Here is a 52,749-nt window from a genome sequence, read left to right as displayed (position 1 = left end):
CGGTGCCGATACCGACGTCAGTTGCCACTCGTTATCGTTGAGCTTTTTGGCGGTGTACTGCTTTCCGTTGTGGGTGACTGTCATGATACCTCCCGGCGATTTGCCTCGGAGTCCTGACGGAATGCTTCACGCAAGAACTCTTCACTAAATTCCATCTCAGGGGCCTGAACGAACGCGATATACGCTTCTTCCTGGCAGTTTGTGCAATATCCGGATCGGATTGCGCATCCGCAATTTTCACAATGTTTTGACATAAGCATCTCCGCCCTTAAGCCGGGCCGCTGAACGTTAAAAGACTTCTGCGCTAATGGGCGGTGGATGGCCGCCGGTTGTCATAAATGGGCAGACTCGAAAATCTGCCTATGTATGACCGATAAAAAACCCGCCGGAGCGGGTTAGTCGTTTGTCACTGTGTAACCTTCGTTTTCAAGCCAGCGAACCACATCAGATTCATCCATTGCATCAAGAAGTGATGCCGCCGTGTACTCAGAAATAATTTCTTCCGGCTTAACACATTCAACTAACTCGATACTGTCGATATCGATTTCCATATGCCTATTCCATCCGTCGCCGTATGGGTTAATAGAGTTAATTTGCTTAACTTTTAACGTCGCATCTATTGCCATCGCCTTACCCTCTGTCGTTACCCGCTGATGCGGGAGAAATGCTTTGTGGTGGAGTGCTCCGGATTCGAACCGAAGTTTTCATGGGTGATCAGTCCATGCAGGCCCAGCCACACCCCACTACAAAACATTCCAGTTATTGCCGGGGTATTTATCCGCGCCCGGCGCGCGCTTTCCCGCTATTCCCCAACAGCAAGAAATCGCTTACTCTTTAATCTCCCCAACAGTAGAAAGGATATATTCATGCAAACCATGCTGACCGTGTGCCCTGACTGCGGAAGTGAGATGTTCAACCAGCCCGATGATTTTGACTTTGAGATAAATTTCACCGGCGTCAGTTGTGCTGACTGTGGTCGCGAAATCACTAAGGACGATGTTGTCAATCAGGCCACGGACACGGTCAAAAAACAGCTCGACGACATGCTCAGGAATTCCCTGAAAGGAACTGGCTGGAAGTTCTAGTAGCTTTAAAAGCTCCCCGGTCTGAGTAAGCACCTCACTGGCGTCTACGTTAAGCAGTAGTGGCGCCGTTTTTTTATCTGCCATACACACCCCTCTGGTTATTTACCATCAGCCCCTCGTAAAGAGATGCTGGTAAATCGTTTAGCCATAATTGCCGCTCCTCCTGAGCCCGCCTATGGTCCGACGCATGGTTTACTGTCGCGCCGTTCGACTGACCGAATCTCAACTTCGCCGCTGGCTAACTTCGCTCAGCTGTCGATGTTTCGTTTCGATGGGCTTATTAAAAACCATAGTTGTTTTATCGTCAACAACAATAGTTGTATTAATGATTAATGTGGTTTTATTTGGTTGTTTTTAAACGAAATTTATTTTTAGCTCCGATGATGGTATGTTTGAAAAAACATCAGGAGGTGGCTATGGATCGTGATGAGCTTGCAGATGACCGGATAGCCTTCATGGCTGGAGAGGTTGGGTGTGTGGTGTTCGAGCTGGTTTACAACGGGATTGAGATTAACAAGGACAACATTGTGGGATTTCTGGAAGGGAAGCGTAAAGCCGTCGGGAACGTGATTCACAAAGGGATGTTACGGGATGCGGCTGAGATGGTCCGGAAGGGTAAATAAAAACCCGGCGCGGTGGCCGGGTTTTAGCTGGTGATTTGAAATCCTATATCTTCAAGCGTAGCGTCACCTCTGCATAATGCGTGAAAGTGGCGATCTTTCAGCCCGGCTTGTTTAGCCATGGATTTTATCAAATCTCTGGAAAATGGGGCGTGATGCTTATCAACTGTAACCACCCATTTCCCTTTGCTGTTCTTGAGAACCCATTGTTCGTGAGAGGTTCCTGTTTTGGGTTTCATTTCAAACCCCATTTTCTTAAGCCCTCTGATTACCTCGTCGTATTTCAAAGGGGTAAGCTTTTTCAAGAACATGTAATGCAGTCCTAAGCATGAGCATCACAAGGTTCAGCAAAGAGCTTTGCTTCACCTCGTTTTCTGACAAAGACCTGAAAGGCGATCACCCAATACTTTAGCCACATAGATAGCGGTGCTTTACGGCTAAGTAATTGTTTTGCATATTCCGGTTCTGATAGTGCTTCAGTGAAAAAGTCTTTAATCTGTTCGTCCAGTTTTTTTACGGCGTCCTGCATGGTATCTGCTTGCGCTGCCAATGACAGGTCTAAACACGCAGCTACGTAAACGCCGTTCTGCTGGTAGGCCATGCAACGTAAGGTTTTCATTTTGTATCTCCTCAGAAGCTCTCATATAGGAGCTTAAGTGAAGTTTACCCTATAGGTGATTTTAGGCAACTCAAAAAATAGATAAAAATGTAAATGTCAAGGAGTGGGGTTTATTAATCTGAATTTTTATACAGTGTAATTGTTTTGTATGAAAAATTCGCCATCCTTAACCAAACGTCTCATCAGGCCACCATAAGCACGATCGCAACAACCGAGAGCAAAGTAACCACGCCTACTATCAGATATTCTCTTATCACCCAAACACCTCATCAGGCCACTGCTACAGTTTGTTGTAAGCTATCGATTCATGGATCAGCGCTTTTCCCATGATGTAGAGCTGGTCCTGATTCTCTTCTGTTACATACCAGTCTTTGTAAGCCGGGTTATCTGAAAGCACGGCTAATTGCAGGCCCTGCATTTGCAGACGCTTAACATGGAAGTGCTGCCCAAAGACAAATGCGTATACTCCGTCAACCTTGAAGTTCCTCACTGACACATCGAAGAAGAGGCGATCACCAGACTGAATCGTTGGACACATACTGTCACCGTCTACAGTCATCACCTTCACATCATGCTGTGCGCGATTGCCGAAGAGGGCGCGGGCATGCTCATTTGTGAACTCAATAGCATGCAGAACTTCTACAAACTCAGAAATCATGAATGATCCCGGTCCCGCACTAACAGTGAGGTCGAGAACGTCTACGCGGAATACGTCCGAAGCTGCATTAGTTAATAAAGCTGCCCCTGATTGCTTTCCGTCATTAAGCATCGCCCCTTCTCCAGAGCTGAGCCAATCAGGCATTACCCCGAGCGCGTTAGCAATTTCCACAAGCTTGGTGGTCTGGCTGGCTTTTCCTGTTTCAATTTTCTGAATAGCCGCCTGGCTAACACCCACGAGATCCCCGAGCGCCTTTTGTGTCAGGCCTCGTGCCGCGCGTGCTTCTTTCAGTCTTCCAGCAAGTGTCGTTTTCATAAGGTTAAATGTACAACCGTGGTTTTATTCCATCAAACGAAAATGGTTGTTGACTAAATACAACCATAGTTTTATTCTTCATTCATATTCACTACGGAGGTTGTTATGAACCCAACCATTAAAACCGCTATCACCATTGTCGGCTCTCAAAAAGCCCTTGGTGAAGCGTGCGCAGTGTCGCAGCAGGCGGTTTACAAGTGGCTACACAACAAAGCGAAGGTTTCTCCGGAGCATGTGAACAGCATCGTAAAAGCAACTGGTGGCGAGATTCAGGCATACCAGATTCGCCCTGACTTGCCGACGCTGTTTCCGTCACCGGCCGACAACAATGCCGCTTAACGGCGGCCTTAACAACGAAAGGGAAAGCAATGCATTCACTTGCGTATCAACACAATACCGGAATACACCCGGGAGCGGTGATAAACCGCGCTCAACCTAAGGCGGCGCCAGACCACGAAAAGATCCGCGATGCGGTCCGGGCATGGTCGTCGGCGCTGGACAATCAGGACGTCGTTTCGGCGCTGATCATCAACGAATACCGGGAGCAGGGCGGGAACTACATAAGCTTTCCGGAAGACATCAGCCGGGCGCGGCAGAAGCTGTTCCGCTTTCTGGATAACCGCTTCGACTCCGAGCAGTACCGCGAGAACGTGCGCCAGTTGACACCGGCAATCATGGCCGTCCTGCCACTGGAGTACCGCAACCGCCTGGCGCCGCAGAACGACACGATGTCGCTGATCGCCTCTGCGATGAAAGAGTGCGCTGAAGCTAAACAGGCCGTGCTCCTGGACGCTCCAGAGCATCAAAAGCTGAAAGAGGTAAGCGAGGGTATAGCGTCGCTGTTTCGCCTTATGCCTGAGCAGGTAGGCCCGCTGATGACGATGGTGACGTCGATGCTGGGGGTTATGTGATGGGAAGTTTCAAAAATGGCGAAAGCCAGTCTGCGCGAACAGAACTGGCCTTCAGATGCAAATCGTGTGCACTCATTGCAGGAGGAATAATGGCAAAAAATCCACGCTATTACCATACCGCTGTACATAAAAACATAACCCGCGACCGCTTCATCCGCTCGGTTAATCCGATTGTGGCAGAGAAGATGCGCGCCATCCTGGAAGAACTGAAACGTAAGGAGAGTGGCCGTGGGTAACCTCGCAAAAGTAATACCTTTCAGACCGTCTGTATCGGTCGTGGAGCGTCAGGTGGCAGATATCGATGATGGGTATACCCGCATCGCTAACGAGCTGCTGGAAGCGGTTATGGCTGCTGATTTAACGGCTCGCCAGCTGAAGGTCGTTCTGGCGGTGATCCGCAAAACCTACGGGTTCGGGAAAAAGTTTGACCGCATTACCAATACACAGATATCAGGGATGACCGGTATTCACCATACGCATGTCTGCAAGGCCAAGAACGAGATGATTGCGATGAACATCATCGTTACCAACGGCCTTGCGATCGGGGTGAATAAGGTGATTTCTGACTGGAATTTCAGCATTAGCCAAAATGGCAAATCATTAGCCGAAACAGCTAATGAAACATTAGCCAAGTCAGCTAATACCAATAAGCCAACTCAGCTAAACACAAAAGAAACTATTCAAAAGAAAGAAAGAAAAGATCCCCCTAAATCCCCCCAGGGGGAAAACTCACTCGCTCAGGAGGTGATGGATTACTTCAACGAGCTAACGGGTAGTCGTTGTGCTGCGCTGGCGCCTTTCGAGAAAGCTCTCTCCACGGTGAAGAGCAAAGACCAGTGCTACACCGCTGAAGAGCTGAAACTGGTTATCCGCTGGGCCCATGTGAACTGGGGCCACAGCTTCAAGCCAGAGAACCTGTGCCGTATGACCCGCTTTGATGGATACCTGTCAGACGCCCTGATATGGGCAGATGGTAATGGAAGCAACCCGAAAGCCTGTCCGCACGAAGAGATCATCAAGCTCTGGAATGAAAAATTCCCTTCGAAGGCCGTTTCACTGCATGAGTGGAACCGTCGCCGTCCGGCCTATCGAGACCTGGAAGCTGTGTGGAACGGCAAAACCACCCAGGGCAACTGGCGAGAACTGAAGCACATGGGAATGGCCTTCGAGCTGATTAGCAAGTCTTCCCTGTTCGGCACCAGAGGCGATCAGCCATGGCTGACTCTCGACTGGATACTGAATCCGAAGAACTGGGGATCTGTCTACGAGCAGGCCATCAACGAGCACCGTGAGCGCAAGGGAGTGAAAGCATGAGCCGTTTTATTGATTTATACGTTGAGCAGGCCGTCATCGGCGGAATAATGCTTGCAGCAGGTCGCCCAGAGGGTGCGGACATGGCTACCGATGCGATTGAGGGGCTGACTGAAGACCACTTTACGGCAACGCAGCATAAGGTGACTCTTCGCTCCTACAAGCGCATGAACGAGTCCGGGGTGAAGATAGACCTGCTCACCCTGACCAGTGACCTTGAGCAGCTTGGGGCGCTGGAGAGCGCAGGTGGATTCGCTTACCTGGCTGAATGCAGCAAAAACACTCCCTCTTTCGCCAACTTGGCAGCCTACTGCGAAAAGCTACGTGAAATGTACCTTGGTCGCCGTATGACCCTGGCGTTACAGGTCGGGATCCAGAAGCTTTCTGAACCAACGACCGAGGGTATCGCAGACATCATTGGCAACATTCAGGCCGACATCTCTGGAATTGAGCACAGCGCTGACTACGGAACTGAACACATCACCACTGGCATCGACATGTCGCTGGAAACAATCCAGGCGATCATCAATGGCGACATCTGGAAATACAAAACAGAGCTGGGTATGTCGACCATCGATAGCGCTTTCGGAGGATTCAACAATACGGATTTTATCGTCGTTGGCGGACGCCCTGGCATGGGGAAAACCATGTTTAGCACCACAGTGACAGAAACCGTAGGCCTGAAAAACAAAAAGCCGGTGCTGTTCTTCAGTCTCGAAATGCCAGTGGAACAAATCTCTGAGCGAGTCGCTTTCCACCGGGCGCGGGTAAGCAAAGAAGATCTGCTGAGCAAAGTTAGCGGGAAAATGGACGAGGCATGGGGGAAGGTTAGTCACTGCATGAAGGAGTTCATCGACTCTCCAATCTACATCAATGACAAGCCATCCCTGAGCGTTCACCAGGTGCGTGCTGAAGCGCGCAGAATGAGCAAGAAGCTGGGCGGCCTGGGCGTGGTCATCGTCGATTATCTTCAGAAAATGCGGATGTCAGACCCGGAGAACATGAACCGCAGTGTAGGGGAGATCGCCACTGGCCTGAAGAACCTGGCGAAAGAATTGCGTTGCCCGGTCATCGCTCTGGCCCAGCTGAACCGAAACCTTGAACAGCGCGCTAATAAGCGTCCCGTTGCCGCAGACCTGCGAGAGTCTGGCGTCATTGAGCAGGAAGCAGATGTGATCTTCATGGTTTACCGGGATGAGAAGTACAACGAAAACACCGAACTGAAAGGCATCACCGAAATCATCTGTGTGAAGTCCCGCCATGCGCCGGGGGCAGAAAAGACCTACCACTTCAGCAGCCGCTACTCAGGCCTGGACCCGGTAGATTTCACCTACAGCGGCCAGATGCAACAGGAGGCTGACTATGAGTGCTAAGACGATGAAAGGCAAACAGGCAATTCTGCGTTATCTCGAAACGCACCGGACCTTCACCGCGAAGGATGTGGCCACAGAGTGCGGCATGACCATCAACTGCATCACGAAGAACGCTATCGATCTGGAGCGGGCCCGCAAGATTGTGCGCGTGAGCAAGGTATGGCGAACGGTGACTTATCGCCTGGCGACGCCCGAAGAGCAGGACGGCACCGCACGCAGCTGCACCAACGGAATTTTCCAGGAGTGCCGCAATAGCGCGGCAATGAAGCGAGTATTGATGGTTTGGGGGAGGGTAGGGGTATGAAACAGAAATTTATCGAGTGGTTTACCAAGAACAACAACGGCTGCTCGCCAGCGATGGAAGACGACAGAAGCTTTGTGTACGAGATGACGCAGAACATGTTCGAAGCGTACCAGGCTGGCGTGGCTGAAGGTGAAGCCAAGTGCGCGGCGCTGGCTGCGGAGAATGCGGGGCTGAAGTCTAAAGCCGCTGAACTGGTACATGAAGCGTCAGAGGTTTACTCGGCATATAACTCAACCATCACTGAGCCTGACGGCGATTTCATGGACATGCAGACTTTGCAGGAAATGCAGTGTGTAGAAACCCCGGCGACAGACGCTTTCCTGGCTGAAGTGCGGGCCAGCGGTGTGCAGCAATTAGCCATCCATATGGAACTTAACGGCTATAGCAACGAAGCGGCTGGAGCAAGAGAGTACGCAGCAAGCATTCGCAAAGGAGCCGCCCAATGAGCAACATCGACAAACAGGCGCAGGAAGAAAAAACACGCGAGGCCTTTGAACAGTGGGCTGAGCAATCTGGAGCTCTTCCGTGGGGGATCCTTAAAAAGCACCGCAATGAAGACGGTAGTTACCCCGGACCCCATTATACCTACATGTGGCATGCATGGAATGCCTGCACGGAGGCGCTGCTGGATGAGCTGGAAGCAAAAGACTCAACCATAGCCACTCAGCAGCAGGAGATACGAACGCTTCTTAATGCGTTAGGGCAATCATCAGAGAAGAGAAATTCTGACCTTCCTGACCAGAAGCGAATTATTGGTTGGCGAGCATCAGACTACACCGACGAGACATCTGACCCTGAGCTAGCTAAAAACTGGGCCGCTGCAATTGGTGTGCTGCCTATTTTTGAAGGAGACGTGAACACCAAACTAAGCGCCGCCGCAGCCGGTAAAGGAGAGTGAGCATGGCTAAATTTACAGACGTACACGACCTGTTAACCGCTTATCAGAAACAGGCTCGGAAGATACCCCCTAAGGGTGTTTATGCCTCAAGGCATCGTCAGGTTGAAGTGCAGGCGGCACACGTACGCAAGTTAATGCGCAAGCGTCGGCGGTCTGTCGGCAAGTCAAATAAGCTTGGCTGTCGTTTTACGGCGGAAATGCGCGTAGCGCTGATTTGCGATATGAATTTCTGGGCGCTGATTTGCCGCTCTAATCGTCAGAATGTGATTAAGGACTAACCTATGAGCACTATTACCAAAGAGCAGTTACGCGAACGTGCGCGCCAAAAGGTTAAGTCGCTGGAGCTTGCGGTAACACAGACCGCCTTTGCCGATTCACGCGCAGAGCTTGAAGAAGAACTGGAGCTGGCGCGTATCGCGCTGGCATCGCTCGAAGCGGAGCCTGTGTGCGTCATCGACCAGTCCAATCTTGATTATCTCAAATCTGGCTCCGATGCAGACGTATGGCCTGCGTCCAGAGCAGAGATGGGTGATGTGCTTCTGTATCGCTCCGCCACGCCAGCGCCGGTATCTGTGCCCGCTGCGATGGAAATGGATGATGACTTTGACAGCGCGTTTGAACACGGAAAAGCTGTTGGCTGGAACGCCTATCGCGCCGCCATGCTTCAGGGTGCCGATCGACCACAAAACGAACCGCAAAATATTCCGGAAAATATTCCAGCCACACAGTTTAAGCCGGTAGCAGACCTGTACGGCTTAACCTCACCAACTGGTGGCGAAACATCATTCACTTTCGACGCTGTTGAAGCTCGTGATTTCATTGATGGCGGTTGGTCATGCCAAGAGTACGTGACGCTGGAACGGTATCAGGAAACCCTGTTTCAGGGTGCCGAACCTGTAAGCCTGCGTGATGGCATAGCAGCAATTCGCAACCTGGGTCCAATCGACGCCGAGAAGATTCAGGCAGAGCGCGATGCTCTCAACTCTCCGGTGATTCCGGATGGTTGGGCACTTGTTCCCATCGATCCGACTGAAGACATGATCGTCAACGGGTTCGAGTCGGAACCAGATGAGAGCTTTAGCGATGAGAAGGAGTGGGAAGCATACGACGCTATGAGCGGATGTCAGCAGGCGGCGCACCGGGCGAAGCTGTGCTGGGCAGCGATGATTTCGGCAGCACCAAAGCCAGATGTACGGTAATGCCTATCAATAATCACGGCGTGTGTGAGAAATGCCTTTAAACAATATTATATTATTGAAATAAAACGAGTATTTTGTAAATCGGCTTTCCCTCCGGATTTGAATTGGTACCATCATAGTGCAGTTAAATTCAAACCGGAGGGTGTTATGGTCTGTCCTGAATGTGGTTCAACCGCTATCGGAAAAGAGGTTACTCGCAGAGGGTGGAGTGGCGACTATGTTTGCCATCAATGCGGATGCAACAATGCAAAAGACGCATTTGAAAGTGAGAATAAATCGAAGGAGAAAGCGCCAATATGGAAGTTAAAAAAGAAAGCTTCACCCATTTGATTTTGTAAAATCAACCCGCCATAATCATGTCATCGGAGCCTGAACAACTCCGGTGACTTCTGCGCATTTAAGGGGACTTAAATGCGACCACAATCTGAACTGCTCACCTTGTCACAGATGCTTAGCGGCACCTGCGATTTTCTGCATTCTGCGGTTTCCGTTAAGGAGGCCGTATGATTCTCCCAAAAGACGGCATAAAGCTACACCGTGGAAACCTTGGCGCAATCACTCAGCATCTGAAGCCACTTCTCGAAAACGGTGAGTGCTTCCGGCTCCAACTCAAAGACTGGCGCGAGAAGAGAAGCCTTTCACAAAACAGTCTGAGCCACGTTTGGTACAAGGAAATTAGCGACTACCTGATCAAGTCTGGGCGCACTGATGCCACGCCAGCATGGGTAAAGCGCAACCTCAAAAAGACCTATCTCGGTTATGAAGAGGTTGAATACACCGACTTCGTCACCGGAATTAAGACGATTGAATTAGAGCTGCGCCACACGTCCGATCTGGACACTGGCGACATGCACCATTTCATGTGCCAGGTAGAAGGCTGGTGCGCTCAGTTTGGCCTGGTGCTCACCATCCCTCAAAGCAGCGAGTTTCAGGTGCTGCGCGATAAGCAGGAGGCCTGATGTCTACTCCACTTTCTCGCGTCATCACCAATGAAATCTTCCGCGTTCCGGCTCGCCGCAAGCGCAAGCCAGCGGTTAAGCCGTCAGACATCCCGACACTGAAGGGCTACACCGCCCGCCTGGTGGATCAGAAATGGCTGCGTCTCGCGGCACGGAGGAATCATGCGTAGCACCTACCGCAATAAAAAATGGCTAGCCGCAGTCGGACAGATTGAGCAATGCGTCCTGTGCGGAGCGTGGGGCGTGCAGGTGGCACACCGCAACGAGGGTAAGGGTATCGGAATGAAAACAGACGACTGCGCCACCGCCGCTATCTGTGTCACCTGCCATTCAGAGATTGATAACGGGAAGGGGCTTAGCCGTGACGAGCGCCGCCAGTTAATGGATCGCGCCATCGTCCTGACCATTATCCAGATTGCCCGTCGTGGCCTGGTGGTGCCTGCATGAAAATCTATGACATCACACCAATCGGCAAGCCTCGCATGACCCGCGCGGATAAGTGGAAGCAGCGCCCACCTGTAATGCGTTATCGCGCTTTTTGCGATGAGGTCCGCCTGCGCAAGCTGACCATGCCTGAATCCGGATCACATGTGACATTCGTCCTACCAATGCCACCAAGCTGGAGTAAGAAGAAACGAGCGGAGTTCGCCGGGAAGCCCCACCGGGCCAAGCCAGACTGCGACAACATGCTGAAGGCCCTGATGGATGCGCTTTATGAGGATGATGCTCACATCTGGGATTGCCGCATCACAAAGGTCTGGGGTGAGAAGGGGCAGATCATCATCGGGGAGTGCGCGCCGTGACCAGAGACGAAATAACCCGGTACCAGGTCGAAAGCGTCATGCGCGCCAAACAGCCGCCAGTAGCAAAGCACAGCCAGACCAAAACCAACCAGCCTCAGAAGGAAGCCGCGTAATGAAACTGGAATTAACCAACGACCAGCATCAATGGGTAGACCAGTGGCTCCAGTTGTGGGGCGCATGGTGCCAGACCGGCAAGATTGATAAAGCGATGATCAACATGATTGCCAGATTCATGGCTACCGTCGAGCCCCAGCAAGCATCACGACCGGTATGTAGTGATGATGACGGGATGCTCATTGATGCTGTCATTCGCCACTACCTGAAGAATGTGGATGAAAATGCCTGGCGGGTTATCTTCGCCTACTATGTCTGCAACTCCAGCGAGATCCGAATTGCATCATGGCAGCATGCAGTAAGTAAGCCTCGCCTTATGAAGACGCGTGGCGGCAATCAGTACAAACACCCAAGCATCTCGACAATCCGTAGAGAGGTGAAGCAAATCATCAATGCTTCATTGTTCTGTTTATACCAACCGCTTCAAAATGCGTTTAACGATCGCGAAAATGTGAGGAAAATTGCAAATAAATCACACAACGTGCTTGCAATTTAATGAACAAATGAGCAAACTAATTCGTATATGTTGCCATTGTTGTGTGTGACATGAATGAATACCAAGCCCCGCCATCGTGCGGGGCTTTTTCGTTTCAGGGTCAGAAGCACAGCGGTTGTGCGTTCGGCTGTTAACCGAATGGTCGAAGGTTCGAATCCTTCCTGTCCCGCCAAATTCGCCTGTAGCTCAGAGGAAAGAGCAACCGCCTTCTAAGCGGTTGGTCGCTGGTTCGAATCCAGCCAGGCGAGCCATCAGCAAAACAAGTCGTCATCTCGGCGGCTTTATCTTGCATCAGGTGCATAACTGAATTCGCGAATACGTTATGCCGTCCGCTCCACGAAACGGAGTGCACAACAGGAAAGAGCATTTGTAGGGTTCGACTCCCTGCCGTGGGGTTGCGCCACATGATGCGAGTCATGAGTGCTCTGTCCGTTGTGGTGAATGTCCTGATGGCGTTGTAAAGCGATAGCCGTGAATGCCGGATAGCAGCGCCGGCCACCACAAACCAAACCCACTACCTGGGACCCTTCGGCCAGAGAGCCGACATTGCCTTACCCTCACATTGCCAGCCTGTCGCTGGCTTTTTTATTCTCAGGTTCCGGGAACCATCATCGACACGCCTACTTGTTAAATCGTCCCGAGGGCCTGATCCCTTACTACAAACAGCACCCCGTTCTTTCGGAGGTGATATGGCTAAACGTATGCAAGATAAAGAAAGCATTGCCGGAGTGTCATGGCTGATTGTCCTTGCTCTGTCATGCTGGGGCGGCCTGGTCCGATACCTTATTGACGTTAAGCAGAACAAAGCCACCTGGAGCTGGATCAACGCGCTGGCGCAAATTGCAGTGTCCGGCTTTACCGGTCTTATTGGCGGCCTAATTAGCGTTGAAAGCGGGCTGAGTCTTTACATGATTCTGGTTACGTCTGGCATCAGCGGGGCGATGGGCTCCGTGGCACTGACGTACTTCTGGGAGCGTCTGACGGGGATGAAGAATGCAAACCAGTGATAAAGGCATTGCCCTGATCAAACAGTTCGAAGGTTGCAAACTCACCGCCTACCAGGACAGCGTCGGAGTCTGGACGATCGGTTATGGCTGGACTCAGCCTGTCGACGGGAAACCAATCCGCGCCGGGATGACTATCAAGCAGGAAACGGCAGAACGTCTGCTGAAGACCGGGCTAGTAAGCTACGAAAGCGATGTGTCCCGCCTGGTCAAAGTTGGCCTGACTCAGGGGCAATTCGACGCCCTGGTGTCGTTCACGTACAACCTCGGCGCCCGGTCACTGTCGACATCGACTCTCCTGCGAAAAATCAACGCCGGTGATTACGCTGGTGCTGCCGATGAGTTCCTGCGCTGGAATAAAGCTGGTGGCAAAGTCCTGAACGGCCTGACCCGTCGGCGTGAGGCGGAGCGCGCTTTATTTCTTGGGCAATGAGGTGTCTTGTGAAAGAACTTTCTGATTACCTTGAAATAAATAATAGATCGCCAAGTGGTCTTGTATGGAAGAAATCGCCTGGCGCGAAGGTTAATGCCGGAGACCCAGCATTTACGACAGTTACACGTTCAGGTTATTACGCTGGTAAGTTCTGCGGTGCGCGATTGTCAGCACACGTGGTGGTTTTCTTCTTACATAATGGGTTTCTACCAAAAGGTGAGGTTGACCATATTGATGGGGATAGGACCAACAATGATCCGAAAAACCTAAGAGATGTCAGCCGCTCTGTCAACGCGCAAAACAGGAAGAAAGCAAAGGGCTACAGCTTTCATAAGCGTATCAATAAGTATATTGCCACCATAAATGAACCTGGAACTGGTAAGCGTTTGCATCTCGGTTACTTTGAAAATGAGATTGATGCAAGGAACGCCTACCTTACTGCCAAAAGGTCATTACACATTGGTTACGTAGGAGAGCATTCGTGATTGGCGCACTGGTTAAGCGTTACTGGCTGCAGTTGCTGGTGCTGGCGTTAATCGGCGTACTGGCTTTCTTCGTGAACCACTACCGCAACAACGCTATCACCTACAAAGACCAGCGCGATAAAGCCACAAAGAACCTCCGCCTGGCTAACGCCACCATTAAAGACATGCAGACCCGCCAGCGTGATGTCGCTGCACTGGATGCCAAATACACGAAGGAATTAGCAGATGCGAATGCTGAGAATAACAGGCTTCGTGCTGATGTTGTCGCTGGTAAGCGTCGGCTGCAAATCGCCGCCACCTGCTCCAAAGACGAAACCACCGGATCCTCCGGCCTGGTTGATGGCTCAAGCCCTCGACTTACAGCAGATGCTGAACTCAATTATTGGCGTCTCAGAGACGGGATCGCCGCCGTCACAAAGCAACTGACCGGCCTGCAGGAATACGTTCGGACTCAGTGCCTGAAATAATACGGAGGTGAGCATGTATTCGTATGGCGAAAGACCGCCTACGCATTCCACACTGCAATGCCGGGGTCATGCATCCGTTACCACATGAATAACCAAGCCTCGCAATAGCGGGGCTTTTTTATGCCTGAAGTAAACACGCGCATTCTCGTGCGCATATCAACCAAGAGCCTTTCGGGGTAGAGCTTGAGATAGGGCAGTGGTAACGCTGACCGCTCTTGGGCTGCCCGTATCTACGAGAACAGGCTCAACCACCAAAAGGTATCAGCGAAATGAAATCATTAACCCTCTTCAATCAACCAATCCGTGTCGGGGAAGACGGCATGATCTGCCTCACCGATATGTGGAAAGCCAGTGGCAAAAGTGATGCTGAATCGCCTTACCACTATCTGCGAAACAAGCAGACCAAAGAGTTCCTGGCCGAGCTGGAGAAAAACCACGAATCTGTGGTTTTCACTGCCCGCGGCGTACACGGCGGAACCTATGGCGGGAAGTTTGTTGCTTACGATTATGCTGCCTGGTTAAACCCCGGGTTCAAGTACGCGGCATATAAGGTCCTCGATGACTACTTCACCGGAGAGCTTCAGCATCGCAACAGCTTAAGTGCGCAGCTCAACATGAAGTGCCATGAGTTTGACCAGAAAAAGGACATGGCGAGCTTCTGCGGACAAGGACTTGCTGCATGGCGTTATACGAAGCCTGTATTGGTCGCTGAGATTAACACCCTTGCTAACCAGCTGCAGATCACGATCCCAGGGCTGCCGGGATGAGTAATCGCGTCATCGAATGCGCCTCCAGAGCGGGGCGCGACTTCTCTGAGTTCATGAAAGGCGAGAAGGACATGATGGAAGTGCTGGCCTCGGTTGATCAGTTTGGCGAGCAACTCCGTCTTAACGGCTGCGTCAATCATCACTTTGTCAGCTACATGATGAGGAACTAGATCATGCAGGCATTCATGGACATGGCAAACGCCGAGAAGAAAGAAGAGCGCCGTCGTAAAAGAGCGGAATCAAAAACGAAGTAGCCATTACAGAAGCTCCTTGCGAGGGGCTTCGATAATGAATATCCCCTAGCGCGGATAAATCAAAAATAACCCCTGCAACGGATAATGACGGAGCAACAGATGGCAAAAGCCAAATGGCACAGACTTCCGGCATTCACCATTCCGCTGTTTCAAAGTGCGCATGTCTACCTCGCAACAACCAGAGAACAGTTTCAGCACGCTGATAAATTCCTTGGCGGCAGCGGGGATGAGAGGCCGTTTAACTCTGGACTGGCAAGCAACTATGAAAACACCGATACCGGAGAGCGTTGCTACCTGATCGGAGTATTCGATAATCAGATATCCACGCTCGTTCATGAATGCGCTCACGTATGCTTTTACGTTTGCTCTGATGTCGGCGTGACAACCAAGCCGGAAGACGCCAACGAAACGTACTGCTACATGCTGGATCGCATGTTCAGCCACTTCCTGCCATACATCAAACAGGAATAAACAATATGGCAAAACCGGACTGGGGCGTGCTTCAGCAACGGTTCCTGTCCGACCATGCCGTAACCGGCGTATCACCGAAAGATTGGTGTGAAGCGCAGGGACTGAATTATGCAACCGCACGCCGACACATCAAAAAGCCTACTGCGCAAACTGCGCAAAAAACTGCGCAGAAAAAAGTGCGCACTGCGCAGAAAGAACAAAGCGCAGAAGAGCTGGTAGACATAAAGCTAAGCGCTAAGGTAAAGCGCTTCATTGCGGAATATCTTAAGGATAATAACGCTACCGCTGCCGCTGCGCGTGCTGGTTACAGTGACCCAAACTATGGTCGTCAGCTCATAACGAATCCTAACGTTGCGCAGGCCATTGCACAGCAGCAAAAAGCGTCCATTGTGCGCACGCTTGGCGGTGCCGATGAAGTCCTCGCGCAGATGTGGCAGCTTGCCACCTTCGATGCAAACCAGCTCTCGCAATATCGCCGCGGCGCGTGTCGTTATTGCTGGGGCTTCGGTCACCAGTACCAGTGGCGCGATATGGTGGAGTTCGAAGAGAAACGCCTCGAAGCGACAGAACGCGATAAGCGTGAGCCAGTCGATGTTGGGGGTTACGGCTACGATCACACCCGAGAGCCTAACCCTGGCTGTCCGCGCTGCAACGGCGATGGTATTGGCCAGCCGTATTTCGCCGACACCCGGAAACTCTCCCCTGTTGCTGCTCTGGCTTATTCCGGTGTGAAGCTGGGGAAGAATGGCGTCGAGATAACCGCTATCAGCCGTGAGCGAATGTTTGAAGCGGTAATGAAACGGCTCGGCCTGGCGGATAGCGAGTTCGCTCAGCGTCTCCAGCAGATCGAAATCGACCGCCGGCAGCTGGAGATTGAGAAACTCCGCAAAGAGCTGGCCGGTGATGGTGATGATGACGAACCAACGCCAGTTGCAATCAATATCAACGTAGTGGACGCGAGGGCGGAAGATGGGGATCAGCCCGACACTTAACATTCCTCAGGCGCGTTTCCTCGCGATGCAGCACAAATTCAAAGCCTACGTTGCCGGGTTCGGTTCCGGTAAGACGTGGGTGGGTTGTGGCGGCATCTGTAAGGGGATGTGGGAGCACCCGAAAATCAACCAGGGATATTTCGCGCCGACGTACCCGCAGATTCGTGACATCTTCTACCCGACGATTGAAGAAGTGGCCTTTGACTGGGGCCTGAGCGTCAAAATCAATGAGGGGAACAAAGAGGTTCACTTCTATGAGGGGCGTCGGTATCGCGGCACGACAATTTGCCGCTCGATGGAGAAGCCCGGATCGATAGTCGGCTTTAAAATCGGTAACGCGATGGTGGATGAGCTGGACGTCATGGCGGCTGCTAAAGCGCAGCAGGCCTGGCGAAAAATCATCGCCCGTATGCGTTACAAAGTTGATGGTCTGCGTAACGGTATCGATGTCACGACTACGCCGGAGGGCTTCAAGTTCGTTTACCAGCAATTCGTGAAAGCGGTGCGTGAAAAGCCTGAGCTTTCTGCTCTGTATGGGCTGATTCAGGCCAGTACGTTCGACAACGCGAAGAACCTGCCACCGGATTACATCCCGTCGCTGATGAACTCCTACCCGCCGGAGCTAATTAAGGCGTACCTGAGGGGGCGTTTTACAAACCTGACCAGCGGAACAATTTATCATCAGTTCGATCGCCACCTGAATAACTGTACCGATGAAGAGCAGGCCGGCGAGCCGCTCTATATCGGCATGGACTTTAACGTTGGCAAGATGGCAGCCATCGTTCACGTTCTTCGGAACGGCCAGCCCAGAGCGGTACGCGAGTTGATAAAGGTTTATGACACACCGGCCATGATTAAGCGCATTCAGGAAGAATTCTGGCGCTACGAGGGCGGACGCTACGTGTCTTCCAGGCAGATTTATATCTTTCCGGATGCCTCTGGTGATTCGCGCAAATCGAATAACGCCAGCGCTACGGATATCGCCCAGCTCAAACAGGCCGGGTTCAGCGTGGTGGTAAACGCAGCCAACCCGCCAGTGAAGGATCGCATTAACTCCATGAACGCCATGTTCTGCAATGGCAACGGCGAGCGCCGTTACAAAGTGAATGTTGCTCGCTGCCCGGTCTATACCGACAGCCTTGAGCAGCAGGTATGGGCGGCAAACGGCGAACCGGATAAATCAGCCGACAACGATCACCCTAATGATGCTGGTGGCTATTTCATCGTGAAGCAATTCCCGATCATCAAGCCGACCGGAAAAGTCACTCAACTACGGATGTAATTCCATGCCTGACATCTCAACACCCAATCTGGACTATGGGAACATGGTCGAGGCGTGGGATATCAACGATGCCCTGATGGGCGGCACGCTCTATATGCGACAGCTGGGCGAGCAATATCTACCGCGCTGGCCGAAAGAAGACAGGGAGGACTACAAAAAACGTCTGGCCGTGGCCACGCTTCTGCCAGCCTACGAAGAGACCATTAAGCAAAACATCGGGCGTGTATTCGCCGAGCCTATTAAGCTTGCCGAGAATGTGCCTGATGAGCTGCGAGAGTATGCGAAAAACTTCGACCTTGAGGGGACGCGCCTGGACGTATGGGCGCAGGCATTCTTCGGTCTGGCGATGCAGTATGGACTCTCCCACGCGCTGGTGGATTATCCCAGGGTGGACACCGAAAAGGTGAAAACCAAAGCTGAAGAGAAAGCTACCGGCGCGCGCCCCTATGTCACCATGCTCAATCCACGCCAGGTAATTGGCTGGAAGTCGAAAATGGTGGACGGCAAAGTGGTGCTGACTGCGCTGCGTATCAAAGAGGTTGTGGTCGAAGACGGCGACGACTTCGGGCAGACCAAAGTCGAACAAATACGGTACCTGACACCCGGAAAGGTGGAAATTTACCGCAAGGCTAAAGATGCTGACGGTGCCGCGAACTGGGCGCTATTCGATGGGTGGCAGACATCCCGCCAGGATATCACTCTGGTCACGCTCTACACCAAGCGCACCGGGTTTATGTGTGGTTCACCTCCATTGCTCAATATGGCCCTGCTGAACATTAAGCACTGGCAGAGCCAGAGCGAGCAGGACAACATCCTGCACGTCGCCAGAGTGCCGTTGCTCACGGTGTTCGGGCTGGAGGAGGGGCAAGAACTTGTGATTGGATCATCCTCTGCCACTTCATTCTCCGATCGGCAAAGGCAGGGCCTGGAATACGTCGAGCACACAGGTTCCTCCATCGGTGCCGGCAAAGAGTCGCTGTCAGAGCTAGTGGAGCAAATGCGACAGGCAGGTGCGAAGATGCTGCGCACCGAAAATACCTCTACCAAGTCGGTAGACCAGACCTCTGAAGAGAAAATGCAGGAGCAGTCACCGCTCTACACCATGGCGACAAGCCTGGAAGATGCGATCGACAATATCCTGCAAATCATGGCTGAGTACATCGGTGAAGCGGAAGGCGGCAACGTTGATGTGCGCACTGAACTGGATGTCGAATCGAAAGAGTTCAACCCTCCGGCGGCGCTGGCTATTCAGTCGCTCCGTCAGGGTGGTGACCTCCGCCGTATTGACGCGATTAAGGCGCTGCAGAAGCTCAACCTGATTGACGCTGCCGCAGATCCCGATGTGGTGCTGAGCGAGCTGCTGGCTGAATCGGCCACGCTGACCGAACCGCCGACTGGCGAGGTGTGATATGGCCCGTTCCGTCAACGATCGCCTGCAGGACGAGACGATAGCGCACGGCCTGTATGTTAACCGCTACGGTACGGGCGTCGCCCGGCGCATGGTGTCGCTGCTGAACCAGATGGATGCAGAACTGGCAGCCCGTCTGCTGGTGCTGCTGGACGGCAAGCGTGCCGATACCTACAGTGCCCGCCGCCTGGCTTCGCTGCTGGCTGGCGTACGTGACCTGAACCAACAGGCCTATGAACCGGTTAACGTTGCGCTCGAGCGCGAACTGACACGCTACGTTGAATATGAGGCCGGGTATCAGTTGGACCTGTTCAGCAGCATCATCCCTGAGCAGATACTGAAACACGTTCCGCTGCAAAGCATCGCACCCGAGCAGGTATACGCTGCAGCAGTGGCGCAGCCGTTCCAGGGGAGGTTGCTGAAAGAGTGGGGACAGAAGCTTGAAGCCGACCGGCTGGACAAAATCACCAATGCCGTTCGCTCCGGCTTTCTTCAGGGCGAAACGGTAGAGCAAATCGTTAAGCGCGTTGCCGGTACGCCGCAGCGCAACCGTGAGGACGGGATAATCAACGCATCCCGGCGCGACCTGGCGGTGGTGACCCGCACTGCTGTGAACCATATGGCCGCCTCAGCGCGGCAGGACTTCGCCCAGGCCAACAGTGATATCGTGAAGGCCAAACAGTGGTCCTCCACGCTGGATACGCATACCAGCCAGTGGTGCATCATCCGCGATCGCAAGCTCTACACGCTCGACGGCAAGCCGCTGGGGCATGTAGTCCCATACCTGCGAGGACCCGGCAAAATCCACTTCTGCTGCCGCTCCGGCGAAATCCTGATCACGAAATCGTGGGAGGAGTTGCAGATAGCCTCTGGCGAACTGAGTAGTGCCACGCGGGCGAGCATGTCGGGCCAAATTCCCGCTGGGCTAAGCTTCAGTGAGTGGCTGGTAAGGCAACCCTACGCACGAATGGAGCAAGTACTTGGAGTTACCAGGGCTCAAATGCTCCGGGATGGAAAGATGCAGGTTCCGGACTTTTTTAATGATAGAGGTGAGTTTTTAACCCTTGAGCAACTCAGAGAAATTGATAGGGAAGCATTCATTTAAAGGGTAAAATAATCCTGCGCGGCTAGACCGGCCAGTCGAAAAGAGTGAACGTAGACACTCCTGCCGCGCACCATCATCTACGCAGCCTACTACGAGGTTTGATATGAAAACTTGCACCAAATGCGGCGAGTGTAAGCCGCTATCTGAATTTCACAGAGATAGCCGGAAATCATCTGGTTATCGGGCCTCCTGCGCATCTTGCTGTAGAGCCGCACACGCAGCATGGTACCGCACTCCGCATGGACAGGAAGTAACCAAAGATTATAACGCCTCTGATAGGGCTAAAACCCTACGGAATCAGGCCACTGATAGATATCGTGAGACTGAAAACGGGAAAGAAGTGAGGAGGGTTATCAAGGCTAGATATGACGCATCTGAAAAAGGGAAGAACGTCAAAAGCAAAACTCTTTCAGCCTACAAAGAGCGCAACCCTATAAAGAGCGCCGCTCGATATAAAGCTAACAAGGCGGTAGAGAGAGGGGTGATTTCAAAGCCAGATAGCTGCGAATCCTGCGGCAAACACGTTAGGCTGGAAGGACACCATTACGATTACAACCTCCCGCTTTCGGTGAAATGGCTGTGTCGTAAGTGCCACAATGACTGGCATAAAGAGAATGGCCCCGGATTAAATGGGGATTAGCCATATAGGTCGCTAAGGCGGCCTTTTTTATTATCTTAAATTCGTATCAGGTCGCCTCCGGGCGGCCTTTTTTATGCCTGCCGCTGAGCGGATGCGACGCGGTGCCCGGGTCGGATGACCCTTTACGTATGGCCGGAAGGCTGGAGCAAAAATAATGAAACTGAAACTTGATGCTAACGGAAATGTGGTCGTTGAAAACGGCATGCCTGTGTACATCCATGATGACGGCAAAGAGATCCCGTTCGATGCGGTCGCAGCGATGACCAAAATCACCTCCCTGAACGGTGAAGCTAAAACTCACCGTGAAGCGAAGGAGGCGGCGGAAGCCAGTCTCGCGAAATTCTCTGGCATCACCGATCCGACCAAGGCGCTCGAAGCCCTGGAGATGATGACCAAAATCGACCAGAAAAAACTGATCGACGCTGGCGCTGTTGACCAGGTTAAGGCTGAGATTACCAAGGTATTCCAGCAGCAGCTGGATGAAGCGAACGGCAAGACCAAACAGCTCGAAAGCCAGCTCTACGACGAGATGATCGGCGGCCGCTTCGGTGGCTCCAAATTCATTTCAGAGAAGATGGCGATCCCGGCTGAGTTCGTGCGTTCGTACTTCGGGCAGAACTTCAAAATCGAAGACGGCAAGGTCGTGGCCTTCGACGGTCAGGGCAATAAGGTGTTCTCTCGCACCAAGCCTGGCGAGCTGGCTAGCTTCGACGAAGCGCTGGAGTCACTGATCGAGTCGCATCCGCAGAAAGATTACATCCTCAAAGCGTCCGGTAACAGCGGCGGCGGTTCTCACCAGTCGCAGCACCAGGCCGGGCAAAAAACCATGAAACGCGATGCGTTTGATTCCCTGGATAACGCTGGCAAGCAAGCAGCGCTGAAAGACGGCGTCAGCATCGTCGATTAAATCGAAAGGAGCCATAAATGGCAGGCAATACCCTTACTGGTCTGATCCCGACCATCTATACCGCGCTGGACGTAGTATCCCGCGAGCAAACTGGCTTTATTCCTGCGGTGGCGCGTGACGCGAAAGCGGATGCTGCAGCAAAAGACCAGACCGTACGTGCGCCAGTCGCACCTGCAGCCACCACTGAAGATATTGTCCCTGGTCCGTCAGCACCTAATTCTGGCGACCAGACCATCGGTGGTGTGGATGTCAAAATCACCAAATCCAAGATGGCCCCGGTGAAATGGAATGGTGAAGAGCAATTGGCTCTGGGCCCGGCTGGTACCTATAACACCATCCTGGCTGACCAGTTCAAGCAGGCTTTCCGCGCGCTGGCGAACGAAGTGGATGCTGACCTCGCTGCGCTGTACCTCAACTCCTCCCGCGCTGTTGGCGCGCCGAAGAATACCCCATTCAGCATCAAAGACGATCTGACCGATGCTGCGCTGGCCCGTCAGATTCTGACGGATAACGGCGCGCCAACTACAGATTTACGTATGGTGCTTGGCGGCGAAGCGATGGCGTCCATCCGCGGTAAACAGGCCGTCCTCTTCAAAGCGAACGAAGCGGGAACCGACCAACTGCTGCGTGAAGGTGTTATCGGTCGCATCATGGGATTCAACCTTCACGAATCCTTCAGCATCAAGCGTACCGCGAAAAGCGCTGCTGCTGGCTATAAGGTCAATGGCGAGAAGAAAGAGGGCGATATCATCATCGCTATCTCTGCCGGCACCGGCGGTATTGCTGCAGGTACTGCGGTGAAGTTCGCCGGTGATGACAATCAGTATCTGGTCGTTGCGGCTACGTCTTCCACTATCACTATTAGCGCGCCGGGCCTCCGTCAGGATCTGGCAGATCAGGCTGATGTCACCGTGTTGAGCGAATTCGTACCGAACATGGCGTTTGACCGTGGGGCATTCCTGCTTGCCAGCCGTACGCCGGCGATGCCTGAAGGTGGCGATACTGCTGATGACGTCATGAATGTGACCGACCCGAAATCTGGCATCACTTTCCAGGTTGCACTGTACCGACAGTACCGTCAGGTGCGTTACGAAGTCGGTCTGGCATGGGGTGTGGCATCCGTGGCGCCACGCCATTCCGCCATCATCATGGGTTAACCCAGGGGGCTTCGGCCCCTTTGTTTTTCAGGAGGCCCAATGGCCGGATTAACCAAAGAGCAGCGCGCGCAGCGTGACGCGGAAAAGCTTGCAGCTCAGCAGGGTATTGAGCTGGTGGTCATGGTGCGTGACACCCCAGAGTTCCCTGGCGGCCCGCTGCGCGCAGATGTTCATCCAGATGAAGTGGATAACTGGCTGGCGCTGGACTGGCGTCTGGAGGAGTAATCGTGAGCGACAAAGATATTGAGCAGCAAATTCAGGCCAAAGGCTTAACGGCACCGCGCGTTACACTTGGGAAAATCGAAAGCGTTATTGCCGAAGAGGTTTTCTTTACTCCAGCTGATGCCGTCAAAGGAAAAGGTGGTCAGGTTGCTGATAGCTCTCCTATCAATCTGCTTACCATCTGTGTGCTGGTTCTGAAAAACGGCTTCACTGTAACCGGTGAAAGCGCCTGCGCCAGCCCGGAGAACTTCGACGCTGAAATCGGCCGCAAGATTGCCCGCGAAAATGCGGTCAACAAAATCTGGATGCTGGAAGGCTATCTGCTGAAGCAGAAGCTTTCCGAAGTCTGAGTGGAGTGCCGGGATGATTAATGCCGATCCTCACTCACCAGACTTCAACAGCTACGCCAGCATCGTTGACCTGCGCGCGTTTGCGACGGGGCGCGGATACACCATACCTGCCGAAGATGGCGAATGCAGCCAGATGCTGATGCAGGCGATGGACTTTCTGGAAGGAAGGACCTGGCGTGGTCAGCGCTCCAGCGCATCTCAGCCTCTATCCTGGCCGCGCTCCGGCGTACGCTTCGATGGTGTGGACCTGCCGGATGATGCTATTCCACAGCGCCTGATTGATGCCCAATGCCGCCTGGCTATCGAGTCGCAGGAGATTGACCTCACGCCGTCGGTCTCCGGTGGCGGCGCGGTCATAGCTGAGAGCATACAGGGGGCGGTCTCTGTGCAGTACGAGCCGGGAACGAATAAGGCTACTCCATCATTCCCCTGGTTCTATTCCTCGCTGCGCGGGCTTGTGGTCGGCGGCAACCAGGTCCGGATCGAAAGGGGGTAGCATGGCAATCGACTATCGCCGCATGCGCGCCACGGCAACGCGGCTGCTGACGGAGAACGGCAAAGCCTACCAACTGACTCGCGGAGGTACTACCACCCGCGATCAGTACGGGAAAGAGGTTATCACCGAGCCAATTACAGCGACCGTTACCGGCGTTATCACCGAATACTCCACGCGTGAAATCGACGGTTCACTAATTGCTACGGGCGATAAAAAATTGGCGGCCACGTTTGAAACGGAAGTGCGCATTGGCGACCTCATTGATATCGACGGCAAAAAGTGGCGCGTGGTTCAGCCGAATCCGGTTAAGCCCGCAGATGTGCTGATCTCCTACAACATCCAGCTGAGGACCTGATTATGACCAGTTCTGCAAATCAGCCGTTCCTGGCTGCCATTCAGTTGTTCGTAGATGGTTCAAAGCAGGAGATTGAGGAGGCGGTACGCCGGACGGGTATCAAAATCCTCGGGCGGTTGGTGGACATGTCACCTGTCGGGCAGCCAGAAATCTGGCAGGTAAACCAGACGGCATCAGCCTATAACACCGCGGTGCGAGAGCATAACGCGGCGCTACGTAATGATCCGGCCAACCTTACAAAAGCAGGGCGGCTCAGGCGAGGCCTGCGTGTCAACGATTCGATGGACATCAAAAAGCCAGAGGGTTATGTCGGCGGGCGATTCAAAAATAACTGGTATGTGGGTCTCGACAGCCAGCCTACAGAGACGAACGATACCCCAGATGCTTCCGGGCAGGGTTCCAACACCCGCGGGCTGGCGGTGCTCGAAGTGTTCCGGGTGGGGCAGGTGAACTCGATTTACTTTACCAATAACCTGCCATATGCCCAGGCGCTGGAGAATGGTCATTCGAATCAGGCGCCCGGCGGCATGGTCGGACTGACCGCATTGGATGCTGCGCAATATTTCCGGGAGGCAATGAGCGAGGTACGCAATGGTCGGTGATCAGTCCATGCGAATAGCTGACCTGCTGGAGAGCCGGGTAGCCATAATCTCGGCTTCTCTCGGCTTGCCGATCGCCTGGCCGAATATCGTATTCGATCCACCGGATGCGCCATACGCCCGTGTTTATGTTTTACCTGCACAAACTGTAGGTCAGGACATAGAAGGTGTGATGCGTACCTATCAGGGGATATTGCAGGTAAACATCATTACTCCCGCAGGCTCAGGCGTGAGCCAGGCAAGAGGGCTGGCCCAGTCGGTGGCAGATGCATTCCCTGAAGGACTGCCGCTGGTGGACGGTGATCTGACGGTTTACATCAACGGGCCGCCGCAGGTGAGACAACCCATCCAGGACCGGCCAACCTCGGCGCCCAACGGGTCCAGTGGCTCCATAACCTACACCATTCCCGTCAGCATGCAGTACCGCGCTGACTACTGACCCGCCAGATGGCGGGTTTTTTATTACCTAAATTCAGGAGAGTGCTATGGCATTCGCAATCCCTAACGGCTCGCGTGTGAACGTGGCCAAGGCCTATCAAGCCCCAATCACCTTTACCGCTGCCTCTAACGCGACGGAATGCGAACTGACCGTTGCATCGGCCTCCGGCATTCTGGCCGGTGACGTAGTTCAGGTGAGTTCCGGCTGGTTAAAGCTCGATAACATGGTGCTGCGCGTAAAATCGGTGACCAGTAATAAAATCGTGCTGGAAGCATTCGATACTACCGACACCACCAAATTCCCGGCAGGCACTGGCGCGGGCACGCTGCGCAAAATCGACTCATGGATCACCATGCCTCAGGTGATGACACTATCAACTGAAGGTGGTGACCAGCAGACCATCAGTGTGCAGTTCCTCGAAGATGACAAAGCGCGAACTATCCCAACGTTTAAAAACGCGGTGGTTCAGGTTTACACCTTTGCGCATGACCCTCAACTGGCGATCTACAAACGCCTCATTGACCTGGATGACTCCAGCGATACAACGGCGGTCTGGTTCCATAACCCACGCGGCAAAGCCGATCGTTTCTACTCAGCCAAAGTATCGTTCCAGCGCGTACCGCGCACGGAAATCAACGCCGTGGAAAGTAACGAGGCGCGCATGAACTTCGAATCGGACATGCAGATTTACCCGATCGCCGATTCATCCGTGACGCCGCTGGCGTTCCTGACCGACCTGCCGGCCACCAAATCGGTTGCTACAGGCGCAGCGCTGGATCTGGCGGTGGTAATGAAGGGCGGCTCAGCACCTTACACCTACGTTTGGAAGAAAGGCAGCACCGCTATTCCGGGCAAAACAGCATCGACGTTCAACATTTCGTCTGTCGCATCCGGTGATGCTGGCGTTTACACCTGTGAAGTCACCGACGCCGCGGGCAAAACCATCACCTCGGCTGCGTGTACTGTCACGATCAGCTAACTAATCAGGCCCGGTACGCCGGGCTTTTTTATGCGCATCGCACGCGCACATCGAAGAAAGTCTTTCAGCTGTGAGCCTGGGCAAACCGTTAACTTTCGGCGGATTTGCCGTGCGACAGGCTCACGTCTAAAAGGAAAATTAAAATGTCAGAACCTTCAATCGTCCCTTACGTAAAAACCACTCCCAAACCTTTTGGTGTGGACGTCGAATGGAAATGGCCGGGTGGCTGCGCGGTGCTAGAACTGCAATGCCTTCATGAAGATGGCCGACTTATGAAAGAACGCATCTTCTGGCCAGCTACCGTATGCCTTATTTCCGGGCTCAAAACTGGTGAGCGAGTGCAGGTGCGTCTGCGTCCAATTGCAGAGGATGGCTCAGCACGAGATTGGCGAGCCGGTGACTGGATCGAAGGGGTTTCTTCTGTCGATACCGAAGAGATTATTGAGGCGCTGGACGAAGAGATCCGTAACAGCTGCGCACTTCATGGCCTTAAAGGTGGCTGGTTTGTCGATAAAACCGGCAAGGCTTACATCCACGAAGCGCTGATTGGCGATGGCGTAGTGTCTCAAAACTACAGCGTTAAATTAAACGTCGCCGGCAAAGGCAAGCCGCACGAAGCTGGCATGACCCTCGGTGTTGAAGGTGAGCATAGCAAGGTTGAGTTTCTGGCCGATCGCTTTAAGGTGCATGAAGCCGCTTCATCCATCATCGAGAACGCCGTCGCAACAAGCGCGAAGACGAAGATTAGGCTTGGCGATGAAATGAAACATGCCATCATTGATGCCGTGCGTGAAAGCGATTTGTTCGCATCCCTCCTGGCAAAGATTGATGCGCAGACAGCTTCAGTAGTTGGCCTGCAACAGGCGATGCACGAAGCGGTGAACGATGCTCTCCTCAATGCGCTCAAGCCAGGCGGTCTGCTGTACAAACGATAACCCCCCATCACGCACTCGAATATTCAACCCGCTACGGCGGGTTTTTCTTTTCTAAGGAACCGAAATGACCAAATTTTCACTGATCCCCAACCCTACGTTTTCCGTGACCGCCAGTATCCCACGCGCCGGTGCCGAAGACGGCAAGCTGACGTTTACTTTCCGCCATAAGACGCTGGAAGAGCTGCGCTCCATGGACGAGAAGCTGCAAAAGGCCGCTGAAGGTAAAAAGACTGCCATCGAGCCCCAGGCCGACTACCTAATGGAAATTGTCGAGGGCTGGGCACTGCCGGATGAGTTCAGCCGCGAAAACGTTATTGTCCTTCTGCGAAACTATCCACGCGCGTTCGACAGCATCGGCCTGGCCTACACCAAAGAGCTGATGGGGATCCGCGAAAAAAACTAAGGCAGGTCGCCGCAGCGTTGTATACGCCGGGGCCGACGCTCGCGGAGCTGAGCGCTTTTGGTTTGACGCCTGAAGACGTGGAAGAAGAGGTGGGGATCCTGCCCTCGGTGTGGCGGTCCTTCACCATCTTCTCTTCCCTGGCGACCCAGTGGCGAGTCGGCGCGAGCGGGGCGACCGGCCTTGATTACAACGTTCTCCCCTGGATGTTCGAGTTACACGGGGTTGAGGATGCGGCGGCCTGCATGGCTGACCTTCAAATTATGGAAAGCGAGGCTCTCAAGGTAATGCATAAGGAGACGAAATAATGACAGACCAGATCGCCTCGATTACTTTGCGGGCCGATGTTTCTGACCTGAAAACAGCCAGCAATGAACTGGATAGGCTCGGCGAGGCGGCTGCTGGTGCCGTAGATAAAGCCGATGATCTGAATAGTGTGTTCCGCGCTGGTGCTGAATCTGCGAAACAGGGCAGCGAAGGTATCAAGGAGCAGCAGAACGCGCTCAAAGGGTTGCTGGAGAATATCGATCCGGTTACCAAGGCCTTAAACCGCCTGGATGAGCAGCAAGAATCACTGCGGAAATTTCAGGCCAAAGGTTTCCTGGATACCGAGACCTTTCAGGCTTACAACAAAATCCTGGATGACACCCGTCTCAAGCTGACCGATACCGGAGAAGCCGCGGCGCGCGCTCAGGCCGAATTAGCCGCTACCCAGGCGGCAGAGAAGCAGTCCGCAGCGTTAAAGAACCTGCTGGGTTCCATCGACCCGACAATCCGTGCGTTCAACTCACTGGATGAACAGCACGCACAGCTGGTAGCCCATTTCGAAGCAGGCCGCATTAACGGTGCTCAGTTCGAGCACTTCAACACAATCCTTAACCAGACGCGTGAGCGCCTCTCTGGTGTCGCCGACGTACTGCCAGAGGCGCTATCCCGGCAGGAAGCTGCTGCCCGGCGCGCTGGAATCTCCGTTGGCCAGTACAGCGCAGCGCTGCGCACGCTTCCGGCGCAGTTTACCGATATCGCTACGCAACTGGCGGGAGGGCAGTCTCCATTCCTTATCCTGCTCCAGCAAGGTGGGCAAATAAAAGATTCCTTCGGGGGGTTAAGTCCAATGCTCCAGGCTTTGCGGGACGCATTGTTTGGGTTTAACGAGGAGAGCAGAGAAACATCCGAGTCGGCAGCGGGGATTAGTGACGCTGCTGAAGGACTTAACAATACCAGTGAGGCAGCGGAGAAACTGGGGCGGGCCGGCGGGCTGCTAAATACCTTTAATCTTGCGATTGCTGGCTCGGTGGGTTTGCTGGCTCTTCTGGCTGGGGCTGCCTACAGTTCATCCCAGCAGTTCGACAATGTTGCCAGATCGCTCATTTTGATGGGCGGGGCTGGCTTTTCCTCCATGCAGCAACTGAACGACGCGGCAAAGGATGTTGCTGATAACGCTGGTGCTTCTTTGGCTGAGTCTGTTGATACCCTGGTCCAACTAAACGACACCGGGAAGTATACCGCCGACCAGATGACCAAAATTGCCAAATCCATTCTGGCTATGGGTGATGCAGGGCTGGATACGAAGGCTGCGCTGGCGGATTTTTCACGACTGGCAAACGATCCTATTAAAGCCCTGGCGAGCTTGAACCAGCAATATGGCTTTGTTGATGAAGCCATGATGAAGCACCTCATTACCCTGGAGAAAACGAAGGGGAAAACAGCAGCGGCAAACGAAGCTATAACGCTTTTTGCCGACACCATGGAGGATCGAAGTAATAAAATTGTAGAGGCCACCGATAATATCGGGCAGGCGTGGAACGGGCTTAAGGCTTTCTCCTCCGACATTTTCGGTCAAATCGGGGTTACCGTGCGCGCATGGGGAAACCAGATCATCGATATCTTCGAACTAGTTAAAGCTTCGATTAAAGACCTCTTCCTCAACATTACTTCACTGGACGCTAAATTCACCGGCACAATTGCTGGCTGGGCTGAAAAAATCCCTGGTGGTGGAGCACTGGCTAATTTCCTCGGCATGGACGTTGAGGCAATGAAAAAGGCTGGAGCGGAAGCGGACAAAGAGATTGAGGCGAACAAAAAACGCTATAACGAGCTTTGGAAGCGAGTAACCGATCCTAACGCGCAGGCTAAATATGAACGTGAGGCTCGCGGCTCAACAGTGGCAGGTGAAGGGGGAACAAGTCGCGAATCGAGAGATGCAGTCTCGAAGCTTGCTCAGGACTCAGACAAAAAGACCAAAGAGGCGAAAGCCACTCTGGAAGCTGGCGATCGCACCCTGGAGAACTACCGCGCCCAGGCCAGAACGTTAACTGAAACGCTCGAGACCCTCCGACAAACTGGCGAAACCCACGCTAAAAATACCGAGTTCAGTAAACAGCAATCTCGGTTTGCTGAATTGGATGAGGCAGCCAAAACCCGCGCGCTGACTGCTCAGGAAAAATCTTTACTGTCGAGCCGTGAGGCGATTATGAACGCCGCCAAGGTGGTTGATCAGAAGAATAAGGAAGTAGAGGCGCAGCAGAAGATTAACGGCCTGGCGCAGCAGGCGAATAAATACGTCACGCAGATGTCGGAAAAAACCGATGCATTGCGTGATAGTGCAGGCCTCAGCAGTCGGCAAACGCAGCGCATGATGGAAGAGGCGCAGCTTCGCCAGGGCTGGCTCAACGGTGGCGGTAAGCTTGACGATGCCGGTTATAAAAAAGAACTGGCAGCTCTCAGGAAATATTATGCCGAAGAGGACAAATTACGGGGCGACTGGAAGGCAGGGGCTGTTGCTGGCTGGAATGAATATCTTGACGCCGCCACGAATACCTATGATGCCGTGAAGAACGTCGCCAGCTCCACGCTGACCGGCTTGAGCAACATGCTGACTGAGCTTATGACAACTGGCACCGCTTCGGTTAAAGAGTTCGGGAAGTCTATGTTGAAGATGATTCTTCAGATAACCAATCAACTCTTGGTTGCCTATGCAGTTCAGGCTGCGATGGGTTGGATAAACGGTGGCTCTGGTGCTTCGGCGGGCGCTGGGCAATCCTTCGCTGTCCCTTCGTTTACCCCTAATGCCAAAGGTGGCGTATATGATTCACCGGGCCTCAGTAAGTACGTCAATGGGGTATACGACTCTCCTCAGTATTTCACCTTCCAGGGCGCATCGAAGTTTGCGAAAGGCGGTGTTTTCGCAGAGGCTGGTGAAGAAGCTATCATGCCGCTAACTCGGGATTCTGCCGGGAGGTTGGGTGTACGTGCCCAAGGTGGAGGCAGTATGGCCCCGGTTATCAACACCACGGTTAACGTCGATGCTGGTGGTTCGGTAACAACTCAAACGTCCAGTTCTGGTGATTCCATGGGGCGTGCACTAGCCGAGGAAATGCAGAATGCAGCTCTACAGGTGGTTCAGAAACACCTTAAGCCTGGTGGTATGATCTACAACTTCACCAAAGGTAGGTAGTGTTAACGTCATCCCCTGGTTAATATGTAAAAAAACATATTGTTCAGGGGATGATAATGAAAAAGGTTTTCACGACTGTGGTGTTAGCAATGACTCTTTCTGCGTGCGCTGGTAATGGCCTGGGTAATAACGTGCAAAAAAAAGCCAAGTATGATGAGCTGTCAAAATGCGATTTGGACATAGAATTTCCCTCTCAGGAGCCAAAAAATAAAAGGGAATTTGCTGAGTATCTTTCAACTCAGGCACGTAACGCATCTGCGGATCAGTTCGTAATTCAAAAGCGGATAGAAATCCTTCAAATGGTTGGGTGGAATGATTCTGTTGCCGATGCAATAGCTACATGCGGTGTCAAAAGAAAAGACAAGCGTAAGGAGTACGCCTCTGGAGTGTTTGAGGCGATGAAGTCAGCTACAGCTGGTGCTCATGAAAAGCAGGCGCTTATTGATGCCTACAGTTCGTGGGAATCATATGTGACCAGCCAAACACCTCTCGCCAAACAGGACTTTGATTCCAAGGTCGGCTATTACAAAAACATGTGAGTGCGTGATGATAATCCCAACACTAACGCGCGAGGAAGCCATTCAGAACGTAATGGCCAGCAGCAAACCCTCACTTGTAAGCATTGGTTATGGTGGGGATGTTGAAAGCCTTGGGGAGGCATTTAAGAATGACATCATCACCGCGTGCGGGCATGAAGATGTTCACTTTATAAAGGCTAAGTGGAGGCATGGGGCTTCATTCGGTGCCAGATGGCGTAGAGTAGATTTATTCTCGTCATTTGGTCGTGTCGTCTTTGGAATCTGCAATGACAGAGCGGCGGCTTATAGCTGGTCCGGCGATCGATTCTTTAATGGGTTAATTATTTCGCACTGGTCACGGGAACAGCTGAATGCAATAGATCTGATTTTGGCGCTACAAAGGAAAGAATACAATTCAGAGAAAGATCCAATCAGGAAGAAGGAAATAGCTGAGCGCCATATGCGGGTATCTTTTGATATCAACACTGTTGTCCATGAAGCGAATAATTTGGTGCGTCAAATTGACGCTCGCGCCGAGGCTATTCGAAGCTTATACGTAAGAGATCCTGCTGCGGCAATGGCAGATTTCCAGGCCCTAAAGGAACAATACGGTGATGTTTTGAGCGCTCTAGAACAACGAGTTTTTGGATAGTCTGCACCTCCGCATCAGATCCTAAATCTTCTTACTTTCAAGCCCACTCAGGTGGGCTTTTTGTTATTTATCGTCCAAATACCCCATGCGGCGACCAAGTATTGCAGCAAGCCTCCTTGCGTGCTCCTCCCCCTCACGCAGTATATCTGCCGTGAATGGGTCTTTTTTAGCTAGGTCTCTTAGGAACTCATCTTTCTCTTCTGCTGTCGCTGCCGCATTAAAAGCGGCTTGAGTAGAATCGAAGTCAACAAGATCGCTTTCAGAAATAGCCTTATCGGTATCCAACGTTTCTTGAAGTATCTGCACAATCTCAGAGTTCATAGAACGACCATTCCGTTTCGCTCGTTCTGCTATCGCATCGCGCATCCCATCTGGGAGGCGGAGGTTAAATTTATCCTGTAACTGGCTCGGGTACTTCGTCATGGCGCATCTCATGATACAAATTTTTATCATAATAGGATTAACTTGACACCATGAGCAATGGTGTTAAATTAATATCAATGGTGTCAAATTAATCCCAAAGGAGGGATCATGCAAAGCAATACCAAGAATGAAGCAAAGCTAACTTTGCGCTACCCGCAGGAAGTGAAAGATGCGTTTAAGAAGATCGCAAAAGAAGAGGGGCTTTCTGAGAATTCCGCCTTGGTTCAGGCATTGGTCTGGGCATTGAAGTTTCGGGAAGGTATGAATGCGCGCTAAAAACAGTGAAGCCCAGAAGTGCGCTAACACCCTGGGCCTCTTATCGAACAAATCCGGCAAGGAAAATATCGACATGAATATTGTAGCAAAATCAGATTACAACTTCCAAGGATTCGCATTTAACCCAGTGACAGAAGGCGGGGCTATCTGGTTTACCTCCACCGAACTGGCGAAGGCACTCGGTTATAAAAAAACTGATGCCATCAGCCAAATTTATGCACGTAATGCTGATGAGTTTTCCGAGTCGATGTCATTGACACTCAATATGAAGGTCAACGGGATAAACAATAGCTTACGTAACAAATCGGTCAGGGTTTATTCACTTCGAGGCGCTCATTTGGTTGCGATGTTTGCCTCAACACCAAAGGCCAAAGATTTCCGCCGCTGGGCGCTGGACATCCTGGATCGCGAGGTTCAGGACTCACCCATCGCCAAGCAGTTTTCTGATGAGGAGTTGGTGAGTCTTTGTTACTTGCAGCTCTGGATGGAAAAGAGCCAGCAGATCAGCAAGAAGCTCTATCCTGCGATGCGCGAACTGGGATCTGAACTTTCAGGCAAGCTACGCGATATCGCACATGAAACCAGGTACATGACGGACGAAACCAAAAAGATTTTACTCCGAGAAACACAAAACTTGGATAACACGAATTTTGTCGTAAGTAGCGCTCAGCCTGTGCTGGCAAAACTCCGCGGCGAAGACGGATGGATTCACTGATGGGCGCATGGGATGGCGCAAAAAGAAAAAGCCGATAGTTCGAGCTACCGGCTTCCTTTGAAACTTGTCATAAGGGTCCAACCAATGACTTCTTTAAATTTAGCAGTTCATGAACCAAATGTCGATCCCAAGCCACTGCCAGTGATTGAATGGAAGGGGTTGCGTGTTGTTACGACTGAAACGCTGGCCGCAGGTTATGGTTCTGATGAGGCTAATATTAGGAAAAACCTTTCGCGCAATGCCAGCCGCTTCATTGAGGGCATCCACATCTTCACCATTAAAGGCCAAGAGCTGAAGGATTTGCGAGTGACTAATAGTCACGCACAAATTTCGAGCAAAGCCCGCTCTGTTGTTTTTTGGACCGAAAAGGGCGCGGCCCGTATGTCGAAGATTGTTGATACTGACGAAGCATGGGCCTTTTTCGAACGCCTTGAGGATGCTTACTTCCGTCCAACTCCATCAATGGGTATCCCGCTGACCTATGAAGCAGCTCTGGAAGACCTCCTGACAAAAGTGAAAGAGAACCGCATTATTGCTGAACAGCGCGATCGTGCAGTTAAAGAGAAGCGCTGGATCTCTGAGAAACGCGAAGTAACCGCGATGGCAACAGCTTCCGCTGCTGTTCGTGCCAAAAACAAACTGGCTGAACGGGTAGGGGAAGGTAAGAACTTTGCTGCCATTATCCCGGTAGAGAAAAAACTCGGTCAGAAATTTAAATGGCAGCCGCTTCGTAAATGGTGCCGGGAGAATGATGCAACCCCTCACGACGTAGATGACCCGCGTTTCGGTAGCGTCAAGTCCTGGCCTCGCGCGGCATGGCTTGCAGTGTACGGCGTCGATCTTCGGAAGTTATTCTAAACGCAGTCAAATACAAACCCGCTTCGGCGGGTTTTTTATGGAGTAAATATGGCAGTTGAAACATACAGCTGGCGCTCGCAGCTCGGTGCTGGTGCGATTGAATATAGCCAGGCAGTACGCGCGGCGCAGTTCGGTGATGGCTATGAGCAGGTGGCCGATAACGGGATTAACTCCACGGCTATTCAGGTCCCTATGAAGCACACGGGCAACGAGTCGGAAGTGGACAGGATTCGTGATTTTCTCCTCGCTCATACCGTGAAAGCTTTCATCATTACGCCGCCAGGCGAAGAGAAGGGGCTTTACCGCGTCGTAGCCGATTCGATTCGTAAAACGCAGATCAGCAGCAAAGTTGCTGAGTTGACGTTCACCATCAAACGGGCTTACGGAGTGTACGCATAATGGCATTAGTCGATCAGGCGGCGATGCTGGCGCCGGGTGGCAGGGTCCGCCTGGTTGAAGTTGACGCCTCAGAGTTCAGTGGCGGGATCCACCGATTCCACTACGCACCTTTCCCCCATACACCCGAAGAGATCGATGCTGCCAATGGAGATGAACAAAAGCTCGGACCCAAGCCAATCGTCTTCGGTGGCAATACCTACGATTTTTGGCCATTTCAGGTTTCAGGCCTGGAGCTATCAACAGACCAGGCGGCGGAGCCCACCCTCAGCGTCTCAAACCTTGACGGCCATATCACTGCGCTGTGCCTGCAATTTAAGGACATGGTTAACGCCAAAGTGAGCATTATCGATACCTATGCGGTCTATCTCGATGCCGTAAATTACCCTGGTGGCGTAAACCCTACAGCTGATTCGTCAATGTTCACCCTTCAGACCTTCTGGCTTGACACGAAAACCTCCGAAGACGACGAAGTGGTTTCATGGTCACTCAGTAGCCCCGCAGACTTGCAGGGGCTTGTTATCCCAACCAGACAAATCACCTCTCTCTGCGAGTGGGCGCTGCGCGGGCAATACCGTAGCGGCGACGGCTGCACCTACAACGGCACGGCGTATTTTGATGCGAAGGGTAATCCTGTCGCTGACCCGGCGCTGGATGTGTGCGGCGGCTGCCTGAGTGACTGCCGTAAGCGGTTTGGTGCCGGGCTGGCAGAGCCTAATACCGCGACCCTTGATTTTGGGGGCTATCCAGCCACCGTGCTTTTTTCCCGATAACCGGACGTACCAATGAATAAAACCATAATGGCAGCTATCCGGGCACATGCGCTGGAGGAGTCCCCACGCGAGTGCTGTGGCTTCGTTATTCAGTCAGGCCGTCGCCAGCGCTACATTCCTGTGCCGAATACGCATGAAAAACCGACTGAGCATTTTCGCATCGACGGCGAGCACTGGGCTAACGCCGAAGATATCGGGACGATTATTCGCGTCATCCACTCCCACCCTGGCGACGGTGCCCGGCCTATTCCGTCCGATCTGGACCGACAACAGTGCAATAACTCCGGCGTGGTCTGGGGCATTTACGCGCCGGACAGCGATGAATACGCCGAGATAATGCCGGAGGCGGTGCCGCTTATTGGGCGTCCGTTTATCCTGGGCTCGAATGACTGCTGGGGGCTGATTATGGACTGGCACGCCATTCAGGGCGTCACGCTGAACGATTTTCGCGTTGATTACCCGTGGTGGGAAAGCCAGTACCCGGACAATCTCTATTTCGAAAACTGGGAGCGGGAAGGGTTTGTCGAATGCGACCCGTCGCCAGGCTGTATGGTCATCATGCAGGTTGAATCCAGTAAGTGGAACCACGCGGGGATCATTACTGAGGAAGGTGAGCTGCTTCACCATCTGTACGGCCAGCCTTCCTGCATTACCCCGTATGCCCGAGGCTATTTCAAAGACCGCACGATGATCTGCGTTCGTCACAAAGACCTGCCGCAGGAGATAAAGCCATGGCGCGTTTAACCACTATTCGTCTGTATGGCGCACTGGGCGCCCGGTTCGGGCGCGTGCATAAACTGGCAGTGCAGACATCTGCCGAAGCGGTAAAAGCCCTGTGCATCAATTTCGACGGGCTGGAAGACTACCTGATGAACGCCAAAAAGAACGGCATGACGTTTGCGGTGTTCCGCGGTAAACGCAACATCGGCGTTGATGACTTTAAGGCGCTGTCAGGGGACACCGATATCCGCATCGCACCAGTGATGGAGGGGGCCAAAAAAGCCGGCATTTTTCAAACCATCCTTGGTGCCGTGATGGTGGTTGCGGGCATTGTAGTATCTGGTCTCTCTGCTGGTTGGGCTGGGCCAGTTGGTGGGGCGATGATATCCGCTGGCATCGGTATGATGGCCGGCGGTATTTACCAGATGCTTTCGCCCCAGCCCAAAGGGTTGCAGGGGCGAGACGACCCTGACAATAAACCCTCTTATGCCTTTGGTGGCTCAGTTAATACCCTTGCGATGGGAAACCCGGTCGCGCTTCTCTATGGCGTCCGCGAGATTGGCGGCGCCATCATCAGCGCTGGCATAGTCGCCGAAGACATCTGATAACTCCTTTCTGAATATCAAGCACCCAGTCGGGTGCTTTTTTTTATGGATGTATTATGGAAGCGATCACTGGTGCAAAGGGTGGCAGCCAGAAGCAGCACACACCTGTAGAACAACCTGATTCTGCGCAGTCAATGGCGCGCTGCCGCATGCTGCTGGCGCTCGGGGAGGGTGAGTTTGCTGGTGGCCTGGATGCGACCCGGATATTCCTGGACGGTACGCCGTTGGGAAACCCCGACGGAACGATGAATTTTGAAAATGTGTCATGGGATTTCCGGCCTGGCACGCAGACCCAGACACCAATACCGGGATTCCCAGCAGTCGAGAATGAAACTACGGTTGGCGTATCGCTGACAAAGGCCACACCATGGACCCGCGCACTGAGTAACACCCAGATTGACGCGGTGCTGGTTCGTATTGGCATCCCTGGGTTACAGCAGCAGGAAAACGATGCGGATATTGTCGGCACTACGGTTCAGTACCATATTGATCTGGCGGTGGACGGTGGCGCTTACTCGACAGTCATGACTAAAACCGTCACAGAGAAGCTCAGTTCGCTCTATGAACTAACCCACCGTATTAATCTTCCCAAAGCCAGCACTGGCTGGCAAATTCGAGTGGTGCGTGACACCGATGACACCACCAGTCAGATGTTACAGAATAAAACGCAGGTACAGGCAATCACTGAGGTGATTGATGCGCGCCTGCGTTATCCCCATACGGCGCTGCTGTATGTGTCGTTCAACGCCAAATCGTTCAATAATATCCCGAAGGTTTCCTGTAAACCTAAGGGGCGCATTATCCGCATCCCTTCGAATTACGATCCGATAGCCCGAACCTACAGCGGCACATGGGACGGGACGTTTAAGTGGGGCTGGACGAATAACCCGGCCTGGATTTGGTTCGATGTTCTGACAGAGCCGCGTTTCGGCCTTGGCCGCCGCGTGACGCCAGAAATGCTCGATAAGTGGGAGCTCTATCGCATCGCCCAGCGCTGCGACCAGAAGGTACCCGACGGGAAAGGAGGAAGCGGTACCGAGCCGCGCTTCATGTTTGACGTGTACATTCAGGCGCAGGCCGACGCCTGGCAGGTGATCAAGGATATCGCCGCAGGGTTCAATGGCATGACGTTCTGGGGCAACAATATGTTCAATGTTGTCTCGGACATGCCGGCGGATACGTCGAAGCTGCAAATCCTTACCCGCGCTTCGGTGGTGGGCAAACCGGTTTACTCGAGCGGCAGTGAAAAGACCCGCTTCTCCAGCGCGCTGATTAACTTCAGCGACCCTGACAATCACTATCAGGACCGCACAACAGCAGTGATGTTCCCGGACCTGGTTAAGCAGTTCAAGTTTAAACAGACGCAGATCACCGCAATCGGCTGTACGCGCGAGAGCGAAGCACAGCGCCGTGGCGGGTGGGCGGTGTATTCCAACTCACTCGACCGGATTATTACGCTACAGACCGGGCTTGATGGCTATGTCTACGTGCCGGGTACCGTGTTTGCATTTGCTGACGAACGCCTTTCAGGGCGTGTTTATGGCGGGCGTATAACCGGATATAACGCCGGGTTGAAGGCTGTGACAACCGATCGGGGAACCAGTGCCGTTGCGGGTGACACACTGATGATCCGCACACGGGGCGGTACCGTTGAAAGCAGGGTGATCCAGGCCGTAAACGGCACGCAGCTGGTGGTTGCCACTCCTTTCACGGCAGCGCCGTTACCCAATGCTGTATTCGTCATCGATGCCGGGCAGTTACGCCTGCAATACTTCCGCGTTACGAACCTGAGATTTGATGATGAAGAAAACACCTTCACAATCACCGGGGCCGAATATAACGCATCAAAATATGATGCGGTCGACAACAATGCCCGCCTGGACACGCCGCCAATCAGTCTGATACCAACCGGCCTCGTTAACCAGCCGACCAATATCGCGGTATCGAGCTATGACGCAGTGCGCCAGGGGCAGCGAGTGGCTACCCTGACGGCATCCTGGGATGCGCCGGTCGACAAGAACGGCAAACCACAGGCGGATGTCATAGCCTATCGGGTGCAGTGGAAGCGCGGCGACAATGAGTGGGTTAACGTACCGGAGACCGGTCTTCGCAATATCGAAGTGCCTGGCATCTTCGAGGGTGATTATCTGGTCCGTGTACGCGCGATCAACTCCGGCGGTGCATCGAGTCTCTGGGCAACTTCCACGCTTACACACCTGAAGGGACGCGCGGGTGAGGTACCCAAACCTGTCGGGCTTAAGGCCTCCGAAGACGTCGTATTCGGAATCAACGTCACCTGGGGATTCCCGGCTAATACCGGCGACACCCTGAGCACTGAGCTGCAATACAGCATTGCCGCTGACGGCTCGAATCCGATGCTTTTGGCATCTGTACCGTATCCGCAGAAACTTTATCAACAGATGGGGCTGAAGGCGGGGCAGGAATTCTGGTACCAGGCACGGCTTGTCGACAGGATCGGGAATCAGAGCGGGTGGACCGACTGGGTGCGCGGACAGGCCAGCATCGATGTATCCGATATCACCGATGCAATCCTGGAGGACATGAAAGGCTCCGATACGTTCAAGGACCTGATCGAGAACGCGGTGGACAGCAATGAAAAAATTGCTGGCATGGCTAACGATATCAAACAGGCCAATGACGAACTGGAGCAGCAGGCGCAGGAAATCGCAAAAAACGCCCAGGATATCGGGAAAGTTCAGACCAGCGTTACAAACCTGTCGAGCAAGGTCGGAGATGTGTCTTCTTCTCTGAACGAGCTTGAGCAGACAGTGGCAACGGCCGATACCGCACTGGGCCAGCGTATCGACAGCATCAGCGTGTCTGTGGACGGCATGGCGGGGGGAGTGAAGAACTCCGCCATCGCGATTATTCAGGGCAACCTGGCGCAGGTGGCCGCGCGCAAAACGCTGTCGGCATCGGTCGCCGGTAACAGCGCGCAGCTGGATCGCATTGATGAGGTGATCGTCAACGAGAAGGAGGCAACGGCGCGTTCGCTGCTGAGTTTGCAAACTGACGTGAACGGCAACAAGGCATCCATCAACAGCCTGAACCAGACGTTCTCCGATTATCAGCAGGCCACGGCCACGCAGATAAACGGCATCACGGCGACCGTCAACGGACACACATCAGCCATCACAACCAACGCTCAGGCCATAGCGAACGTTAATGGTGATCTGAAAGCGATGTACAGCATCAAGGTTGGCGTCGCCAGCAATGGACAGTATTACGCCGCAGGGATGGGGATCGGCGTCGAGAACACGCCATCCGGCATGCAGTCGCAGGTCATCTTCCTGGCTGACCGCTTCGCCGTAACGCACCAGGCCGGAGCGACCGTTACGCTTCCTTTCGTTATCCAGAATGGGCAGACCATAATTCGGGACACGGTCATTGGAGACGGGACGATTGGAAACGCCAAGATCGGCAGCTATATCCAATCTTCAACCTGGGACGGCACCGGGAACGTTGGCTGGCACATCAACAAATCTGGCTACGCGACGTTTAACAACGTGACCGTTCGCGGCTCGATTTACGCCACAAACGGTAATTTTTCTTTCAATGGCTCCGGCAACACAACGGTGATTAATGGTAATGGCGTAACCATTAATATTCCGGGTGGCGGCCGCATCGTACTGGGGACGTGGACATAAAATGCCGACAGGACTACTGATAGAACTAAATGACGGCGGAAAGCGCATGGAGATAACTGCGGGCCTGCGATGCCCGTCGTTTGGGGCCAACTTTGACAGTGGCTACCAGAAAGCCAAGTACGCTGATGTTGCCGGTTATGTTTCCGGGGCGCAGGTGCTGTTTATCCCTCACGCGACGGCTTACCTTGATTCAGGGCTGCTTCATAAAATGAACTCGGTCACCATATCCGGTGGACGCGTGACGCAGAACTCCACGATGAAGGATGTAAGCATCAGTGAGCGTGAAAGTACGTACACGTTCCCCGGAAGCCTCTGGCAGATATTTCCGTCAGGCCAGCGTAGTGGGGTGGGGCTGCTAATCAGCAACAGCACTGACTTCACCTCAATAACCAATGCCACGCAGTCAGGGCAGTGTATCTGGAAGGGGACCGTCAATGTCCCCACAGGCGGCTGGGCAGTTCCCACGATAGCGGGATACGACAAGTCCAAATATATTGTCTTTGGGCGCTGCAATAGCGGCAACACCGTCGATTTCGATGGCAACACGGTCAGGTTCTTCAGCCCTCCATCCACCAACGATGATGCTCCAACGACCGGCACGATAGATATTGTCATCTTTGCCAGTGGCGTGGCGCCGCAGCCGGGCGCGGGGCTCAATATCTTCAATGCTGCCGGAGTCTGCACTTTTTCAACGACGAGAAGGCCTTTCGTCTACCTCAATCAGCTCTGGACGCCTTCGAAAAATGCCGTGAGCATCGGCAGCGGCTATGTTCCGCTGGGCAGATTCGGGCTGATGGCTCACGAAGTAAATGGCATGTACGTGTATCGAATGTTCGGAATAAAAATACAGAACGGCAGTGCTTCAGTTCAGGGTGGGAAATATCTGGGGCGCGAGCGGTATGCAATTTTTGGTAATGACACGGTAACGCCACTGAACCTTCCCGTTCTTCCCGATATGTACGTCTGAATAAACTGTCTTTTTAATCAACCCCGCTCCGGCGGGGTTTTTTATTGCCTGGAGAAAATATGCTTTATAACACTGGCACCATCGCCATTAACGGAAATACAGCCACCGGCACCGGCACGAACTGGACGGCACCGGCCAGCCAGATTCGGGTTGGCCAGACGTTGTTTGTTCTTTCTAACCCGGTACAGATGTTTCAGATCACCGCCATCAACAGTGCGACGTCACTGACGGTTACGCCTGCCGCGTCTCCGGCGTTGAGCGGCCAGAAGTACGGCATTCTTGTTACTGATAGTCTCTCAGTCGACGGCCTGGCGCAGAGCATGTCTCAGCTCATCAAAGAGTATGACGAGAACATTGGCGCATGGGAGACGTTCGCCACCACCTCAGCAAACCAGAACATCACGGTAACCATCAACGGAACCTCCGTTAATATTCCCAGCATTGGTAAATTACTGCAGAAGGGTACGAATGGCGCTCTGGCAGTTAACCAGGGCGGTACTGGAGCAACAACCAAGGAAGACGCTCGCTCAAGTTTAGGTTTGGGAGACTCTGCTACCAGGAACGTTGGAATTGTGTCTGGAAACTTAATGCAGGTTGGATCATTTGGCCTGGGGCAGAACGCGGATATCTCAACTGGAGTGACTCAGCTGCATGTCGGTAATCCATCTTCCAATGTCACACGATTTTCTTACGTCCCGTCGAGCGTTGGAATAGGTTTTTTGCCTAGCCAGTGGCGAGCTGGTTTTGAAATAAAATCTACAGGTGCAACCGGTTTTCAGCTCTGGGCTTCCTCTTATGGAACCACGCCACGTGCGGCTATCAGGATCGCCGATTCATTTGGCAATGGATACACCGATTTTGCAGAATTCTATACAACTGTGAATACAACAAAGGCCAGCGATGGAACGCTTAAGGCAGCATCACCTGTAGCCCGTATTGTGAAAAGCCAGGAGGAATGTCAGCGCACTGATATCGACGAACAAGGATTCTCATGGTGCGGCTGTGGTACGGCGAACGCCGAGGCGGATGGAATAACCATTTCCCGCCTTGATGTTGGGGTTTACATGCTCACCGGTTCGGCTGGTCTTGCCTCATCAGGCTGGCAATTACTGCCGCCAATGGACCCGGGTGGAATGGGAGAACTGGGTGTTGTTGAAGCGGAGCAGACAGAAAGCGGTGGGCTGACAATTCGGCTTTTTAAGCGGAAATACATGCTTAGCGAAGAAGGCGAAATTGTTAAAACAAAAGGGGCTCCTATGGATGTTCCGGCGAACAGCTGGATCGACGTTCGCCTCGATATGCCAGAGGATAGCATCTGGAAAACAAGAGCTTCCGAAGCTTCTCTTGAACTGACAGAGCAGCCTGCCGAAATTCAGCCTTAAAAATTAATAGGCGAACCCAAATTGATCTGCATTCCATTTGAAACTACTGTATATAAACACAGTAATAAATGGAGTGCAGATTATGCCCCGAATTTCAGATATTCAGGCCGCCTTTATTGCGGCCATAGAGCTTAACCCAAAGGGCTACCGCTACCTGAGAACAGACAGCTTTATAGAAAAGTTGCGTGGTTTTAACTGGCACTTCACCCGAGCCGACGCCAATGCATGGATAGAGCGCAATCAGCCAGGCTTCGCTGACAAGACGACAGACGGTAGCGACAACAGGTACTGGATCCTGCGTAACATGGGGAGGGTGCACTGATGGGATTTCCTTCACCGGCGGCTGATTTCGTAGCACCGCGTTTATCTCCGGAAATTATCTGCGGGATCGGCATGGACAGCCGCATCCTCGAAACCTCGTCTGGCTTTGCGGTTATCGAGCCGTGCACCAGACTGGTACAGAATCAGGTTCTGCTAATCCTCAGCGGCGGACGGACTCAGTTTGCCAGGGTCATGGGCAGGGCGCTGATTTGTGATGATGGTGAAGCGATAGAGGGGGAGGCTGCGGAAGAGGTTGAGGTGATGGGGCGGGTGACATTCTTCATCAACAGCGTGATGCAGGATGACAGGGTGGTGTGATGGGGCATGGGTGGGGCATAAAGTTACCGCGAAACGACGTTAGTTCATTGCACATGACAAATCGTATCGCGGCAACATAGCAGAAGTTACCGCACATCAATCCAACATCAAGCCACTTCGTTAAAAGACTTAATAGTCTCCAGATGAAGATCGCCTGCAGTACCGGATTTCCGAGGAAAGGGATTAGAGTAATGACGTCATGGCTGCTTAACGAGCTGCCGATCCCCAGCATGATCCCGCAAAAAGAGAGAAGCGCCACGGGCAGCATAAAGGTTTTGCCCAGTTGCTGGAAAAACTCCCACAGCGATATTTTTTGTGCTGCTTTCGTCGTCATAAAACGACTCCTTAAATGGTAGAAAGAGATTTAACGACCGCGATGGGGCGAGAAGATAAAACGTTTTATCAAACTTTATTGCGCGCTAAATCACATTCTCAGGCTTTTACTGGTAGTATAAAGATAACGTATTGATAAAACGTTTTAGCGATCTCATTCTCAAGGAGTCACGCCACCACATGGCTGTAGCGAAAAAGATCACCATCAACGATGTCGCGCTGGCGGCGGGGGTTTCCGTCAGCACCGTTTCGCTGGTATTGAGCGGGAAGGGGCGCATCTCTCCTGCTACGGGTCAGCGCGTCAACGAGGCCGTTGAGCAACTGGGCTTTGTGCGTAATCGCCAGGCGTCGGCGCTGCGCGGTGGGCAAAGCGGGGTGATAGGGCTGATTGTTCGCGACCTCGCGTCGCCGTTTTATGCAGAACTGACCGCCGGGCTTACCGAGGCGCTTGAAGCGCAGGGGCGAATGGTTTTCCTGCTCCACGGTGGGCGCGAACCGGAGCAACTGCTCTCCAGGCTGGATAAGCTGCTGACGCAAGGGGTGGATGGGGTGATCGTGGCCGGCGCGTCCGGTGTGGGCAGTGAATTGTGTGAGCGCGCGGCGCAGAAAGGCGTACCGCTGGTGGTTGCGTCGCGCGCCAGCTATCTCGACGAAGCCGATACCCTTCGGCCGGATAACATGCAGGCCGCGCAAATGCTGACCGAGCATCTTATTCATCGCGGCCATCAGCGCATCGCCTGGCTCGGCGGTAATAGCTCGTCCCTGACGCGTGCCGAGCGGGTGGGCGGTTACTGCTCCACGCTCATCAAATACGGCTTGCCGTTTCACAGCGAATGGGTGGTGGAGTGTGAATCCAGCCAGAAAAAAGCCGCCGAAGCCATCGGCACGTTGCTTCGCAACAGCCCGACGATCAGCGCGGTGATTTGCTATAACGATGTGATTGCGATGGGGGCGTGGTTCGGCTTGATCCGCGCCGGACGCCAGAGCGGTGAGGGCGGGGTAGAAACGTTCTTCGGCCATCAGGTAGCGCTGGGGGCATTTGCGGATGTCGGTGAAAATGCGCTAGACGATCTCCCCATCGTCTGGGCAACGACGCCGGCTCGTGAAATGGGGTACACCCTGGCAGACCGAATTATGCAGCGTATTGAAAATAGGGACGTGCAGGCCGGGCATCAGATTGTGGCGGCGCGGTTAGTGACGGTGAAGTAATCTCCGCTGCACATCGCCCGGCAATAAAAAACCCCTCATGCGAGGGGTTTTTCGTTTACTGCTGCGGTACTGCCGGCGGCGCAGCCGGTTCAGCCGGTGCCGGAATGCCCAGCGTCGGCATACCAAACATGCCGACAAAATCTTCCAGCGGCATTTTGTCGCCGTTGAGCGTTACCTGGCCATTAGCATATTGCAGGCTGGTGGAAATGGTGTTGTCTTCCACCTTCGTGATGCGGAACATCTGGCCCATCGCCGCCAGGCCTTTCACCTGTTGGTTTGCCAGTTTACCTGCATCTTCTTCACCATACCCTTCGAGTTTCGCAATCTGCGTCATGAACTCGGTTGCCATATCCATCGGGATGGTCAGCTTGCTGTCGAGCGATTTCACGCTGCGGTCAACTTCCTGCGCCAGGGTCTGCGGCTCGCCGGTCGCGGCCGCCGGATCCTTCAGGAACAGCGACAGGTTGAAGTTGGTTTCGCCTTTGTCGTTTTTCCAGCTCAGTGGCGCAACGGTAATTACCGGCTCGCCTTTCAGCAGGATCGGCAGGTTATTAAACAGCACGGCCATCGCCTGCTGCTGGTACGCCTGCGGGTTCTGTTGCAGGGCGGCATCGGTCAGCAGAGCCTGGCTCTCTTTACTGTATTTCTGGCTAAATTCGTGCCATGCCTGGCCGTCAATGTTGCCAATTTTCAGTGACAGCTTGCCGGTACCCAGGTCCTGATTCTGTACTTTCAGGCTTTTCAGGCTGTAATCCAGCTGGGTGTTGATGCTTTTACCGTCTTTGGAAACGTCAGACTTGCCGTCCAGATCCATGCCTTCCAGCACTGCCATCTCTTTACCTTCAATCGCAATGGCGATCTTATCGAGGCTCAGCTTCTGATCGCCAATACGCTCGTCAAAATCGGTCATACGGCTATTGCCGCTGGCTTTCAGGTTGTTGAAGGTAAGCTGAACCTTCTGGTTATATTCATTGACTGAATTCACCAGGCCGCTGGCGGCATCGCCGGTCAGAGAGACATTCTTGCCGTCGCGATCGGCATCAAGCTGGAAATTACCGCCGCTGAAGGCGACTTTATCGGTGCCTTGTTCGTAATTCAGCGCTTTCAGGTCGATGTCGGAACGCGTATCACCGGCATAGCTGATGCGGGTATTGATCTCAAACGGCGACTCATTTTTCGCCATATCGAAAATTGGCTTTGTCACCTCGTTATTTACCAGTACGGTTCTGGCGGATGCCATAGAGGGGATCAGGTTAAACTTTTTCAACTGCGCCAGCGGGAACGGACCGTGGCTGACCACTTCATCCAGTACCACGCTCTGGCCCGGTTTCAGCCAGGCGTTCTGATTGCCCGCTACCGGCTTCACCACCACCTGCATATGGCTGGTAAAGACGCCACGCTGGTAGTTCTGGTAGCTCAGCTCCAGACCTGCTTCAGGCGCGCTGCGCTTAATTTCGCTGTTTGCCTGTGCCATCATCTCTGCCAGACGGCTTTCCAGCTGTTTCCCGGTATACCAGGAAGCACCCGTCCAGATCACGCCTAAAGCAACAATCACTCCTACCGCTACGACCGATTTTTTCATTGCGATTATCCCTAAAATGAAACCAGGCGGTTAAAACCGCCTGGTGTTACAACGCCTGTTACTAGCTTAGCAAGAGTTGTTAAAAAATTCAGTAAGTCCCTAAAGCTTATTAAAAACGCGCGCCAGGCGACCAGTGCCGCTCACGAAGACAGGCGACTCGTTTGCCGGGACAAAAGCGGACTCCCCCGGTTTAAGCAACAGACGCTCGCTACCGTTATGCAACGTCGCTTCGCCTTCCACACAGAACAGGATCGCGGCGCTCTCCTGTGCAATGGCGGTTTCGTCTGCGCTGAGGTCATGCAGGGAGAAGGCAAAATCGTCAACCGGAATCGGGAAGTCCAGCTCTGCGCCGTTTTTCACCGGTTGAGTAAGCAGCTCCGCAGCAGGTTTCGCCACGAACTTCACGTTGGCAACCAGCTCAGGGATGTCGATGTATTTTGGCGTCAGGCCCGCGCGCAGTACGTTATCGGAGTTAGCCATCACCTCCAGTGCCACGCCATTCAGGTAGGCGTGCGGGGTTTCAGCGAACAGGAACATTGCTTCGCCCGGGTTGAGCTTCACCACGTTCAGCAGCAGCGGAGAGAAGAGGCCGCTGTCGTCCGGATAAAACGCGGAAATTATGCGAATGGTGTCCCATGGCTCACCCTGCTGGCCGTTCAGCGCGGCTTTCAGCACCGCCAGCGCGTGGGATTTTTCCTCGCCCTGCATATTCAACAGGCTGGCAAACAGCGCGCTCAGGGCTTCTGCGTTCGGGTTTTCCAGGAAGTGGGCGATCGCGTTGTGAGCCCCAGCGACCGGTTGCAGCAGGGAGATGATCTCGGAAAACTCGCGGAAGGCATTCATCGCCAGGAAAGGGGTAAGGGCGAAAACCAGTTCCGGCTTGTGGTTAGGATCTTTGTAGTTACGCTCTGCGGCGTCTAACGGAATACCGGCGGCATTTTCTTTGGCAAAGCCCAGCTCAGAGGCTTTTTTGTTCGGGTGAACCTGAATGGAGAGCGGCTGGTCGGCGCACAATACCTTGAACAGAAAAGGCAGCTCACCAAAACGATTCGCCACTTTATCGCCGAGCAGCGCGGTTTTGTCGGCATCGATGACATCACGCAGGCTGCGTACCTGGCCGCTGGCATCTTCAATTTTTGAGCTGCTCTTCGGGTGCGCGCCCATCCACAGCTCTGCCATCGGCAGGTTGTCCGGGTTGGCGATACCGTAGAGATCCGTTAACGCAGTTTTACTTCCCCAGGCGTAGTTTTGCACTGAGTTGATGAGTTTTTGCATTATCAAGCCCTAATTCATATGTGGAATTAACTTCGCGTATTAAAGCAATAAACCGAATGGAAGTAACCTGCGGATGTAAAAAGTCGTACTAGTCTCAGTTTTTGTTAAAAAATTGTGTAGGATAAGCTGACTCGCTTTTAAGCCGGGCAGCGGAACATCTGCCCTGAATAAACAGACCGAAGCAGTAAGTGAGAGAACAATGTCGAATAAACCCTTCCATTATCAGGATCCTTTCCCCCTCAGTCAGGATCGGACCGAGTATTACCTTTTAACCCGCGATTACGTTTCTGTCTCTGAGTTTGAAGGGCAGGAGATCCTCAAAGTTGACCCGCAGGCGCTGACGCTGCTGGCGCAGCAAGCCTTCCACGATGCTTCCTTTATGCTCCGTCCGGCGCATCAGCAGCAGGTTGCCGATATTTTGAGCGACCCGGAAGCCAGCGAGAACGACAAGTACGTTGCCCTGCAATTCCTGCGTAACTCTGATATCGCGGCGAAAGGCATTCTGCCGACCTGCCAGGACACCGGCACGGCGATTATCACCGGTAAAAAAGGCCAGCGCGTCTGGACCGGCGGCGGTGACGAAGCGGCGCTGGCGCGCGGCGTCTACAATACCTACACCGAAGATAACCTGCGCTATTCGCAAAACGCGGCGCTGGATATGTACAAAGAGGTGAACACCGGCACCAACCTGCCTGCGCAGATTGACCTCTATAGTGTCGACGGTGACGAGTACAAATTCCTCTGCATTGCCAAAGGCGGCGGTTCAGCCAACAAAACCTATCTTTACCAGGAAACCAAAGCGCTGCTTACCCCGGGCAAGCTGAAGAACTATCTGGTTGAGAAGATGCGCACCCTCGGCACTGCGGCCTGCCCGCCGTACCATATCGCGTTTGTGATTGGCGGTACGTCTGCTGAAAGCACCCTGAAAACCGTTAAGCTGGCCTCAACCAAATACTACGATGGCCTGCCAACGGAAGGTAACGAACATGGTCAGGCGTTCCGCGACGTGCAGCTTGAGCAGGAACTGCTGGCCGAAGCGCAGAATCTTGGGCTGGGCGCGCAGTTTGGCGGCAAATACTTCGCGCATGACATTCGCGTGATCCGCCTCCCGCGCCACGGTGCATCCTGTCCAGTGGGGATGGGCGTGTCGTGCTCTGCGGATCGTAACATCAAAGCGAAGATCAACCGCGACGGCATCTGGATCGAAAAGCTGGAGAACAACCCGGGCAAATACATCCCTGAAGAACTGCGTAAAGCGGGTGAGGGCGAAGCGGTACGCGTTGACCTGAATCGCCCAATGAAGGAGATCCTGGCGCAGCTTTCGCAGTATCCGGTTTCAACGCGCCTTTCCCTGAACGGGACGATTATCGTGGGCCGCGACATCGCCCATGCGAAGCTGAAAGAGCGCCTGGACAACGGTGAAGGGCTGCCGCAGTACATTAAAGATCACCCGATCTACTACGCAGGCCCGGCAAAAACGCCTGATGGGTATGCTTCCGGCTCGTTAGGCCCAACGACGGCGGGCCGTATGGACTCCTACGTCGACCAGTTGCAGGCCAACGGTGGCAGCATGATCATGCTGGCGAAAGGCAACCGCAGCCAGCAGGTGACGGACGCGTGCCACAAGCACGGCGGCTTCTACCTCGGCAGCATCGGCGGCCCGGCAGCGGTGCTGGCACAGGGCAGTATCAAGAGCCTGGAGTGCGTGGAGTACCCGGAACTGGGTATGGAAGCGATCTGGAAAATTGAAGTGGAAGACTTCCCGGCGTTCATTCTTGTGGATGATAAAGGTAACGACTTCTTCAAACAGATCCAGTCTTCCCAGTGTTCGGCGTGTGTGAAGTAATTCTGTAAATTGCCGGGTGGCGCTGACGCTTACCCGGCCTACATTCTCGTAGGTCGGGTAAGGCGCAGCCGCCACCCGACATCAAAAAGAGCGCACAAAGCGCCATAACGTTTCTCAGAAGTCATCAATACTTATCTCTTAAGCATGTGAGCAATCCCATCTTTGTTATCAAGGAGTAAGTAATGACAATGCATCGCCGCGAGAAAGACTCCATGGGCGCCATCGACGTCCCGGCCGACAAGCTATGGGGCGCGCAAACCCAGCGTTCGCTGGAGCATTTCCGCATTTCGACAGAGAAAATGCCCGTCTCGCTAATCCAGGCGCTGGCGTTGACCAAACGTGCTGCCGCCAAAGTCAATCAGGATCTGGGCCTGCTGGATGCCGATAAAGCCTCGGCCATCATCAATGCCGCCGACGAAGTGCTGGCGGGCAAACATCCCGACGAATTCCCCCTTGCCATCTGGCAGACCGGCTCAGGCACCCAGAGCAACATGAACATGAACGAGGTGCTGGCGAACCGCGCAAGCGAGCTGCTTGGCGGCGTACGCGGCATGGAGCGGAAGGTTCACCCGAATGATGACGTGAATAAAAGCCAGAGTTCCAACGACGTGTTCCCGACGGCCATGCACGTGGCGGCCGTCATCGCTATCCGCGAGCAGCTTATCCCGCAGCTCAACGCGCTCAAATCTACGCTTAACGAGAAAGCGCAGGCTTTCGGCGACATTGTAAAAATTGGTCGTACGCACCTGCAGGACGCCACGCCGCTGACGCTTGGCCAGGAGATCTCCGGCTGGGTGGCGATGCTGGAGCACAATCTTAAGCATATAGACAACAGCCTGCCGCATCTGGCGGAGCTGGCGCTCGGCGGAACGGCGGTTGGCACCGGGTTAAACACCCATCCCGAGTACGCGGTGCGTGTGGCCGAAGAGCTGGCGAAGATCACCGGGCAGCCGTTTGTTACCGCCCCGAATAAATTCGAAGCGCTGGCGACCTGTGATGCGCTGGTCCATACCCATGGCGCGCTGAAAGGGCTGGCAGCCTCGCTGATGAAAATCGCCAACGACGTGCGTTGGCTGGCCTCCGGCCCGCGCTGCGGCATCGGCGAAATCAGCATTCCGGAAAACGAGCCGGGTAGCTCCATTATGCCGGGTAAAGTAAACCCGACGCAGTGCGAAGCCATGACCATGCTGTGCTGTCAGGTGATGGGTAATGACGTTGCGGTCAACATGGGCGGCGCGTCGGGTAACTTCGAGCTTAACGTCTATCGCCCGATGGTGATCCACAACGTACTGCAATCGATTCGTCTGCTGGCCGATGGCATGGAGAGCTTTAACGAGCACTGCGCGGTGGGCATTGAGCCTAATCGCGAGCGAATCAGCCAGCTGCTGAATGAGTCCCTGATGCTGGTCACGGCGCTAAACACCCATATTGGTTATGACAAAGCGGCCGAAATCGCTAAAAAAGCGCACAAAGAGGGGCTTACCCTGAAAGCCTCTGCGCTGGCGCTGGGCTACCTGACGGACGCCGAGTTTGATGCCTGGGTCCGCCCGGAAGCGATGGTGGGCAGCATCAGGTAATCACTGCGCCACATACAGGTGCAGCCGCGGGATAATCAGCTGTAGCGGCTGTGCCTGGGGTTTATAGCGATGCTGAACGTTTTCAGCATCGTAGTTTAGCAGTTCTCCGATATCCGGCACCACCGCACCCTGATCGGCATCGTAGAGCGCAATCAGCGGTGTCGGGCAGGCGTGTTGCACCTGCTTTTGCTGTCCCGCATACCAGACACGAGCGATAGGCTGCACCTTCACCGGACGCTTTATTTTAAGACGGGTATCAGCCGGCAGGGAGGCAATGCTGTGGTACTCCTGCTCCAGCCGTTCAATCCACTGTTCCCGCGACCACGGGGCGACCGTTCGCGGCGATTTCAGGCTTTTCTCCAGCTGAGCCAGGATCTCGTCGCGCGTGAAGTTTTTAATGATGTGCTTGTTGGCCCAGCCGAAGCGCAGCGTGGCGGGGTGGCGCAGTACCGTCAGCGTGCGGTAAGCATTCAGGGTGATCAGCCCCGGAAGCTGGCGATGCACCCATTCAAAACGGGCAGCCGGTGCCAGCCCGGACTCAACGGTCACGATTTTCTCGAAGGCGGCTTTCAGCGTATTAATATGCGTAATTTGCGCCTCAATGGCTTCACGTGTTGCGGTATCCGTTTGCAGACAGATGACGCCGGGCAGGCGAACGGCGGCCTTACTGCTGCGATTTTCGGACTGCTGCTGGATGAAAAGGCGGCGATAGTGCTGCAACGTCAGTTCCAGCGCCACTTTACCGATATGCTGCGTTACCTCAATGGTGTTCAGCGGGTCGTGTTCCGCGCCTTTCGCCACCTCGGGCAGGGAAAAGACGCGGGCGGCCAGCAGGCGGCAGCCCTGTAGTTGCGCCGTCAGGGTCAGTAACGCCTGCTCTATTTCCCGAAATGTGGTGTTAAGCCTTTCGATGAGATCGTAAGTCGCCATAATAGCCCTTAATTAGTTACAACATACTACTGATATAGCACAACACGCCGGGTCAGGCCAGCGTGCGGTTTAGTTCAGGCAGGTACGGGAAGAGGAATGTTGTGATAGATCGGCCAGCTAAAGACGAACCGGGCCC

Annotated in this window: 68 protein-coding genes, 2 tRNA genes and 2 pseudogenes (2 of these 72 running past the window's edge); 60 read left to right on the top strand and 12 right to left on the bottom strand. The window is 53.5% G+C overall.

Annotated elements, in window-relative coordinates; genetic code table 11:
* The 3 genes from IPZ49_RS05030 to IPZ49_RS05020 form a co-directional block, all read right to left on the bottom strand.
* Positions 1 to 84: the 5' portion of a hypothetical protein gene (locus IPZ49_RS05030; RefSeq protein ID WP_023330205.1), read on the bottom strand. The gene continues 75 nt to the left of window position 1, outside the view; the window shows 84 of its 159 coding nt (coding positions 1-84); the start codon lies at positions 82 to 84; its stop codon lies off the left edge, out of view.
* Between the two features lie 311 nt (positions 85 to 395).
* Positions 396 to 626, bottom strand: coding sequence for a hypothetical protein (locus IPZ49_RS05025; RefSeq protein WP_023330696.1), 231 nt, complete (start codon positions 624 to 626; stop codon positions 396 to 398).
* Positions 627 to 827: 201 nt separating this feature from the next.
* Positions 828 to 1,169, bottom strand: a complete 342-nt coding sequence (locus IPZ49_RS05020) for a hypothetical protein (RefSeq protein ID WP_063932796.1) — start codon at positions 1,167 to 1,169, stop codon at positions 828 to 830.
* Positions 1,170 to 1,501: 332 nt separating this feature from the next.
* Here IPZ49_RS05020 and IPZ49_RS05015 point away from each other — a divergent pair, with 332 nt between their 5' ends.
* Positions 1,502 to 1,708: a hypothetical protein gene (locus IPZ49_RS05015; protein ID WP_063932795.1), complete on the top strand. Its 207-nt coding sequence runs from the start codon at positions 1,502 to 1,504 to the stop codon at positions 1,706 to 1,708.
* A gap of 23 nt (positions 1,709 to 1,731) precedes the next feature.
* Here the strand turns inward: IPZ49_RS05015 and IPZ49_RS05010 are convergent, their stop codons facing one another.
* The 3 genes from IPZ49_RS05010 to IPZ49_RS05000 form a co-directional block, all read right to left on the bottom strand.
* Positions 1,732 to 2,016, bottom strand: coding sequence for a type II toxin-antitoxin system HicA family toxin (locus IPZ49_RS05010; protein WP_045265467.1), 285 nt, complete (start codon positions 2,014 to 2,016; stop codon positions 1,732 to 1,734).
* A gap of 11 nt (positions 2,017 to 2,027) precedes the next feature.
* Positions 2,028 to 2,324, bottom strand: a complete 297-nt coding sequence (locus IPZ49_RS05005; protein ID WP_045265468.1) for a DUF1902 domain-containing protein — start codon at positions 2,322 to 2,324, stop codon at positions 2,028 to 2,030.
* A gap of 280 nt (positions 2,325 to 2,604) precedes the next feature.
* Positions 2,605 to 3,297, bottom strand: coding sequence for a helix-turn-helix transcriptional regulator (locus IPZ49_RS05000; RefSeq protein WP_015571542.1), 693 nt, complete (start codon positions 3,295 to 3,297; stop codon positions 2,605 to 2,607).
* Between the two features lie 105 nt (positions 3,298 to 3,402).
* On the opposite strand from IPZ49_RS05000, the gene IPZ49_RS04995 reads away from it, so the two are divergent.
* From IPZ49_RS04995 to IPZ49_RS04775, 44 genes and pseudogenes are all read left to right on the top strand, one after another.
* Positions 3,403 to 3,636 (top strand): helix-turn-helix domain-containing protein, encoded by a 234-nt coding sequence (locus IPZ49_RS04995; protein ID WP_003859811.1) that lies wholly within the window; start codon positions 3,403 to 3,405, stop codon positions 3,634 to 3,636.
* Between the two features lie 29 nt (positions 3,637 to 3,665).
* Positions 3,666 to 4,208, top strand: coding sequence for a toxin YdaT domain-containing protein (locus IPZ49_RS04990; RefSeq protein WP_057060256.1), 543 nt, complete (start codon positions 3,666 to 3,668; stop codon positions 4,206 to 4,208).
* Between the two features lie 89 nt (positions 4,209 to 4,297).
* On the top strand, positions 4,298 to 4,444 hold the full coding sequence (locus IPZ49_RS04985) for a hypothetical protein (RefSeq protein WP_015571544.1): 147 nt from the start codon (positions 4,298 to 4,300) through the stop codon (positions 4,442 to 4,444).
* A 52-nt stretch (positions 4,445 to 4,496) separates the two neighbouring features.
* On the top strand, positions 4,497 to 5,522 hold the full coding sequence (locus IPZ49_RS04980; RefSeq protein ID WP_237766685.1) for a replication protein: 1,026 nt from the start codon (positions 4,497 to 4,499) through the stop codon (positions 5,520 to 5,522).
* Complete coding sequence (locus IPZ49_RS04975) at positions 5,519 to 6,892, top strand: replicative DNA helicase (protein ID WP_063932793.1); 1,374 nt, start codon at positions 5,519 to 5,521, stop codon at positions 6,890 to 6,892. Before IPZ49_RS04980 ends, IPZ49_RS04975 begins: the two co-directional genes overlap by 4 nt.
* Positions 6,882 to 7,196 carry a protein ren gene (locus IPZ49_RS04970; protein WP_074174307.1) on the top strand — a complete coding sequence of 105 codons (315 nt, stop codon included), beginning with the start codon at positions 6,882 to 6,884 and terminating at the stop codon, positions 7,194 to 7,196. Before IPZ49_RS04975 ends, IPZ49_RS04970 begins: the two co-directional genes overlap by 11 nt.
* A complete protein-coding gene (locus IPZ49_RS04965; RefSeq protein WP_074174306.1) occupies positions 7,193 to 7,642 on the top strand; it encodes a hypothetical protein in 450 nt (149 codons plus the stop codon). Before IPZ49_RS04970 ends, IPZ49_RS04965 begins: the two co-directional genes overlap by 4 nt.
* Positions 7,639 to 8,094, top strand: coding sequence for a hypothetical protein (locus IPZ49_RS23100; protein WP_227754057.1), 456 nt, complete (start codon positions 7,639 to 7,641; stop codon positions 8,092 to 8,094). The genes IPZ49_RS04965 and IPZ49_RS23100 overlap by 4 nt, the downstream gene beginning before the upstream one ends.
* A gap of 2 nt (positions 8,095 to 8,096) precedes the next feature.
* The gene (locus IPZ49_RS04955; protein WP_032621566.1) at positions 8,097 to 8,372 is read left to right on the top strand and encodes a hypothetical protein; all 276 of its coding nucleotides are present in this window, start codon (positions 8,097 to 8,099) and stop codon (positions 8,370 to 8,372) included.
* 3 nt (positions 8,373 to 8,375) lie between these two features.
* Positions 8,376 to 9,293, top strand: a complete 918-nt coding sequence (locus IPZ49_RS23095) for a hypothetical protein (RefSeq protein WP_227754056.1) — start codon at positions 8,376 to 8,378, stop codon at positions 9,291 to 9,293.
* 503 nt (positions 9,294 to 9,796) lie between these two features.
* Positions 9,797 to 10,252 carry a YbcN family protein gene (locus tag IPZ49_RS04940; RefSeq protein ID WP_017383033.1) on the top strand — a complete coding sequence of 152 codons (456 nt, stop codon included), beginning with the start codon at positions 9,797 to 9,799 and terminating at the stop codon, positions 10,250 to 10,252.
* The gene (locus tag IPZ49_RS04935) at positions 10,252 to 10,422 is read left to right on the top strand and encodes a NinE family protein (RefSeq protein WP_045324603.1); all 171 of its coding nucleotides are present in this window, start codon (positions 10,252 to 10,254) and stop codon (positions 10,420 to 10,422) included. The genes IPZ49_RS04940 and IPZ49_RS04935 overlap by 1 nt, the downstream gene beginning before the upstream one ends.
* Positions 10,415 to 10,699 (top strand): hypothetical protein, encoded by a 285-nt coding sequence (locus IPZ49_RS04930; RefSeq protein ID WP_032665723.1) that lies wholly within the window; start codon positions 10,415 to 10,417, stop codon positions 10,697 to 10,699. Before IPZ49_RS04935 ends, IPZ49_RS04930 begins: the two co-directional genes overlap by 8 nt.
* Complete coding sequence (locus IPZ49_RS04925) at positions 10,696 to 11,055, top strand: RusA family crossover junction endodeoxyribonuclease (RefSeq protein WP_032655983.1); 360 nt, start codon at positions 10,696 to 10,698, stop codon at positions 11,053 to 11,055. The genes IPZ49_RS04930 and IPZ49_RS04925 overlap by 4 nt, the downstream gene beginning before the upstream one ends.
* Positions 11,052 to 11,168: a hypothetical protein gene (locus tag IPZ49_RS04920; protein ID WP_162270899.1), complete on the top strand. Its 117-nt coding sequence runs from the start codon at positions 11,052 to 11,054 to the stop codon at positions 11,166 to 11,168. Before IPZ49_RS04925 ends, IPZ49_RS04920 begins: the two co-directional genes overlap by 4 nt.
* Positions 11,168 to 11,665, top strand: coding sequence for an antiterminator Q family protein (locus tag IPZ49_RS04915; RefSeq protein WP_032180574.1), 498 nt, complete (start codon positions 11,168 to 11,170; stop codon positions 11,663 to 11,665). The genes IPZ49_RS04920 and IPZ49_RS04915 overlap by 1 nt, the downstream gene beginning before the upstream one ends.
* A gap of 97 nt (positions 11,666 to 11,762) precedes the next feature.
* Positions 11,763 to 11,837 (top strand) — tRNA-Asn (locus IPZ49_RS04910).
* 3 nt (positions 11,838 to 11,840) lie between these two features.
* Positions 11,841 to 11,916, top strand: a tRNA-Arg gene (locus IPZ49_RS04905).
* 450 nt (positions 11,917 to 12,366) lie between these two features.
* The gene (locus tag IPZ49_RS04900) at positions 12,367 to 12,672 is read left to right on the top strand and encodes a phage holin family protein (RefSeq protein WP_122008274.1); all 306 of its coding nucleotides are present in this window, start codon (positions 12,367 to 12,369) and stop codon (positions 12,670 to 12,672) included.
* A complete protein-coding gene (locus tag IPZ49_RS04895) occupies positions 12,659 to 13,102 on the top strand; it encodes a lysozyme (RefSeq protein ID WP_063932792.1) in 444 nt (147 codons plus the stop codon). Before IPZ49_RS04900 ends, IPZ49_RS04895 begins: the two co-directional genes overlap by 14 nt.
* 8 nt (positions 13,103 to 13,110) lie before the next feature.
* Positions 13,111 to 13,587 (top strand): HNH endonuclease signature motif containing protein, encoded by a 477-nt coding sequence (locus IPZ49_RS04890; RefSeq protein WP_162270898.1) that lies wholly within the window; start codon positions 13,111 to 13,113, stop codon positions 13,585 to 13,587.
* Positions 13,584 to 14,054, top strand: coding sequence for a lysis protein (locus IPZ49_RS23340; protein ID WP_063932790.1), 471 nt, complete (start codon positions 13,584 to 13,586; stop codon positions 14,052 to 14,054). The genes IPZ49_RS04890 and IPZ49_RS23340 overlap by 4 nt, the downstream gene beginning before the upstream one ends.
* Positions 14,055 to 14,323: 269 nt before the next feature.
* Complete coding sequence (locus IPZ49_RS04880) at positions 14,324 to 14,821, top strand: KilA-N domain-containing protein (protein ID WP_032612185.1); 498 nt, start codon at positions 14,324 to 14,326, stop codon at positions 14,819 to 14,821.
* Positions 14,822 to 14,892: 71 nt separating this feature from the next.
* Positions 14,893 to 15,075: pseudogene (locus IPZ49_RS04875) on the top strand (hypothetical protein).
* A gap of 99 nt (positions 15,076 to 15,174) precedes the next feature.
* Entirely contained in the window at positions 15,175 to 15,546 is a 372-nt protein-coding gene (locus IPZ49_RS04870) for a hypothetical protein (protein ID WP_063146013.1), read from the top strand.
* A 5-nt stretch (positions 15,547 to 15,551) separates the two neighbouring features.
* Positions 15,552 to 16,538 (top strand): terminase small subunit, encoded by a 987-nt coding sequence (locus tag IPZ49_RS04865; protein ID WP_063932789.1) that lies wholly within the window; start codon positions 15,552 to 15,554, stop codon positions 16,536 to 16,538.
* A complete protein-coding gene (locus tag IPZ49_RS04860) occupies positions 16,516 to 17,820 on the top strand; it encodes a terminase large subunit domain-containing protein (protein WP_058646344.1) in 1,305 nt (434 codons plus the stop codon). Before IPZ49_RS04865 ends, IPZ49_RS04860 begins: the two co-directional genes overlap by 23 nt.
* Before the next feature lie 4 nt (positions 17,821 to 17,824).
* Positions 17,825 to 19,228 (top strand): DUF4055 domain-containing protein, encoded by a 1,404-nt coding sequence (locus IPZ49_RS04855; protein WP_063932788.1) that lies wholly within the window; start codon positions 17,825 to 17,827, stop codon positions 19,226 to 19,228.
* Position 19,229: 1 nt separating this feature from the next.
* Positions 19,230 to 20,333, top strand: coding sequence for a hypothetical protein (locus tag IPZ49_RS04850; protein ID WP_063932787.1), 1,104 nt, complete (start codon positions 19,230 to 19,232; stop codon positions 20,331 to 20,333).
* Between the two features lie 794 nt (positions 20,334 to 21,127).
* Positions 21,128 to 21,880, top strand: coding sequence for a DUF6651 domain-containing protein (locus IPZ49_RS04845; RefSeq protein WP_063932786.1), 753 nt, complete (start codon positions 21,128 to 21,130; stop codon positions 21,878 to 21,880).
* 17 nt (positions 21,881 to 21,897) lie between these two features.
* Positions 21,898 to 23,037, top strand: a complete 1,140-nt coding sequence (locus tag IPZ49_RS04840) for a P22 phage major capsid protein family protein (protein ID WP_063932785.1) — start codon at positions 21,898 to 21,900, stop codon at positions 23,035 to 23,037.
* A gap of 39 nt (positions 23,038 to 23,076) precedes the next feature.
* Complete coding sequence (locus IPZ49_RS04835; protein ID WP_063932784.1) at positions 23,077 to 23,262, top strand: hypothetical protein; 186 nt, start codon at positions 23,077 to 23,079, stop codon at positions 23,260 to 23,262.
* A 2-nt stretch (positions 23,263 to 23,264) separates the two neighbouring features.
* Positions 23,265 to 23,609, top strand: coding sequence for a Gp49 family protein (locus tag IPZ49_RS04830; RefSeq protein WP_063932783.1), 345 nt, complete (start codon positions 23,265 to 23,267; stop codon positions 23,607 to 23,609).
* Positions 23,610 to 23,622: 13 nt separating this feature from the next.
* A complete protein-coding gene (locus IPZ49_RS04825; RefSeq protein WP_063932782.1) occupies positions 23,623 to 24,105 on the top strand; it encodes a DnaT-like ssDNA-binding protein in 483 nt (160 codons plus the stop codon).
* A gap of 1 nt (position 24,106) precedes the next feature.
* On the top strand, positions 24,107 to 24,460 hold the full coding sequence (locus tag IPZ49_RS04820) for a hypothetical protein (RefSeq protein ID WP_022651630.1): 354 nt from the start codon (positions 24,107 to 24,109) through the stop codon (positions 24,458 to 24,460).
* A 2-nt stretch (positions 24,461 to 24,462) separates the two neighbouring features.
* Entirely contained in the window at positions 24,463 to 25,062 is a 600-nt protein-coding gene (locus tag IPZ49_RS04815) for a hypothetical protein (protein ID WP_063146006.1), read from the top strand.
* Between the two features lie 7 nt (positions 25,063 to 25,069).
* Positions 25,070 to 25,498: a phage tail terminator-like protein gene (locus tag IPZ49_RS04810; RefSeq protein ID WP_227754053.1), complete on the top strand. Its 429-nt coding sequence runs from the start codon at positions 25,070 to 25,072 to the stop codon at positions 25,496 to 25,498.
* A gap of 46 nt (positions 25,499 to 25,544) precedes the next feature.
* Positions 25,545 to 26,477 (top strand): phage tail tube protein, encoded by a 933-nt coding sequence (locus IPZ49_RS04805; RefSeq protein ID WP_022651627.1) that lies wholly within the window; start codon positions 25,545 to 25,547, stop codon positions 26,475 to 26,477.
* Between the two features lie 143 nt (positions 26,478 to 26,620).
* Entirely contained in the window at positions 26,621 to 27,412 is a 792-nt protein-coding gene (locus tag IPZ49_RS04800; RefSeq protein WP_063932781.1) for a DUF1983 domain-containing protein, read from the top strand.
* Positions 27,413 to 27,476: 64 nt separating this feature from the next.
* Positions 27,477 to 27,815, top strand: a complete 339-nt coding sequence (locus tag IPZ49_RS04795; protein WP_063163952.1) for a phage tail assembly chaperone — start codon at positions 27,477 to 27,479, stop codon at positions 27,813 to 27,815.
* 17 nt (positions 27,816 to 27,832) lie between these two features.
* A complete protein-coding gene (locus tag IPZ49_RS04790) occupies positions 27,833 to 28,120 on the top strand; it encodes a DUF1799 domain-containing protein (protein WP_016247126.1) in 288 nt (95 codons plus the stop codon).
* Positions 28,120 to 31,269: a phage tail tape measure protein gene (locus IPZ49_RS04785; protein ID WP_063932780.1), complete on the top strand. Its 3,150-nt coding sequence runs from the start codon at positions 28,120 to 28,122 to the stop codon at positions 31,267 to 31,269. Before IPZ49_RS04790 ends, IPZ49_RS04785 begins: the two co-directional genes overlap by 1 nt.
* 56 nt (positions 31,270 to 31,325) lie before the next feature.
* On the top strand, positions 31,326 to 31,808 hold the full coding sequence (locus IPZ49_RS04780; protein ID WP_045351042.1) for a hypothetical protein: 483 nt from the start codon (positions 31,326 to 31,328) through the stop codon (positions 31,806 to 31,808).
* Positions 31,809 to 31,860: 52 nt separating this feature from the next.
* The gene (locus IPZ49_RS04775; protein WP_126513326.1) at positions 31,861 to 32,439 is read left to right on the top strand and encodes a hypothetical protein; all 579 of its coding nucleotides are present in this window, start codon (positions 31,861 to 31,863) and stop codon (positions 32,437 to 32,439) included.
* A gap of 63 nt (positions 32,440 to 32,502) precedes the next feature.
* Here the strand turns inward: IPZ49_RS04775 and IPZ49_RS04770 are convergent, their stop codons facing one another.
* Positions 32,503 to 32,862: an Arc family DNA-binding protein gene (locus IPZ49_RS04770; RefSeq protein ID WP_057072691.1), complete on the bottom strand. Its 360-nt coding sequence runs from the start codon at positions 32,860 to 32,862 to the stop codon at positions 32,503 to 32,505.
* A 108-nt stretch (positions 32,863 to 32,970) separates the two neighbouring features.
* Here IPZ49_RS04770 and IPZ49_RS04765 point away from each other — a divergent pair, with 108 nt between their 5' ends.
* The 12 genes from IPZ49_RS04765 to IPZ49_RS04710 all read left to right on the top strand — a co-directional run bounded on the left by IPZ49_RS04765 (position 32,971) and on the right by IPZ49_RS04710 (position 43,861).
* Positions 32,971 to 33,138 carry an Arc family DNA-binding protein gene (locus IPZ49_RS04765; protein ID WP_071697826.1) on the top strand — a complete coding sequence of 56 codons (168 nt, stop codon included), beginning with the start codon at positions 32,971 to 32,973 and terminating at the stop codon, positions 33,136 to 33,138.
* A 73-nt stretch (positions 33,139 to 33,211) separates the two neighbouring features.
* Positions 33,212 to 33,853 carry a P22AR C-terminal domain-containing protein gene (locus IPZ49_RS04760; protein WP_227754059.1) on the top strand — a complete coding sequence of 214 codons (642 nt, stop codon included), beginning with the start codon at positions 33,212 to 33,214 and terminating at the stop codon, positions 33,851 to 33,853.
* Between the two features lie 84 nt (positions 33,854 to 33,937).
* Complete coding sequence (locus IPZ49_RS04755) at positions 33,938 to 34,711, top strand: ORF6N domain-containing protein (RefSeq protein ID WP_063932778.1); 774 nt, start codon at positions 33,938 to 33,940, stop codon at positions 34,709 to 34,711.
* Between the two features lie 48 nt (positions 34,712 to 34,759).
* Positions 34,760 to 35,110, top strand: coding sequence for a phage tail protein (locus tag IPZ49_RS04750; protein ID WP_063932777.1), 351 nt, complete (start codon positions 34,760 to 34,762; stop codon positions 35,108 to 35,110).
* Positions 35,110 to 35,880, top strand: coding sequence for a phage minor tail protein L (locus IPZ49_RS04745; protein ID WP_063932776.1), 771 nt, complete (start codon positions 35,110 to 35,112; stop codon positions 35,878 to 35,880). Before IPZ49_RS04750 ends, IPZ49_RS04745 begins: the two co-directional genes overlap by 1 nt.
* Positions 35,881 to 35,892: 12 nt before the next feature.
* Positions 35,893 to 36,624 (top strand): C40 family peptidase, encoded by a 732-nt coding sequence (locus tag IPZ49_RS04740; RefSeq protein ID WP_063932775.1) that lies wholly within the window; start codon positions 35,893 to 35,895, stop codon positions 36,622 to 36,624.
* Entirely contained in the window at positions 36,612 to 37,205 is a 594-nt protein-coding gene (locus tag IPZ49_RS04735; protein WP_059596219.1) for a tail assembly protein, read from the top strand. The genes IPZ49_RS04740 and IPZ49_RS04735 overlap by 13 nt, the downstream gene beginning before the upstream one ends.
* Before the next feature lie 56 nt (positions 37,206 to 37,261).
* Positions 37,262 to 40,873, top strand: a complete 3,612-nt coding sequence (locus tag IPZ49_RS04730; RefSeq protein ID WP_063932774.1) for a host specificity protein J — start codon at positions 37,262 to 37,264, stop codon at positions 40,871 to 40,873.
* Between the two features lies 1 nt (position 40,874).
* Positions 40,875 to 41,840 carry a DUF6453 family protein gene (locus tag IPZ49_RS04725; protein ID WP_063146000.1) on the top strand — a complete coding sequence of 322 codons (966 nt, stop codon included), beginning with the start codon at positions 40,875 to 40,877 and terminating at the stop codon, positions 41,838 to 41,840.
* A gap of 59 nt (positions 41,841 to 41,899) precedes the next feature.
* Positions 41,900 to 43,222 (top strand): hypothetical protein, encoded by a 1,323-nt coding sequence (locus tag IPZ49_RS04720; RefSeq protein ID WP_063932773.1) that lies wholly within the window; start codon positions 41,900 to 41,902, stop codon positions 43,220 to 43,222.
* An 82-nt stretch (positions 43,223 to 43,304) separates the two neighbouring features.
* A complete protein-coding gene (locus tag IPZ49_RS23080; protein ID WP_023303632.1) occupies positions 43,305 to 43,544 on the top strand; it encodes a hypothetical protein in 240 nt (79 codons plus the stop codon).
* Complete coding sequence (locus IPZ49_RS04710) at positions 43,544 to 43,861, top strand: hypothetical protein (protein WP_023306078.1); 318 nt, start codon at positions 43,544 to 43,546, stop codon at positions 43,859 to 43,861. The genes IPZ49_RS23080 and IPZ49_RS04710 overlap by 1 nt, the downstream gene beginning before the upstream one ends.
* A gap of 139 nt (positions 43,862 to 44,000) precedes the next feature.
* On the opposite strand, the pseudogene IPZ49_RS04705 reads toward IPZ49_RS04710, so the two are convergent.
* Positions 44,001 to 44,195 (bottom strand): annotated as a pseudogene (locus tag IPZ49_RS04705) (PTS sugar transporter subunit IIBC); the annotation flags it as partial.
* 179 nt (positions 44,196 to 44,374) lie between these two features.
* Here IPZ49_RS04705 and IPZ49_RS04700 point away from each other — a divergent pair.
* Positions 44,375 to 45,403: a Mal regulon transcriptional regulator MalI gene (locus IPZ49_RS04700; protein WP_063145997.1), complete on the top strand. Its 1,029-nt coding sequence runs from the start codon at positions 44,375 to 44,377 to the stop codon at positions 45,401 to 45,403.
* A 55-nt stretch (positions 45,404 to 45,458) separates the two neighbouring features.
* Here IPZ49_RS04700 and IPZ49_RS04695 read toward each other — a convergent pair whose 3' ends face one another.
* The gene (locus IPZ49_RS04695; protein WP_022647926.1) at positions 45,459 to 46,985 is read right to left on the bottom strand and encodes a YdgA family protein; all 1,527 of its coding nucleotides are present in this window, start codon (positions 46,983 to 46,985) and stop codon (positions 45,459 to 45,461) included.
* Positions 46,986 to 47,084: 99 nt separating this feature from the next.
* Positions 47,085 to 48,260 carry a mannose-6-phosphate isomerase gene (manA, locus tag IPZ49_RS04690; protein WP_063145996.1) on the bottom strand — a complete coding sequence of 392 codons (1,176 nt, stop codon included), beginning with the start codon at positions 48,258 to 48,260 and terminating at the stop codon, positions 47,085 to 47,087.
* Positions 48,261 to 48,459: 199 nt separating this feature from the next.
* On the opposite strand from manA, the gene fumA reads away from it, so the two are divergent.
* The gene (gene fumA, locus IPZ49_RS04685) at positions 48,460 to 50,106 is read left to right on the top strand and encodes a class I fumarate hydratase FumA (protein WP_022647928.1); all 1,647 of its coding nucleotides are present in this window, start codon (positions 48,460 to 48,462) and stop codon (positions 50,104 to 50,106) included.
* A gap of 182 nt (positions 50,107 to 50,288) precedes the next feature.
* Entirely contained in the window at positions 50,289 to 51,683 is a 1,395-nt protein-coding gene (gene fumC / locus IPZ49_RS04680; RefSeq protein ID WP_038415960.1) for a class II fumarate hydratase, read from the top strand.
* On the opposite strand, the gene tus is transcribed toward fumC, so the two are convergent.
* On the bottom strand, positions 51,684 to 52,613 hold the full coding sequence (gene tus / locus IPZ49_RS04675; protein WP_063145995.1) for a DNA replication terminus site-binding protein: 930 nt from the start codon (positions 52,611 to 52,613) through the stop codon (positions 51,684 to 51,686).
* Between the two features lie 74 nt (positions 52,614 to 52,687).
* A protein-coding gene (gene rstB, locus IPZ49_RS04670; protein ID WP_063145994.1) for a two-component system sensor histidine kinase RstB crosses the window boundary here: on the bottom strand, positions 52,688 to 52,749 show its final stretch. 1,237 nt of this gene lie beyond the right edge of the window; only the last 62 of its 1,299 coding nucleotides appear in the window; its start codon lies beyond the right edge, outside the window — the gene reads right to left on this strand; its stop codon occupies positions 52,688 to 52,690.

The organism is Enterobacter cloacae complex sp. S2 (assembly GCF_015159675.1).
In the GTDB taxonomy this organism is placed as follows: Bacteria; Pseudomonadota; Gammaproteobacteria; order Enterobacterales; family Enterobacteriaceae; genus Enterobacter; species Enterobacter intestinihominis.
The sequence above is the reverse complement of the archived record's forward strand: the minus strand, read 5'-3'. Positions and strand labels throughout refer to the sequence as shown.

Excerpts from the sequence above, each read along its gene's own strand:
- IPZ49_RS05025 (WP_023330696.1), bottom strand. The coding sequence starts at position 626 with ATGGCAATAGATGCGACGTTAAAAGTTAAGCAAATTAACTCTATTAAC.
- IPZ49_RS05020 (WP_063932796.1), bottom strand. The coding sequence starts at position 1,169 with ATGGCAGATAAAAAAACGGCGCCACTACTGCTTAACGTAGACGCCAGT.
- IPZ49_RS05015 (WP_063932795.1), top strand. The coding sequence starts at position 1,502 with ATGGATCGTGATGAGCTTGCAGATGACCGGATAGCCTTCATGGCTGGA.
- IPZ49_RS05010 (WP_045265467.1), bottom strand. The coding sequence starts at position 2,016 with ATGTTCTTGAAAAAGCTTACCCCTTTGAAATACGACGAGGTAATCAGA.
- IPZ49_RS05005 (WP_045265468.1), bottom strand. The coding sequence starts at position 2,324 with ATGAAAACCTTACGTTGCATGGCCTACCAGCAGAACGGCGTTTACGTA.
- IPZ49_RS05000 (WP_015571542.1), bottom strand. The coding sequence starts at position 3,297 with ATGAAAACGACACTTGCTGGAAGACTGAAAGAAGCACGCGCGGCACGA.
- IPZ49_RS04995 (WP_003859811.1), top strand. The coding sequence starts at position 3,403 with ATGAACCCAACCATTAAAACCGCTATCACCATTGTCGGCTCTCAAAAA.
- IPZ49_RS04990 (WP_057060256.1), top strand. The coding sequence starts at position 3,666 with ATGCATTCACTTGCGTATCAACACAATACCGGAATACACCCGGGAGCG.
- IPZ49_RS04985 (WP_015571544.1), top strand. The coding sequence starts at position 4,298 with ATGGCAAAAAATCCACGCTATTACCATACCGCTGTACATAAAAACATA.
- IPZ49_RS04975 (WP_063932793.1), top strand. The coding sequence starts at position 5,519 with ATGAGCCGTTTTATTGATTTATACGTTGAGCAGGCCGTCATCGGCGGA.
- IPZ49_RS04970 (WP_074174307.1), top strand. The coding sequence starts at position 6,882 with ATGAGTGCTAAGACGATGAAAGGCAAACAGGCAATTCTGCGTTATCTC.
- IPZ49_RS04965 (WP_074174306.1), top strand. The coding sequence starts at position 7,193 with ATGAAACAGAAATTTATCGAGTGGTTTACCAAGAACAACAACGGCTGC.
- IPZ49_RS23100 (WP_227754057.1), top strand. The coding sequence starts at position 7,639 with ATGAGCAACATCGACAAACAGGCGCAGGAAGAAAAAACACGCGAGGCC.
- IPZ49_RS04955 (WP_032621566.1), top strand. The coding sequence starts at position 8,097 with ATGGCTAAATTTACAGACGTACACGACCTGTTAACCGCTTATCAGAAA.
- IPZ49_RS23095 (WP_227754056.1), top strand. The coding sequence starts at position 8,376 with ATGAGCACTATTACCAAAGAGCAGTTACGCGAACGTGCGCGCCAAAAG.
- IPZ49_RS04940 (WP_017383033.1), top strand. The coding sequence starts at position 9,797 with ATGATTCTCCCAAAAGACGGCATAAAGCTACACCGTGGAAACCTTGGC.
- IPZ49_RS04935 (WP_045324603.1), top strand. The coding sequence starts at position 10,252 with ATGTCTACTCCACTTTCTCGCGTCATCACCAATGAAATCTTCCGCGTT.
- IPZ49_RS04930 (WP_032665723.1), top strand. The coding sequence starts at position 10,415 with ATGCGTAGCACCTACCGCAATAAAAAATGGCTAGCCGCAGTCGGACAG.
- IPZ49_RS04925 (WP_032655983.1), top strand. The coding sequence starts at position 10,696 with ATGAAAATCTATGACATCACACCAATCGGCAAGCCTCGCATGACCCGC.
- IPZ49_RS04915 (WP_032180574.1), top strand. The coding sequence starts at position 11,168 with ATGAAACTGGAATTAACCAACGACCAGCATCAATGGGTAGACCAGTGG.
- IPZ49_RS04900 (WP_122008274.1), top strand. The coding sequence starts at position 12,367 with ATGCAAGATAAAGAAAGCATTGCCGGAGTGTCATGGCTGATTGTCCTT.
- IPZ49_RS04895 (WP_063932792.1), top strand. The coding sequence starts at position 12,659 with ATGCAAACCAGTGATAAAGGCATTGCCCTGATCAAACAGTTCGAAGGT.
- IPZ49_RS04880 (WP_032612185.1), top strand. The coding sequence starts at position 14,324 with ATGAAATCATTAACCCTCTTCAATCAACCAATCCGTGTCGGGGAAGAC.
- IPZ49_RS04870 (WP_063146013.1), top strand. The coding sequence starts at position 15,175 with ATGGCAAAAGCCAAATGGCACAGACTTCCGGCATTCACCATTCCGCTG.
- IPZ49_RS04865 (WP_063932789.1), top strand. The coding sequence starts at position 15,552 with ATGGCAAAACCGGACTGGGGCGTGCTTCAGCAACGGTTCCTGTCCGAC.
- IPZ49_RS04860 (WP_058646344.1), top strand. The coding sequence starts at position 16,516 with ATGGGGATCAGCCCGACACTTAACATTCCTCAGGCGCGTTTCCTCGCG.
- IPZ49_RS04855 (WP_063932788.1), top strand. The coding sequence starts at position 17,825 with ATGCCTGACATCTCAACACCCAATCTGGACTATGGGAACATGGTCGAG.
- IPZ49_RS04850 (WP_063932787.1), top strand. The coding sequence starts at position 19,230 with ATGGCCCGTTCCGTCAACGATCGCCTGCAGGACGAGACGATAGCGCAC.
- IPZ49_RS04845 (WP_063932786.1), top strand. The coding sequence starts at position 21,128 with ATGAAACTGAAACTTGATGCTAACGGAAATGTGGTCGTTGAAAACGGC.
- IPZ49_RS04840 (WP_063932785.1), top strand. The coding sequence starts at position 21,898 with ATGGCAGGCAATACCCTTACTGGTCTGATCCCGACCATCTATACCGCG.
- IPZ49_RS04835 (WP_063932784.1), top strand. The coding sequence starts at position 23,077 with ATGGCCGGATTAACCAAAGAGCAGCGCGCGCAGCGTGACGCGGAAAAG.
- IPZ49_RS04825 (WP_063932782.1), top strand. The coding sequence starts at position 23,623 with ATGATTAATGCCGATCCTCACTCACCAGACTTCAACAGCTACGCCAGC.
- IPZ49_RS04820 (WP_022651630.1), top strand. The coding sequence starts at position 24,107 with ATGGCAATCGACTATCGCCGCATGCGCGCCACGGCAACGCGGCTGCTG.
- IPZ49_RS04815 (WP_063146006.1), top strand. The coding sequence starts at position 24,463 with ATGACCAGTTCTGCAAATCAGCCGTTCCTGGCTGCCATTCAGTTGTTC.
- IPZ49_RS04810 (WP_227754053.1), top strand. The coding sequence starts at position 25,070 with ATGCGAATAGCTGACCTGCTGGAGAGCCGGGTAGCCATAATCTCGGCT.
- IPZ49_RS04805 (WP_022651627.1), top strand. The coding sequence starts at position 25,545 with ATGGCATTCGCAATCCCTAACGGCTCGCGTGTGAACGTGGCCAAGGCC.
- IPZ49_RS04800 (WP_063932781.1), top strand. The coding sequence starts at position 26,621 with ATGTCAGAACCTTCAATCGTCCCTTACGTAAAAACCACTCCCAAACCT.
- IPZ49_RS04795 (WP_063163952.1), top strand. The coding sequence starts at position 27,477 with ATGACCAAATTTTCACTGATCCCCAACCCTACGTTTTCCGTGACCGCC.
- IPZ49_RS04785 (WP_063932780.1), top strand. The coding sequence starts at position 28,120 with ATGACAGACCAGATCGCCTCGATTACTTTGCGGGCCGATGTTTCTGAC.
- IPZ49_RS04780 (WP_045351042.1), top strand. The coding sequence starts at position 31,326 with ATGAAAAAGGTTTTCACGACTGTGGTGTTAGCAATGACTCTTTCTGCG.
- IPZ49_RS04775 (WP_126513326.1), top strand. The coding sequence starts at position 31,861 with ATGGCCAGCAGCAAACCCTCACTTGTAAGCATTGGTTATGGTGGGGAT.
- IPZ49_RS04770 (WP_057072691.1), bottom strand. The coding sequence starts at position 32,862 with ATGACGAAGTACCCGAGCCAGTTACAGGATAAATTTAACCTCCGCCTC.
- IPZ49_RS04765 (WP_071697826.1), top strand. The coding sequence starts at position 32,971 with ATGCAAAGCAATACCAAGAATGAAGCAAAGCTAACTTTGCGCTACCCG.
- IPZ49_RS04760 (WP_227754059.1), top strand. The coding sequence starts at position 33,212 with ATGAATATTGTAGCAAAATCAGATTACAACTTCCAAGGATTCGCATTT.
- IPZ49_RS04755 (WP_063932778.1), top strand. The coding sequence starts at position 33,938 with ATGACTTCTTTAAATTTAGCAGTTCATGAACCAAATGTCGATCCCAAG.
- IPZ49_RS04750 (WP_063932777.1), top strand. The coding sequence starts at position 34,760 with ATGGCAGTTGAAACATACAGCTGGCGCTCGCAGCTCGGTGCTGGTGCG.
- IPZ49_RS04745 (WP_063932776.1), top strand. The coding sequence starts at position 35,110 with ATGGCATTAGTCGATCAGGCGGCGATGCTGGCGCCGGGTGGCAGGGTC.
- IPZ49_RS04740 (WP_063932775.1), top strand. The coding sequence starts at position 35,893 with ATGAATAAAACCATAATGGCAGCTATCCGGGCACATGCGCTGGAGGAG.
- IPZ49_RS04735 (WP_059596219.1), top strand. The coding sequence starts at position 36,612 with ATGGCGCGTTTAACCACTATTCGTCTGTATGGCGCACTGGGCGCCCGG.
- IPZ49_RS04730 (WP_063932774.1), top strand. The coding sequence starts at position 37,262 with ATGGAAGCGATCACTGGTGCAAAGGGTGGCAGCCAGAAGCAGCACACA.
- IPZ49_RS04725 (WP_063146000.1), top strand. The coding sequence starts at position 40,875 with ATGCCGACAGGACTACTGATAGAACTAAATGACGGCGGAAAGCGCATG.
- IPZ49_RS04720 (WP_063932773.1), top strand. The coding sequence starts at position 41,900 with ATGCTTTATAACACTGGCACCATCGCCATTAACGGAAATACAGCCACC.
- IPZ49_RS23080 (WP_023303632.1), top strand. The coding sequence starts at position 43,305 with ATGCCCCGAATTTCAGATATTCAGGCCGCCTTTATTGCGGCCATAGAG.
- IPZ49_RS04710 (WP_023306078.1), top strand. The coding sequence starts at position 43,544 with ATGGGATTTCCTTCACCGGCGGCTGATTTCGTAGCACCGCGTTTATCT.
- IPZ49_RS04700 (WP_063145997.1), top strand. The coding sequence starts at position 44,375 with ATGGCTGTAGCGAAAAAGATCACCATCAACGATGTCGCGCTGGCGGCG.
- IPZ49_RS04695 (WP_022647926.1), bottom strand. The coding sequence starts at position 46,985 with ATGAAAAAATCGGTCGTAGCGGTAGGAGTGATTGTTGCTTTAGGCGTG.
- manA (WP_063145996.1), bottom strand. The coding sequence starts at position 48,260 with ATGCAAAAACTCATCAACTCAGTGCAAAACTACGCCTGGGGAAGTAAA.
- fumA (WP_022647928.1), top strand. The coding sequence starts at position 48,460 with ATGTCGAATAAACCCTTCCATTATCAGGATCCTTTCCCCCTCAGTCAG.
- fumC (WP_038415960.1), top strand. The coding sequence starts at position 50,289 with ATGACAATGCATCGCCGCGAGAAAGACTCCATGGGCGCCATCGACGTC.
- tus (WP_063145995.1), bottom strand. The coding sequence starts at position 52,613 with ATGGCGACTTACGATCTCATCGAAAGGCTTAACACCACATTTCGGGAA.